The organism is Hymenobacter sp. BT559 (assembly GCF_016427535.1).
Taxonomy (GTDB): Bacteria; Bacteroidota; Bacteroidia; order Cytophagales; family Hymenobacteraceae; genus Hymenobacter.
Map to the genome: position 1 here is coordinate 172,508 of NZ_JAELXV010000003.1, position 57,671 is coordinate 230,178.

Genomic DNA, 57,671 nt, shown 5'->3' on the forward strand with positions numbered 1-57,671 from the left:
GCCCGGCAACTATTGGATATACATGATATCGCTGAGCTGCTGGCTGCCGCTGCAATACTGGCGCCGCCAGGAAGCCCGCCGGGCCAAGGAAATAGAGGTGGCCAAGCAGGTAGCCGCCCTCAACCGGGCTGCGGACAAGAAAAACGCTAAGGCTAAGAGGAAGCGCTAGCAAAAGCAGTAGCAGGGTAGTGCGGCGGGCCCGAAAGTCTTACCTAGGCTTTCGGGCCCGCCGCATTAGTGCTTTTAGGACTTTCGGTGGCAATCAGGGCCTTCCGACAAGCGGCTCAGCTTGGGAGTTCGCGCAAATTGTGGTTATTTTGCGCCTCATTTGACTGGTGCGCCTACATTTTTTAGACTGATAAATGGCATTAATTAACACGATTCGGGAAAAATCGGGGGTAGCCGTCGGGGCCGTCGCCATCGGGATGCTGCTATTTATCGTGGGCGGCGACCTGATTGGAGGACGCAACCGGCTGTTTGGCCGCGACGAGCAGATGGTAGGGGAGGTGAACGGCGAGAAAATCGAGCTACCCGAATTCACGGCAGCCCTGGAGCAAGCCAAGCAAAACTTTACCCAGCAGCAGGGCCGCCCGCCCGATGACCAGGCTCTAAGCTACCTGCGCGAGCAAACCTGGAACCAGCTGCTGGCCCGCCGGGCCTACCAGCCCGAGTTCGACAAGCTCGGCCTGCAAACCTCCGACAACGAAATCGTGGACCTCGTGCAGGGCGATAACATCAGCCCCAGCCTGAAGCAAGCCTTTACGGACCCCCAGACCGGGCAGTTTGACAAGACGCGCCTCATCGAGTACCTCAAAAATCTCGATAAGCTACCGCCCGAGTCGCAGGCTGCTTTCCGCAATTTCGAAATTAGCCTCCGTGAGTTTGACCGCCCGCTGACTAAGTACACGGCGCTGCTTAAAAACTCGGTGTACGTGACCTCGGCCGAAGCCAAGCGCTTCGACGAGGCCCAAAACGCAAAGGCTAGCTTCCGCTACCTGTTTGTGCCCTACACCAGCGTGTCGGACTCGGCCGTGAAGCCCACCGATGCCCAGCTGCAAGACTACCTCGACCGCCACAAGGGGCGTTACAAGGTAGAAGATGGGCGCAGCATTGAGTACATCGTTATCCCGGAGGTAGCTAGTAAGGAAGACAGCGCTGCCATTCGCCAGAACATGGATGCGCTGGTTCAGCAGTTCCGCACGGCCCCCAACGACTCGTTGTTTGCCAAGCAAAACACCGACCCCGAACACCCCTACAACCGCGCTTTCCTGTCGCCCGCCGACCTGCCCGAGAAGCTGCGCCAGCAGCTGCCGCTGAAGGTAGGACAGGTGTACGGCCCCTACGCCGAAAACGGCACCTACTCGGTGTACAAAGTGCAGGCTGAGAAAGCCGGCGCCAAGCCCGCCGCTCGCGCCAGCCACATCCTCATCAAGCCCACGGCCGAAACGCCCGAAGCTAAAGCTGCGGCCAAGGCCAAAGCGCAGGACATCCTTAACAAAATCAAAGCTGGGGCCGACTTCGCTACTATGGCGCGTCAGTTTGGCTCTGATGGCACTAAGGAGCAGGGCGGCGACCTAGGGTGGTTTGACGAGAGCCGTATGGTACCGGCCTTCAGCAAGGCTGTGTTTGCCACCAGCTCGGCGGGCCTGCTGCCCAATCTGGTAGAAACCAACTTTGGCTACCACATTGTGAAGGTAACGGCGCCTAAGACAAGCCAGACCTACCAGCTAGCCGCCATCGTAAAGGCCGTGCAGCCCAGCGAAGCCACTCAGAATGCTACCTACGACCGCGCCCAGCAGCTAAAAGCTGACGCGCCCGACCTGGAGGCTTTCCGCCAGCTTGTGACCAAAGACAAGACCCTACAAAAGCAGGAAGCCAAGTACATAGACCGCAACGCCCGCTCGCTGGGTACCCTCCCCAACGCCCGCGAAATTGTACGCTGGGCCTACGGCTACGGCCCGGATGGCAGCAAAACCAACGTGGGCGACGTGCAGCTGTTTGACATCGGCGACCAGCACATCCTGGCGGCCCTCACCGATACCCGCGAGAAGGGTACGGCTACCGTAGCCAGCATCAAGCCCGAGCTGACGGCTGCTGTGCGCAACGAGCTTAAGGCAAAGCAAATCATCGCCAAGCTGCAAGGCAAAAACGGCTCGCTCGAAGACCTAGCCAAGCTGGCCGGCACCGGCGCCCAAGTGCAAACTGCCGAAGGCGTGGCCCAGGGCCAGGGTATCATCCCGAGCGTGGGCTACGAGCCCGAGGCTATCGGCCGTGCCTTCGCCCTGAAGCCAGGCCAGAAGTCGGCCCCCATCCAGGGCGAGCAAGGCGTACTGGTAGTAGAAGGCACTAGCGTAACGCCGCCCGCCACGCCCGGCGACGTGAAAACCCTACGCACCCAGCTGGCGCAGCAGCGCCAGCAGCGCCAGGATGGCCTGATTTACGAAGCCATTAAGGCCCACGCCGACGTGAAGGATAACCGCTCGAAGTTCTTCTAAGCGCCGCGAGGCCCCTAGGGTAGCGCCTGACTAAGTGCTGAGGCTGTAGCCTCCACTTGGTCAGGCGCTTTTTCTTGTATCTTGCTGTGCGGGCTTCCTAAGGCTCGTTCCGCTCGCTATGGCTACGTCGTCGAAACCAGTTCTTTCCTTCACCAAGCGTGGGCTGCCGGGCTTGCTGCTACTGGCCTTAGGGCTCTTGCTGGGTCTGAGTCTCGGCCGGCATAGCGCTTGGGCTGTTGAGATGAAGTCTTTTGTGTATCCGCTGGCCCTGTTGCTGGCTGTGGGCGGCTGTAATATGGTGGGCAGCTATGTACACCAGCGGCCGTTTCATACCCTGAGGACGGAACTCTTGGCTTCAGCCGTGCTAGTAGTGTCGCTCTGGCTAGGCTCTCTGGCGCGTTAGCGCAGCAATAGGTGCAACTGCTGGCATTCGAGAAGGAAGGCTCGGAGGTCAGCGTTTGAACAAAGTACTTGAACAGCGGCGTTTAGGGTAATTATCTTAGGTTTGATAGATGAAAACTATGCGTCGACTGTCGTTGCTGCTGCCGCTGGGCTGGCTGGCCCTGGCTGCTCCCTTGCGCGCCCAGCCTACCCTAGGGGGTCCGCGCCCCGGCAGCTGGGCCCCGGTGAGCGGCGCCACGCTGGCCAAAGACTACGCCCGCCGCGGCGAATACGAAAAGGCCGTTTTCCTCTTCAGTCAGCTAAAGGCCGACGAGCAAACCAGCCCGGCCGTGCTGCCCGATTACCTGGCCGCCCTGCAAGCCCAGAAACGCTATAAAGACGCCGAGAAGCTTGCCAAGCGCGCCATTAAGCAGCACCCCGAGGAAGGCACCTATAGCGTGGCCCTAGGTGGCCTCTACGCCGCCAGCGGCGACGCGGCCGCGGCCGACAAGCAGTACCAGCGCGTACTAAGCCAGCTCACGCCTGCGCAGGTGGCGCCAGTAGCCGCCGAGTTTGGGCGCCGCGAGCAGCCAGCCTGGGTCGAGCGCACTTACCTGCGCGGGCGCGAGCTTGCCAAAAACGGCTCGGAATACGCGCCGCAGCTCATTCAGCTGTACACCCAAAGCCAGCAGCAGGACAAGCTACTGGCCGAGACCCTGCGCCTCGTGCAGCAAGACGAGCAGCAGTTGCCTTTTGTGCGCAACATGCTGCAGAATGCGCTGCACGAAGAAAAGGACTTTAACGCCCTCGATAAGCTGTTGGTGACGGCCGTGCAGGAGCACCCCGAGCAAAGTGCCTACAGCGAGCTGCTGCTGTGGCTGCAGGTGCAGCGCCACGACTTTGCGGGCGCGTTGGTGCAGGCTCGTGCCCTCGACCGGCGCAGCAACACCAAGGGTAGCCGTGTGCTGCAGCTCGGTAGCATTGCCGAGCGCAACAAGGACCATGAAAGCGCCATTGCGGCTTACGACTACGTGGTGCGCGAGTATCGCCAGGGCCCGTATTACCAATTGGCTCGCCAGCGCCTGCTGCAAGCCCGTGAGGCGCAGGTGCGCGACACGTACCCCGTAGACCAGGCCAAGGTGCGCGCCCTGGCTACCGAGTACGAGAGCCTACTGACTGAGCTGGGCCGCACGCCCGACACGGCCCCGGTCATTCGCAGCCTGGCCGACCTCTACGCGTTTTCGCTGGACAACAGAGCCAAGGCCATGAGCCTCTTGCAAGAAGTTATCGCCATGCCGCGCGCCAGTGCGGACGTAGTAGACGAAGCCAAGACCACCCTAGGGGACTTGTACTTGCTGAAGGGCGAGCCCTGGGAAGCCACGCTGCTCTATTCGCAGGTGGAGAAAGCGCATCCCGAAGCGCCCCTAGGCTACGAAGCCAAGCTGCGCAACGCCCGCCTGAGCTACTTTGCCGGCGACTTTAAGCTGGCTCAAAGTCACCTCGATATTCTCAAGGAGGCCACCACCCGCGAAATCGCCAACGACGCCATGCAGCTCTCGCTGCTCATCCAGGAAAACACAGCTGAGGACACCCTAGGCACCGGCCTGAAGGCCTACGCCGCGGTAGAGGAGCTGGTATTCCAAAACAAGCTCGCTGAGGCCAAAACTGGCCTCGACAACCTGCTGCGCAGCTATCCCGGACACGCCCTCACCGACGACGCGCTGTACTTAAAAGCCCAGCTCCAGCGCCGCACCGGCGACCTGCCCGGGGCCGTGGCCACCCTCAAGCTCCTCACCGACAATCCCAAATACGACGTGCTGAGCGACGACGCGCTGTTCTTATTGGCCCGCATTCAGGAAGAGGACGTGAAGGACAAAGCCCAGGCGCAAACCCTTTACCAGCAACTGCTCACCAAATACCCCGGCAGCATCTACGTGGCCGAGGCCCGCAAGCGCTTCCGCCGCCTGCGCGGCGATGCGGTGCAGTAGGTGCCGCCGCGGGTAGGCTAGGGGCCGGGCGTGGGCCGTTCTTCTGGCCTTACCTTCGTGCCGGTGCCAGCCGCGGCCCGTGCTGCCCAGCTAGCGCGGCGAGGCATTGTCGAGCATAATACCTACCCCTTCTACCATGAGTTTAATGTACCAAAAGCTTCGGGCGCGCGGCCTCACTTTTAGCCATGTGTGTGAGGTTGGCGTTTACATCCCGGAGACTTCCAACATTCTCGACTTCATCAACAACGGCGTGCGGGCGACCCTGGTAGAAGCCGACCCCGACGTAGCGAAGAAGATAAAGGCCGCCTTTGCCACCAAAAACATCGACCTGCACCCGGTGGCCGTGTGGGATACCAACGGCACGCTAAAGCTGTCTAAAGCGGCCTCTTCCACGTTTGCCACCGAGCTGCCCACCAGCCCAGCCCTCGAAAACGACCGCTACCACGTGAGTGAGGCCACGACCTTCGAGGTGCCCTGTGTGCAGTTTTCAACCATTGACGACGGCACCATCGACCTGCTCAGCATTGACATCGAGGGCGGCGAGTGGTACGTATTGAAGCACCTAGTAAGCTCGCCCAAGGTATTATCTATCGAAACGCACGGTAAATACTACACCAATCCTTTCCTGACGGAAATAACAGCTTGGCTGGCGCAGCATAACTATACCCTATGGTATAAGGATGGCAGTGATAGCGTTTTTATAAAGGAAGGACTTTTTCCCGTTAGCCTCTTCGACAAGCTCGCCACGAAGCGCGTGGAATTATTAATTCGTTGGAAGAAGTTTAAGCGAATTTTCAAAAAGAAATAACCTAGGCCAATTAACGAACGCGCTACAAAAGAATGCCGTCGTTCTTTTAGCCTGGTTTCTGGATTTTAGTCGCGAGCAATAAATGTGGACTTTCTTTTCGGAAGCTAGGGTACGTAAATTAAGCGTGTTTTTTGGGATAGTGATAATAGCCGGGATATTCCTGTCTGCTTTCATTAGAATACTACCTAGCATTGGTATTGCGGGTCTGTTTCTGACGAGCATTGGCTATAGCATCACGCACAAGCGCATTGCCCAGCGAGCACACTGGCCGGTGCTGCTGAGCTTCGGGCTCATCTACCTGTTGCACGCCGCCACTGGAGTTTGGGCCTGCCTCTTTGCCGGAGGCTCGGGCGCGCTACTGCTGCAAGACCTGGTGTTGCAGCTGCCGCTGCTGTTGCTCCCGCTCTCTTTCTTGCTGCTACCTACTTGGCCCGAGCGGCAGCGCACTGTGCTGTGGGTGGTGCTCATTGGCTGCTGCCTGCTCTCTGCGCTTGGTAGCACTATTAATTATTTTATTCACTACGAGCAAATTGACGATGCCTACATGCGCTCGCAGGTGATGCCAACCGTCCCGGATTATATTCGGTTTAGCCTGTTAATCAGTATGTCCGTGCTGGTAGGCACCATGCTGCTGGTCCAGAAGGCGCTGCCTCTTAGCTGGCGCTGGCCAGTGGGAGGGGCGGTGCTGCTGCTGTTCGTCTTTCAGCATTTGCTAGCGGTGCGCAGCGGCCTACTGACCATGTATGCGGGCGGGGTACTACTGCTTGGGTGGCTGGCGTGGCAGCCCAAGCACCGGAAAACGCTGCTGTTATTAGTCGCTTCATTAGCAGTGCTCGCGGGTATTTCCTTGCAATTATTTCCGACGCTGCAGATTCGAATTATTAATACGCGTTACGATGCCGGACTTATGGACTTGACGGACGCGGCAAATAATTACTCTATTACGGCTCGCTTTTATTCCTATAAGGTAGCATGGGTGCTTGTTGGCGAACATCCACTGGCAGGAGTAAGCAAAATAAAGCTCGACGAAGCCGTTGCCAGCCAATATAGCTATATGTATCCGCAGATAGAAGTTGCGCATTATCTGCTGCCGCACAATCAATTTTTATATAATCTGGCAGCGTATGGCCTACTAGGCCTTTTGGTGTTTCTAATTGCCTTCTATTATCCCTTATGGATTGGCGTGCGCACTAAAAACATGGTGCTGATTCTAATTTATACAATAGTATCCCTCTCCTTTCTGGCAGAATACACCCTCGAGACCCAGATTGGGCTACTGACGGGTATTTTCTTCATTTTGCTAGCGCTCATTCCCACTGCTCCAAGCCACTCTGCCGCCCGGTTGGCTAGGGAATAAAGCCCTAGGTCAAGTTTATGCTTAGCTCTTTCCTCACGCGTATTCGGCTGGCTTACCGGGCCCGCCGCGCCGAGCGCCTCATGGCAGCCCTCAGCACGGCCGATGCGGCGGCGCTGAGCACCCAGGCCTCGCCGCAACGAGCGCGCGTGCTTGTGGTGCGCAACGACTCGATAGGCGACTACCTGCTGTATCGCCCCTGGCTGCGCCAACTCAGCGGCGTGCTGCGCGCTCGGGGGCAACGACTTACCCTGCTCGCCAATCGGGTGTGGGCGCCGCTGGCGCAGGCCTGGGATGGCGAGTGGTGCGAAGAAATAATAGCCGTAGACTTTGGGGCTTTCACCAAAGACCTATCGTACCGAAGCCAACTAGTGCAAAAGCTGGGCGAGAAAGGCTTTGGTGAAGTCATCTATCCGCTGCATGTGCGCGAGCCCACCGTCGAAAATTTTATTCGATTTCTGCAGGCGCCCGTTCGCGTAGCCAGCGAAGGGGCGCACCAGGTCGGCGAGTGGTTGTCGTTGCTCAATGCTAACTACTCGCACCTGCTGCCTAGCACTCGGGCCGTGCTCTTCGAGTACGACCGCAACCGCGAATTTTTTGAGAATTGGCAGCAATTGGCAGCGGGTCCAAGCGTGCCGCCAGCTACTATCGAAATAGCGCCGCTGGCCCTGCCCCCTGCGGTGCACGAGGCCGCCCGCCAGCTGGCAGATACTACCGCGCCCTACCTAGTGTTGTTTCCCGGTGCCAGCGCCCGCCAAAAAAGGTGGCCGCCGGCTGCTTTTGCGAAGCTGGCTCAACAGCTGCACCAGCACTATGGCACCCACTACCGGCTAGTTATTGCTGGTAGCGCCGCCGACGATAAGCTAGCTCAGCAGCTACTGCGAGCAGCTGGGCCTACCGTGCCGCTCGAAAACCAGTGTGGCAAAACGGACCTGCCAGGGCTAGCCGCGCTGCTGGCCGCGGCGCAACTGGTCATCAGCAACGATACGGTGGCCGCCCACCTGGCCGTGCAAGCCGGTACGCCCTGTTTGGTGCTGCTAATGGGGGAGAACTACGGCAAGTTTTTTCCCTATCCCCCCGCTTTGCTACGGGCACCTTGCCAATGCCTGTTTCCGCCTAGCCAAGAAGAGCGGTTCGCCCGCGGTGAGTTCAGCCCGCCTCCTCGCGACCCATTGATTGATAAAATTCCGGTGGAGCGGGTGCTACTGGCCGCGCAGCAACTGCTACCCTGAGCAATGGTAGTAAACTAGGCTCAAAGCATCCCTAGGTGGCCCCATTGCCGCTTACGGCTGCAAATAGGTGAAAGCAGCACCTAGGAGGCACGGGAAAACTAGCCGAAAAAAGCAAACATTAGCGCCAGTACCACAATGAACACCACGTACATCAGGCCATCGGATAAAATATATTGGCGGTAGCGCTGGTAAAACTCGCGGAGGCGGCTCATAAGCAGGGGCAAAGGAGCGAGCGAAGGTACGGCGGCTAATTTTTGCGTACTTTTGAGGCTATTCTTGTTCTATTTATTAATGCCTGTTATTCCTCTCAAGCGCTGGATATTTGCCCCCGACCCCGACCCCGCGACAGTGGCCGGCTTAGGGGAGGCGCTGAGTATCAGCCCAGTGTTAGCGCGGCTGTTGGTGCAGCGCGGTATAGTGACGCCGGCGGCGGCACAAGAGTTTTTCGACCCTAAGCTGGCCGATTTGCCCTCGCCCTGGCTGATGTGTGACATGGACGTGGCCGTGGCCCGGGTAATGCGCGCCCTGCAGAACGGCGAAAAAATTCTGGTGCTGGGCGACTACGATGTGGATGGCATTACCTCGGTAGCCTTGGTAGTGAGCTACTTGCGGCCACTAGCCGAAGCCCTCGACTTGCCCGAAGAGAAGAGCCGCTTTCAGCCCTATATCCCCGACCGGCACCGCGAGGGCTACGGCATCTCGATGCAGGCCGTCGACTTTGCCAAAGCCCACGGTTTTACGCTGGTTATTGCCCTTGACTGTGGCGTGAAGGCTGTAGAGCAGGTAGCCCACGCCAACGACCTAGGGCTCGATTTTATCATCTGCGACCACCACTTGCCCGGCGAAGAGCTGCCGGCCGCCGTGGCCGTGCTCGACCCCAAGCGGGCCGATTGCAACTACCCCTATCCCGACCTATCGGGCTGCGGAGTAGGCTTTAAGCTCTTGCAAGGCCTCACCGAGCGCCTAGGGCTGCCTACCGCCCCGCTCTATGCGCAGCTCGACCTCGTGACGGTGAGCATTGCCGCCGATGTAGTGCCCGTGACGGGTGAAAACCGTGTGCTGGCTGCCCACGGCCTGCGCCGCTTCAACGTGACGCAGGCTGCCGCGGCGGCCCAGGCCGCTACGCCCCAAGTAGCCCAAACGGCTGCCGACACGCTCGATGGCCCGGCGCCGCGCCCAGCGCAGGCGCCCTCCTCGGCCCACCTACCAAGCGAAGGCCTCCGCCCCGGCCTAGCGGCCTTGCACGAGCTGGCTGCCCCTCGCCAGGGCCCACTGAGCTTGAGTTCGCTGGTGTTTGGGTTTGCGCCGCGCATCAACGCCGCTGGGCGCATGGGCGATGCCCACCGCGCCGTGAACATGCTGCTGGCCCCCACGCAGCAGGAGGCACGCTACACGGCCGAGGTAGTCGACCACATGAACCAGGAGCGGCGCCTCTCGGATGCGCGCACCACCCAAGAGGCGCTGGCCATGATTGCCGAAGACCCTGAGGGCGCCACGGCACCCGCCACAGTGCTCTTTCAGCCGCACTGGCCGCAGGGCGTGCTGGGCATCGTGGCTTCGCGCTGCCTCGACCAATACTACCGGCCTACTGTTATTCTCACTGAGAAGGATGGCATGGCTACTGGCTCGTCGCGCTCCATCGCGGGCTTCGATGTGCATGAGGTGCTAGAAGCCTGTGCGCCGTTGCTGAGTCAATTTGGCGGGCACCGGGCGGCGGCCGGCCTCACGCTGCCCGTCGAAAACCTACCGGCTTTTAAGGCGCAGTTTATGCGCGAGGTGGCCGCCCGCGTGCCGGCTGGCCAGCAGCCCGTACGGCCCGTAGATATCGATTCATGGCTAGATTTTACGCACCTCACCACTGACTTTTTAGCCGAATTGCAACGCCTGGAGCCCTATGGGCCCGGCAACCCCGCACCCGTGTTCGCTAGTGCCGACTTGCGGGCAGTACCGGCATCGGTGCGGCCAGTAGGCCAGGCCGGCCACCTCAAAATGCGCCTGATGCAGCCCGAGCAGTCGCCGGGCGTGGTGCTAGAAGCCATTGGCTTCGGCCTAGGGCACTACCTGCCGCGCCTGCTCGAAACACCTGATGCGCCGCTAAGTGCGTGCTACATCCTAGAGATGAACGAGTTTCGGGGGCAACGCACCTTGCAGTTGCGCTTGCTAGACCTGCGCTGGGAGTAGTTTTTTGCGCTGCTAGCTTCCGGTTGCTAGCTACTCGCCGCCTCTCCTGCGTAGGTGAGAAAAGCTAGTAGCTAACAGCCAAAAGCTAGCAGCCAAAAAATGCGTTACGTTTCCATCGACCTCGAAATGAGCGGTCCCGACCCCCTGCGCCACCAGGTGCTGGAGCTGGCTGCCGTAGTAGAGGATACCAAGCGGGCCGCCGCCACGCCCCTGGCTGAGCTGCCGGCCTTCCGCCGCGCCGTGCGCCACCCCGAAATCTGCGGTACGGCAGGCGCCCTAGCCCTCAATGCGGGGCTGCTGCGTGAGCTAGCCGATAAAACCAAGCTAACCGCGCCCGACATCTGCCGGCCCGACGAGCTGCTGCCGCAGCTGCGCGAGTTTTTGCTAGCTAATGGCTTTCGGCCTAACAAAAAGGATTGTCTAAGCGTGGTGATGGCGGGTAAAAACTTCGCTACGTTCGACCTGCTTTTCTTACGCCAACTGCCCGGCTGGAGTACCCTGCTCAAAGCCGAACCTGCTGTGCTGGACCCCGCCGCCTTTTACCTCAACTGGCACAAAGACTCGCGCCTGCCCACCATGCTCATCTGCCAGGCGCGCGCCGGCGATGCTGAGCCCCACGTAGCCCACGAGGCCCTCGCCGATGCCCTAGAGGTAGTACGTCTGTTGCGGCCCTTCTACGAGCACCCGGCCTATAAAGTAGTGAACAATGAGCAATGAACAGTGGGCACGCTATCTAATGAGTTCAGATTGACTCATTAGATAGCGTGCCCACTGTTCATTGCTCATTGTTCACTATTAATTGAAACTACCAGCTGCCGCTGGCACCGCCGCCGCCGCTACTGCCGCCGCCGAAGCCACCAAAGCCGCCGCCTCCACCGCCGCCCCCGCCCCCGCCGAAGACTCCGCGGCCACCCGAGAAATCGCCGAAGATGATAGGGGGCATGAAGCCACCGCCCAAGCCGCCGCGCCCACCCCGGCCCCCGCCGCCCCCACGCGAGCGCAGCAAGAAGACGAGGACTAGGATGCCAATGATTATCCAGAAGCCTGCGCCCGAGCCGGTGCGGTCGCGGCGCCCGCGGCTACGCGGCGCTTGGGCTGGATCAGCTTTGTATTCGCCCCGGGCCAGGGCTATCAGCTGGTCGGTAGCCCGGTCGAGACCTGCGTAATACTGGTTTTGGCGAAAAGCTGGCACCAGCGTATTGCTGATAATACGCTTGGCCAGCGCGTCGGGCACCGCTCCTTCGAGGCCGTAGCCCGTCTGAATTCGGGCCTTGCGCTCCTGAATGGCCACGAGCACCAAGATGCCGTTGTTGTTATTCTTCGAGCCGATACCCCAGCTTTCATACAGCTTTTGGGCATAGTCGGCAATGTCATTGCCCCCTAGGGTAGGCACCGTGACCACCGCTATCTGCGAGGTCGTACTATCGTTGTAGCTAACCAGCTTCTGCTCCAAGGCAGCCACCTCCTGCGGCTGCAGCACCTGCGCTAGGTCGTTTACCAGGCGAGGTGGGCTAGGGGGGGGCGGTACTTGCTGGGCCCGCGCCGCCAGCCCTAGGCTCAGCCACAGCAGCAGGCCAAGTAGGCCGCGCCAGTAGCTGGTAGCCGCTTGGTGTAGGGGAGAAGGTTTTTTAGGAAATTCTAGAAAAGATTGGTTCATCGGCGGGGCGGCGAAGGGGGCGCATCGTCCCCGTAAGAGATAGTGTCGTCCAGCTCGTTTATATCGGTGGCGGCATCGTAGGGGAAAAACTGTTGCAGCTGTTCCCCCACCAGCCGAATGCCGCGCTCTAGGCCCAGCACGTATTGCTCTTGCCGAAAGTGACCCACTACCATTTCCTTCACGTCCTCCCAAAACTCGTCGGGCACCGTGGAGTTGATGCCCGCATCGCCGACCACGGCGAACTGCCGGCTCTGCCAAGCCAGGTAAAACAAGACCCCATTGCGCAGCTTTGTCTGGTGCATTTTGAGCTCGGCAAATACCTGTGCCGCCCGGTCCAAGGGCTCAGGCGTAGGGCATTTTTCCTCTAGGTGCAGTCTTATTTCGCCCGACGTGCGCAGCTCGGCCTGCTTGATAGCAGTCACCAGCGCTTCTTCCTGAGCCGGGGTGAGAGGGTGGGTCATTTTCGTAGGGTAAGAGCTGAGAGGTATGAGTTTTGAGTTCTGACCTATGGCCCACTAAATGGATAAGCGGCCACCTCAAAACCCAAAACTCAACCTTCAAAACTCAATTAGAACTGAACGGTAGGCGCTTTTTCAGACCCTTCGGCTGCCTTGAAGTAAGGCGCTTCCTTAAAGCCGAACATGCCCGCAAACAGGTTATTGGGGAACGACTTGATAAAACCGTTGTAGTCATTGGTAACGGTGTTGAACTTGTTGCGCTCTACGTTGATACGGTTTTCCGTGCCCTCAATCTGCGCTTGCAGCTCCTGGAAGTTGGCATTAGTCTTCAGTTCAGGATAGTTCTCGCTCACGGCCAGCAGGCGACCTAGGCCAGCCGAAAGCTGTCCCTGCGCGGCCTGAAACTTCTCAATGTTTTCGGGAGTGAGGTCGTTGGCGTTGAGTTGCACGCTGGTAGCTTTTGCGCGGGCTTCCATCACGCTGGTCAGCGTGGCTTGCTCCTGCTTAGCGGCACCTTTTACCGTGTTTACTAGGTTCGGAATTAAGTCAGCCCGGCGCTGGTAGGCGCTTTGTACGTTACCGGTTTGGGCTTTCACAGCTTGGTCGCGCTGCACCATGCCATTGTAGCCGCACGATGACTGCGAGAGGAGCGTAACCATCGCGGCGAAATAGAGAAGAAGGCGTTTCATAAGGGGTTAGGGTTTCTGAAAGCCGGCCATTAGTTTTGAGGTCCGGCGGTGAGAAATAAGAAGCGTATTGCCGCAACCACTACCGCCAGTTAGCGGTTAGTGGCCCGACCGGGGCAAAATACGCACGCGCCCCGCCACGGTTGTATAGTCTGTTCGGTATCCTGCTCGCGCCTGCGCCCTCGCCCTTACCTTTAGCTACATGAAAGCCATTATTCCTGTTGCCGGCATCGGCTCGCGCCTGCGCCCCCACACCCACACGCAGCCCAAAAGCCTGGTGCCGGTGGCTGGCAATACCATTTTAGGCCACATCATCGACCGGCTGAAGGCGGCGGGCCTTACCGAGTACGTGTTCATTATTGGCTACCTAGGCGAAAAAATCGAGCAGTACGTGCGCGAGCACTACCCCGACCTCAACGCCACCTTCGTGGTGCAGTCGCCGCGTGAGGGCTTAGGCCATGCGCTGTACATGGCCCGTGAGACCTTTCGGCACGATACTGACGGCGTGCTCATCCTGCTTGGCGATACCATCGTTGATGTAGACCTGCCCGCCCTGCTAGCCCAGCCCGGCACCATCTTGGCCGTGAAGGAAGTAAAAACGCCTAGCCTCTTCGGCATTGTAGAGACTGGCGCCGATGGCCAGGTAAACCGCGTGGTCGAAAAACCCCGCATCCCGAAGTCAAACTACGCCCTGGTGGGTCTCTACAAGATTGCCAACGCCGAAAAGCTGGCCGAGGCCCTAGAGTGGCTTATTGCCACCGACCAGCGCACTCACGAGGAGTTTCAGCTCACCGACGCCCTCATGCACCTCATCGAGGAAGGCGAAGTGATGCGCCCCGCCGCCGTAGACAACTGGTTTGACTGCGGCCGCAAGGAAACGCTGCTCGAAGCCAACGCCCGCCTACTCGACCAACCCGAGTTTTACACCGCCCGCGAATACCCCGACTTCACTGATACCGTCGTAATTCCGCCCGTGAGCATTGGTGCTGGCTGCCGCATTGCCCACTCCATTATCGGCCCCAATGTGGCCATAGGCGAGGGCACTATCATCCGGCACACCATTGTCAGCGATAGCATAATCGGCTCCTACAGCGAACTTAGCTCGGCCGTGATGCACGATTGCATTGTAGGCTCCGATGCCTCGTTCCGTGGCCTCAACCACAGCCTCAACCTAGGCGACAATACGGAGATTGATTATAGCCAGGCTCGGAGCTAACGAATAGCTACTGAGCATAAAAGGGAAAGGGCGTACTATCAAATTCGATAGTACGCCCTTTCCCTTTTATGCTCAGTAGCTATTCTACTACCATGTTATCAATCAGCCGCACGCCCCCTAGGTGGGCGGCCACGCACAGCACCACAGGCCGGCCGGCTTCGTAGCTAGTTATCGGCTGCAAGGAGTGCGCATCGGCTACTTCGATATACTCGGGGATGAAGGCAGACTCTTGCGCCAGCGCTGCCAGCGCTTGCTGCTGTACCTGGGCGGGCGGCACCCCTAGGCGCACCTGCGTCGCCGCCTGCTGCAATACCTGGTAGAGTAAGGGAGCCACCGCCCGCGCCGCGGGCGATAGCCGCGCATTGCGCGATGACATGGCTAAGCCATCAACCTCCCGCACCGTCGGAAAAACAACTAGTTTTAGGTCGAACGAGAGGTCGGCAATCAGCTGCCGCACAATGGCGACCTGCTGAAAGTCCTTCTGCCCAAAATACGCCACGTGCGGCCGGGCCAGGTGAAAGAGCTTGCTCACCACCGTGGCCACGCCGTTGAAGTGGCCGGGCCGGTGCGCGCCTTCCATCACTTGCTCTAGCGCGCCAAAATCGAAGCGCAACACCGCGGGCTGCGGATAGACTTCGCTCACGGTGGGCATAAATAGCACTGTGCAGCCGGCCGGGGCCAGGGCCGCCGCATCTTGCTCGGGGAGGCGCGGGTAGAGGCGTAGGTCGTCGGGGTTATTAAACTGGGTGGGGTTAACGAACACTGACGCAATGACTTCGTCGCAGGCCTGGGCCGCGGCGCGCACCAGCTGCAAGTGGCCCTCGTGCAGGGCGCCCATCGTGGGTACCAGCCCTAGGCGCCGGCCAGCAGCGCGGGCCTGCTCGGCGTAGGCGCGCAGCTCGGCGGCGGTAGTAAAAATTAACATTCCTTAGTATAGCCTAAAAGCGAGGTTTGAATGAATTTTATTGATTTTTCGCTAAAAAATGCGTAATTTTGTGTAGCCAAGCCTTGGCCTTTTCCTAAATCCTTTCCCAATTATCATGTCGAAGTTGCGAATCCTGTACGCGGCCACCGAAATTGACCCTTTCCTGCAAACCACGAAAGTGGCTGAGCTACTGCGCCGCCTGCCGGCCGCGATGCAGGAGACCGGGGCTGAAATCCGGATTTTTGTGCCTCGCTTCGGCATTATCAACGAACGTAAAAACCGGCTGCACGAAGTAGTACGCCTCTCGGGCATCAATATTGCCGTGGGGGACGACGAAAAGCCGCTGGTGATTAAAGTGGCCTCGATTCCGACCGCGAAGCTACAGGTTTATTTTATTGATAACGAAGATTACTTCCACCGCAAATCGGCGCTGGTGGATAAGAATGACAAGTTTCACCCCGATAACGACGAGCGCGCCATCTTCTTTTGCAAAGGTGTGCTCGAAACGGTGAAGAAGCTAGGTTGGTCGCCCGACATCGTGCACTGCAACGACTGGATGACCTCGCTCATTCCGCTGTACCTAAAGACCACCTACAAAAAAGACCCGGTTTTCAAGGATGCTAAATCTGTATTTACCGTCTACAACAACGAGTTTTCCGACAAGTTTGAAGGCAATCTGGTCGAAAAAGCCAAAATGCTCGACATCGACGACGACATGTTGAAAGAGCTGAAATCGAACGATTTCTCGGGTTTTGTGAAGCTGGGTATGGAATATGCCGATACGGTGGTGCGCTCCGACGAAGACTTCTCTGACAACCTCAATGGGCTATTTAAGGAGTATGCCTCACGCAAACACTTAAGCCAGGTAGCCGCCGACGAAAACCTGCTTTCGTCCTACCAGGCCCTCTACAATGACCTAGCCAGCTAGGGCGCTGCTTGGAATATTCCCAGCTGTAGTACCTTTGCTTTTACCAACCGGCCGTTGGCATCGCTTTAAGCGGTCCAACGGCCGGTTTGTTGTTTAAGCTATCTTTGTAAATAGTAATTAGCGAAGACGGGGGCCGCACGGTAAAGCTGGCTTCTACTGGGCTAATTTAGTTGCTACAGAAATTTTACTTCCACATTTTTATCCTATAAGCCATGTGCGGCATTGTTGCATATTTAGGTCATCGTGAGGCCTGCCCTATTATTCTCAAAGGACTGCATCGCCTCGAGTACCGGGGCTATGACTCGGCGGGCGTAGCCCTGCTCAATGGCACCCTGAGCGTTTATAAGAAAAAAGGCAAAGTTGCCGACCTAGAGAACTTCCTAGGTGACAAGGATACCCACGCCACGGTGGGCATGGGCCACACTCGCTGGGCTACCCACGGCGAGCCCAACGATGTAAATGCTCACCCGCACTATTCGACCTCAGAGCGCATTGCCATCATCCACAATGGCATTATTGAAAACTATGCGGCCCTGAAAACGCACTTGCAGCAGCAGGGCCATGTGTTTCATTCTGATACCGATACCGAGGTTTTTGTTAATCTCATCGAGGAAATTCAGAAGCAAAACGAGTGCACACTCGAAGAAGCCGTGCGCCTGGCCCTGCACGAGGTAGTGGGGGCTTATGCCATCGTGGTGCTGAGCAAGGATGCGCCCGACCAGCTCATTGCTGCCCGCAAAGGGTCGCCGCTGGTTATTGGCATCGGGGAAGGCGAATTCTTCGTTGCTTCTGATGCTACTCCTATTATTGAATACACCAACGAGGTAGTATACGTAAATGACTATGAGCTAGCCGTTATCAAAAACGGGCAGCTGGCTATTCGCTCGCGAGAGGACGTAGCGCAGACGCCTTATATTCAGCGCCTCGAATTAGAGCTGGATAGCATTGAGAAAGGCGGCTACGAGCACTTCATGCTCAAGGAAATTTTTGAGCAGCCGCGCTCTATTCTCGATTCGATGCGCGGGCGCCTCGAGCTGGGTGGCAGCCACCTGAACATGGCGGGCTTCCGGGCCTACGAGCAGAAGTTTGTCAATGCCCATCGCATTATCATCGTGGCCTGCGGCACGAGCTGGCACGCTGGCCTGGTAGCCGAATACTTGATTGAGGACCTGGCCCGCATTCCGGTAGAGGTTGAGTACGCCTCGGAATTCCGCTACCGCAACCCCGTTATTTCGGAGCGCGACATTGTAATTGCCATTTCGCAGAGCGGCGAAACAGCTGATACACTTGCTGCCCTGGAGCTGGCTAAGAGCAAAGGGGCTACCATTTTTGGTATCTGCAACGTGGTAGGTAGCAGCATTGCCCGCGCTACCGATGCCGGTGCCTATACCCACGCCGGCCCCGAAATTGGGGTGGCTTCGACCAAGGCCTTCACGGCGCAGGTAACGGTGCTGGCGCTGCTGGCCATGTGTATTGGCCAGCGCCGCGGCACGCTCTCCGATACCAAGCTGCGGGAGCTCATGACTGAGCTGCACAACATTCCGAGCAAGGTAGAGCAAGCCCTGAAGCTGGATGCCGAGATTCAGCGGATTTCCGAGACCTTCAAGGATGTACCCAACTTCCTGTACCTAGGCCGGGGCTACAACTTCCCGGTGGCGCTGGAAGGAGCACTCAAGCTCAAGGAAATCAGCTACATTCATGCTGAAGGTTACCCGGCTGCCGAAATGAAGCATGGTCCCATTGCCCTCATCGACGAGAACATGCCGGTGGTCGTTATTGCCACTCGCGATAGCTCGTACGAGAAGATAGTAAGCAACATTCAGGAAGTAAAAGCGCGCAAGGGCCGCATCATTGCGGTGGTAACCGAGGGCGACACGACCATTCCGGCTATGGCCGAATTTGTGGTAGAAGTGCCCCATACCTCGGAAGTACTGATGCCGCTGGTATCGGTAGTGCCACTGCAACTGCTGAGCTACCACATTGCCGTGATGCGCGGCTGCAACGTAGACCAACCCCGCAACCTGGCCAAATCGGTGACGGTGGAGTAAGCTGTTTAGCTAGCTTTGTTGACCGGCCCCCAGTCAAGAAGTAGTCAGAAACTACTTTTGGCTGGGGGCTTATCATTGTAAGACATTGATTATGAAAAAGAGTGAAGGGGCACTTTTACTGTTGGCCATCCTATGCGTACTGCCTTTTACAGTATTAGCATTTTATAGTCATCCAGCACTAGACGATTTCGCTTTAAGTAATTATCTGCGCACTACCGGCCTGCTGGCGCATGTTTGGAGCGCTTACCTAGAGCACTCGGGCCGTTACGCTTCCTCTCTGACTAGTTTCGTTTTCATACTGTTTGATGCTTATCCTCAGTGGTATGGCTACCAGATTTTTATTTTTCTTATACTATTCGCTTCGGGTTTATTCGGGGCTGCTACAGCCGCTACATGGGGGACGCAGGCAAATACGAAACGGGTGCTGCCTGGCAGTGTGCTAGTTATTGTAGGCTTTAGTGCGTATCCATGGCCAGCTGAGGGATTATTCTGGCTAACGGGAGTGCAGGCCTATCTTATCTCCCTCATTATTAGTTGCTGGCTACTAATGCTATTGGCGTGGTTATACAATGCACCCTCGACCAGTAAACACCCAATAGGTTGGGTAATAAGCGCCGTGCTAAGTTTTCTAATTCCGGGCTTCTCCGAAATATGGGCTATGCTAATACCGCTGGTGGGAGGAGCGCTCCTGATAACAGGAAAATGGCCAGTACGCCGGGAAGTGTATTGGGTGATTGGGGCTGGGTTATTAGGCTGCGCACTCACACTGCTGGCGCCCGGTAATTTTATCCGGCTACAACAATCCAGTGAACACAGCGGAGGGTTGAAAATAGGGTATGCTCTCACTCAAGCAATTTTAGGCACGGGTTATATATTGGTAAACTGGCTTGCTAATGGCTTACTACTGCTGCTGACTGTCGCATTGTGGCCGTTAAGCCAAACTATTGCCCGCCATACCGGGCGTAGCTTTCTTAATCGTCTAACCAACCACTGGGCAGTGTGGCCCAGCGTGCTAGTGCTCGGGTTGTTTACAGCAATGCTTTTTTGCTTCTTAGCAACTGGTATAGGACCCGCACTACGCGTAAAGAATCTGTTGTATTTCTACTTCTTGTTCTGCTGGTTCTTGGGGGCACATGCCTTATCGCGTCGCTACATAGCACCTGTTGCTAAGCAGACTTGGTCCCCAGTCTGGCAGTATGGCCTGGGTGTAGGAATACTGTGCTACTTCTTAACTGACCACAATAACTCGCTTCAGCATGAGCGAATAGGCCAAGCCACTTCTTCTGTGGTGCAGGCCTACCGCGACTGGCTGAGCGGCAGTGCTGCTCGCTACGACCAGCAGCAGCGCGCCCGCGTGGCGCTCGTGCGTGCAGCAGCACCTAGCATAGTTCCCTTGCGCCTTGACCCTTTGCGCGAGCAGCCACGCACTATTTTCTACTATGATATTTCAGCCGACGAGCGCCTGTGGGGCAACGTGGCTTACTCGCAGTTTTACGGTGGCCCAGTGGTGTACGTGCTAAAGGCAGGCGCGCCTCGCTAGGTACGGGCTGAGATAGCCAGCCGTGTCATGCGTTACTTTGATGAGCCAACCTAATGTGCTAATAGCTCCCATGCCCCACCAGATTATTTTCTCCGACCAGGCCCCGGCGCCCATTGGGCCCTACTCGCAAGCTATCAAAGCCGGTAACACGGTATACGTGTCGGGCCAGATACCCCTCGATGCCGCTGGGCAGCTTGTGGGCACCGGCGATGTAAGCGCCCAGACGCACCAGGTACTTAAGAACCTGACCGCCGTGCTGGCCGCCGCTGGCCTGGCCCTTACCGATGTAGTGAAGTGCTCCATCTTCGTGAAGGACCTAGGCAACTTCGCTACCATCAATCAGATTTATGGCACTTACTTCGACGAAGCCACCGCGCCGGCGCGCGAAACGGTGGAAGTAAGCCGCCTGCCGCGCGATGTAGAAGTTGAAATTTCCTGCATCGCTGTAGCATAATGTAATGGGCGTAGTTGGGATACTGAGCGTAAGGAAGCCATAGTACTAAGCTCAGTACTCCAATTATGCCCATTACCCATTGCCTACCTTTGTAGCATTATGAGTGAAAGACCTGTTCGGGTGCGTTTTGCCCCTTCGCCTACTGGCCCGCTGCACATTGGCGGCGTGCGGACGGCCCTGTACAACTACCTGCTGGCCCGCAAGCTGGGCGGCACCATGATTCTGCGCATCGAGGACACCGACCAAAACCGGTTTGTGCCCGGCGCTGAGGACTACATTCGCCAAAGCCTGGAATGGGTGGGCATCGAGCTCGACGAAAGCCCGTGGGTGGGCGGCCCTCACGCTCCCTACCGCCAGAGCGAGCGCAAGCCCATGTACCGCGCGTACGCCGACCAGCTTATTCGCGACGGCTACGCCTACTACGCCTTCGACACGCCCGAGGAGCTAGACGCCATGCGCGAGCGCCTGCAGGCTGCCAAAGTACCCAACCCGCAGTACAACAGCATCACGCGCACTCAAATGCGCAACTCGCTGACCTTGCCCGAGGATGAGGTGAAGCAGCTACTCGACGGCGGCGCGCCCTACGTTATTCGCCTCAAGGTGCCGCGTAAGGAAGAAATCCGCTTCCAGGACCTTATTCGGGGTTGGGTAGTGGTGCACTCTAGCGCCGTCGACGACAAGGTGCTGATGAAGTCGGACGGTATGCCGACCTACCACCTGGCTAACATCGTGGACGACCACCTCATGGAAATCTCCCACGTTATTCGGGGTGAGGAGTGGCTACCTTCGGCGCCGCTGCACGTGTTGCTGTACCGCTACCTAGGCTGGGAAAAGACCATGCCGCACTTCGCCCACCTGCCGTTGCTACTTAAGCCCGATGGCACTGGCAAGCTCAGCAAGCGCGATGGCGACCGCCTAGGCTTCCCGGTGTTTGCCCTAGAATGGCGCGGTACCGACGCCGAAACAGGCGAGCCTACCGTGAGCCGCGGCTACCGCGAAGAGGGCTACCTGCCCGAGGCACTGGTCAATTTCTTGGCTTTCCTAGGGTGGAATCCTGGCACCAGCCAGGAGATTTTCTCGATGCCCGAGCTGATTGAGGCGTTCTCCATCGAGCGCGTGAGTAAGTCGCCCGCTAAGTTCGACCAAGCCAAAATCAAGTGGTTCAATGAGCACTATCTGCGCGCCAAGCCCAATGCCGAACTGGCGCCCTACCTGCTGGACCAGCTAGCCGAGCACAGCATTGCGTGCTCGCCCGAGAAGGCCGAGCAGGTGGTGGGCGTGATGAAGGAGCGCGTGAGCTTTCCGCAGGATTTCTGGCAGGAGGCGAAGTACTTCTTCGAGGCTCCGACCGAGTACGACCAGTCGGTTATCAGCAAGAAGTGGAACCCGCAGGTGTCGGCTGCCTTGGCCGCCTACGCCGAAGCCCTGCCCGCCGATTCGGAGCCTAGCGCCAACGCCGAAGTGCTCAAAAATATTTTTAACGATACCACTGCAGCCCAAGGCCTCAAGCCCGGTCAGGTACTGCAAGCCTTACGCGTAGCCGTAACTGGCGCCGGGGCTGGCCCCGACCTTTTCGAGACCCTGGCCATTCTGGGTACCGGCGAGGTGGGCCAGCGCTTGCGCGCCGCCGTCGAGCGCCTAGGGTAACTACGCCTTATTTAATAGCTAAAAAGCCGCGCCCCAACACTCGGGCGCGGCTTTTTGCGTATTACCCGCCATTACGCATTGCTCATTCTTAATCGCTCATTGCAGAAATGGCTAAGAAACCCACCAAACCCAAGCAAAAGGCGCCCGAGCCCGAAAAGAAGGCTCGCGTGCATAAGGAGCTGGAAGGCTTCGAAATAGGAGTAAATCCGCTGGGAGAAATCACTTCTAACTACTCCATCGAGCAAATAAACCAATTCCTAGGTCGCCACGTGCGCGATAAAAAGATTGTGAATCGCGAAGGTCAGTACGGCGAAGAAGCCCAGGCCAAAAGCGCCGCCGAAGCCGCCCGCCTGGCCAGCGAGGAAGACGAGTTCCCGATAGCCGAAGGTGCTGCCGACGAGCCCGAAGAAACCGACGAAGACTTTATGAAGCGCACCAGCCGCGAGGCCAAGCGCAAAAAAGACGTGGGTAACGACGCCGACGAGGCCGCCGAACTCCGGCGCGAGCTCCCTGACTAAGTAACAAGATGCCAGCTACGCGCAAGCGCGCTGCCCTAGGTTACATATCCTGAATGGGGTGGCTGGCTACCTGCTGGCCCTTCTCATAGGTGTTAATCTCGACCAGCCGGCCGGTTTCGGAAAACCGGCGCCACTCGCCAAACCAGAAGTAGTGCAGCACGGTGCCCTCGTCGGCCACGCGGGCGCGGCCCTTCTGCGACACTTGGCCGTTGGGGTGGTAAAAGGTGATATCGCTGTAGTCGCGGCGGTAGCGCTCCTCGTGGTCGAGGGTGCCCAGTTGCGTGTAGTAGCGCCAGTGGCCCACCGGCCGGCCGTGCCGGTAGCGCCCCGTGGTGAAGCGCGTTTGCTTATTCTTCTCGTCGAAGTAGGTGCGCCAGCGGCCCTGATGCTCTCCCTGACGGTCGTAGCCATTGGTGCGCCAGAAAGCGGCGTGTCGGCGGCCCGGCACTGCCGTAGTGCAAGCCGAGGCCGCGAGGCCAAGTAGGGCAAGGAAAAGGTAGCGCATGGCAGCTGTTTGAGGGCGTGAGGGTTAGGCTTTTATCTCTAACGACAGAAGTTGCCTGTAAGTATAACACAGTTCGTGCGATATAGCCTGTGGTATACATTTGCCACTCACCCAATCCCTAGCTGAACCATGCGCTCGCACGAGGTAGATTACCGTATTCTTGGCTCCGATATTCAAGTGCTCGAAATAGAGCTCGACCCGCAGGAAACCGTCATTGCCGAGGCTGGCGCGATGGTGTACATGGATGAGGCCATTGCCTTCGAGACCAAGATGGGCGATGGCTCAGAGCCCGACCAAGGCCTACTGGGCAAGCTGTTTTCGGCGGGTACCCGCCTCATCACCGGCGAAAGCCTGTTTCTGACACACTTTACGCACCGCGGCGGCTACGGCAAAAGCCGGGTGGCCTTTTCGGCGCCTTACCCCGGCACCATCATTCCGCTCGACCTAGGGACACTGCCCAACGGCCTTATTGTGCAGAAGGATGGCTTTTTAGCCGCCGCAAAGGGTACGAAAATCAGCCTGCACTTAAACCAAAAATTGGGGGCTGGCTTCTTCGGGGGCGAAGGGTTTATTCTGCAAAAGCTTACTGGCGATGGCAAAGCCTTTGTGCACGCCGGGGGCACCATCATCGAGAAGCGCCTCAATAATGAGCTGCTGCGCGTCGATACGGGCTGCGTGGTGGCGTTCGAGCCGGGTATCGATTTCAGCGTGGCCCGGGCCGGGGGGCTGAAGTCGATGATATTCGGTGGCGAAGGGCTGCTGCTGGCCACCCTGCGCGGCACAGGCCGCGTCTGGATTCAGTCGATGCCGGTTAAGAAGCTCATCCAGGCCCTGGCACCCACTGGCGGCAATGCCCGCAAGGAAAGCGGCAGTGTGCTCGGCAGCCTCACTAACGGCTGGCTGGATGAATAGCAGCGGCCGGATAGCCGGCCGACTGGTCGTTGTCGCTTTGTAAGTGCACCCCCACGATAACGCCGACCGAGGCAATGAGGGCAACGGCAAGTACCGCTAAAAGTGCTAAAATGCGACGGTTGGGAGCCTGCGCGGCACTGAGCTGCTTAGCACCATTAAATGCAGAGCGTCGATAGCGCCGGCCCGTAGAAGAAGCCAGCGACCTGTCGGAAATAGACCGAGAAGATGCCATGTATAAAGTAATGATAAACGGGTGGGAAGGAGAAGTGTAGTCATAATTTAGTCGAAGAAAAGTACGAGGCCATGGGCCCAACGGATTACTGGTTATCGACTTATAAGCAAAATAAATTGAACATTTTCAAACAAAGTAGTCTTGCTGGAAAAATTGCTATTTATTCCCAGCTCAAACCACGTTCTACCACTCAGTTGTTCCCTAGGTAGCTTGTGACTATCGCCTTCGCGCCCAACTACATCCTGCCCCTGCCGCCGGGCCACCGCTTCCCGATGCTGAAGTACGAGCTACTGCCCGAGCAACTGCTGCACGAAGGCACCGCCACGGCCAGTGATTTCTTCGTGCCCACGCCCCCGCCGCTGGCCGATGTGCTGCTCACGCATGAGGCCGACTATGTGCACCGCCTACTGCACGGCCAGCTTACGCGACCCGAGGAGCGAGCCAGCGGCTTTCCGTGGAGTGCGGCCCTGGCCGAGCGCGAAATAACGCTGCTCGGGGGTACCATTGGGTGCGCGCAGCGGGTGCTGGCGGGCGCGGGCGTGGCCCTCAACATTGCCGGGGGCACGCACCACGCCTTTGCCGGCCGGCCCGAGGGCTTTTGCCTGCTCAACGACCAGGCAGTGGCCGCCAACTGGCTGCTGGCTCACGAGCCCGCTCGCGTGCGCCAGATTTTGATTATCGACCTTGATGTGCACCAGGGCAACGGCACGGCGGCCATCTTTCGGCACGAACCGCGGGTGTTTACGTTTTCGATGCACGGGGCCCGCAATTTCCCGGGGCGCAAGGAGCTATCGGACCTCGACCTGCCCCTGCCCGACGGCACCGGCGACGACCAGTACCTAGGGCTACTGGCCGATACGTTGCCGCGCCTGCTCGACGAGCAGGTGCGCCCCGACTTCGTGTTTTACCTCAGCGGCGTCGATGTGCTAGCCACCGATAAGCTGGGGCACTTGGCCCTGAGCCGGGCCGGCTGCCGCCAGCGCGATGAGTTGGTGCTAAGCGCCCTGCACCAGCGCGGCCTGCCTACGGTGGTGTGCATGGGCGGCGGCTACTCCGAGCGCATTGCCGATATTGTAGAGGCCCACGCCAATACCTACCGGGCGGCTGCCAGCCTGTGGTAGTGCTGCAAAGCCCCTAGGTGCCCCTGAAACGGTAGTGGAAGCTGTAACGAAAAAAAGCCCCGCTCCAAAGGGTAGGAGCGGGGCTTTTTTTAAGAAAAGGAGAAGCTAAATAAGCTTAGTTATAGCGCTGGTTCGAAGGGCGGTTGGGGTCATTGTCCGTGCCGCTGAAGGTTTTCGAGAACCAATCTTTGATATCGTCAATGGCGTGGCCAGTCTTTTCTTGTAGGCGGCCAAACCACTCATCTTGCTTGCCTTCGTCGTAGGTCATGTCATCGTCGGTGAGCTGGCCCCACTTCTGTTTGGCAGCACCTTTGATTTCGTTCCAGTTACCACGAGCGCGCAGCTCGGTGTTATCGCCGATGTTATTGTTGTTAACGTCCATGAGTGAAAAAGTTGAAAGGGTGGGTTGTGGAGCTTGTACGGCGATAAACTGCGCGGGGTTGGCGGGTTACGCTGGCTGACGTAGCAGGTAGCTTACTTTCGGGCTGATTAAGCTCACCCCCTCATGGACGACCTGCGCCTGACGCTGCAAACCCTGCCCCCCGACGACCGCCGCGACCTGGAGCGGTTTATTCAGTGGCAGCGCCGCAAAACCACTGGCCGGCAAGACCTGCGCCTGCTGGAATTGCTGCTCAGCCCCAAGGAGTATAAGACCGAAACGCTCATCCAGAAGCTATACCCTGACGAGCCTAATGCGGTGGCGTACTACGCTTTGCGCAAGCGGCTGCTGCGGTATCTGACTGATTTTCTGTTGCTGAGGCAGCGCCAGCACGATGCTACGGCTGCTACCTCGGTGCGCGGGCAGCTTACGCTGGCGCAGTACCTGTTTGGGGCGGGCGTGCCGCGCCTAGCTTGGAACCTGCTGCGCAAAGCCGAAAAACTGGCCCAAGACAACGAGCAGTACGAGCCGCTGAACGCGGTGTATAACCTGCAAATTCAGTACGCAAACTCGCCCTACGCCGAGCCGCTCGACGCCATTATTGAGCGCCGCCACCGCAATAAGAAGGCCGCCGATGAGGAAGAGCGCGCCGCCATTGCCGACAGTCTGCTGCGCCAGCGCCTGCGCCAGGCCCGGCAGCACGGCCGGGGCGCCGTGCCAGCCGACGAGATTCTGCACAACATATTGGTCGAGTACGACTTGCAGGAGGCCTTTGCCCGCTCGCCCTCGCTGCTATGCCGGCTCATGAGCATCACGCGGCACGCCATGCTGGTGCGGGGCGACTTTGCCACGTTTGCGCCCTTCATCGAGCGCTGCTACCGGCTCATGGAGCGCCGCCACGGCTTTGCGCCAGCCCACCGCGGCTACCAGCTGCGGCTGCTGTACATGCTGGCGCACGCGCTCTATCGCTCGCGGCGCTTTCCCGAGTCGGTGGCCTACCTAGAGCAGGGCCTGGCCGCGCTGGCCGCTGCGCCAGGCCGGCAGTTTGCCGAGCTGCGGCCGCGCCTCACCTTTTTGCTGGCGGCCAACTACGCTTTTTTGCGACGGAATAAGGCCAGTATCAGTCTTTTGGAAGAAGCACTGGCGGCCCAGCCACCCCTGCTACCCGCCGACCAACTTACCGCGCGCCTGCAGCTCAGCTTTCACTACTTTGCGGAAGCTAATTTTCAGAAGGCCAACCAGACACTCATCAGCCTCGACCGCACCGACCACTGGCTCGAGCAGAACCTCGGGCTAGAATGGGTGCTCAACCATAACCTAGGCGAGATGCTGATTCAGCTAGAGCTGGGCAACCCCGACCAGGCGCTGGCCCGCCTGCGCGCCGTAGAGCGCCGCCTGCACGAGCAGTATCCGGCCACCGCCGCCACGGCCGAGGCGGCCGCCATGCCCCTAGGTGGCCCCTACCACGCGGTAATGAGCTTTATGGGTTTTGTGCGCGAAATCATTGCCGACCCGGCCGTGGCCCGTACCCCCGAGTTTGCGGCGCGGGTGGCGCGCATCCCAGCCTTCTTGTCGGAGGAGCGCGAAGACCTGCAAGTAATTAGCTTCTATGCGTGGCTGAAAGCACGGGTGCTGGGCCGGCCGTATTACGACGTGCTGCTGCAGCTGGCCGAGCAGTAGGGCCGGCTCGTCGGTCGCGCTATTGCTTGGCCAGCTGGTTGATGTCTTTTACTTCCAGCACCTTCTTAGGGGCGCCGTGCTCGGCCGCGTGCAGGAGTGCTAAAGCCAGCTCGCGCAGAGTGCTGCTGTAGTTGAACAGCCGCGCCAGCGGAATCAGCCAGCTAAACCAGCGATATACTGCGGGCACGTGCCGCTGGCCCTTCACGGGCTTCAGGCCACCCGGCCGAAACATGTAGGCCGCCTTAAAGGGTAGGGCCAACAAGTCGTTTTCAGTGCGGCGCTTCACCTGCGCCCATTTCATGCTGCCGCCGGTGCCCGCCCCCGAGATGTAGCAAAACGTAGCCGCGGGCGAGTGTCGCACCAGTGTTTGGGCTAGGTGCAGCGTTAGGTCGTGCGTAACCCGCGCATACGCGTCCTCCTTCATGCCCACCGACGATACGCCTGCGCAGAAGAAGCACGCCGTGTAGCCGCGCAACTCTTCTCCTATGCCCCCTAGGTCGAAAAAATCGGGTACCAGCAGCTCATGCAGCTTGGGGTGCGCGTGCCCGCTGGGGCGGCGGCTGATAGAAAGTACCGTTTCTACCTCGGGCTGGTCGAGCAACGTCAGCAGCACCCCTTCGCCCACCATGCCAGTGGCGCCAGTCAGAATAATCCGTTGGGACATAGAATTAAGACAAAACCCGTGCTCCCAAAAGACGCAGGAGCACGGGTTTTGTTTTGACTGAGCTGACGCGGACCCAAAAAATAGCGCTACAACTCCTTGCGCAGGCGCGCTACCGGGATGTTGAGCTGCTCGCGGTACTTGGCTACCGTGCGGCGGGCAATGTTGTAGCCGCGAGCATTTAGCATTTTTTCGAGCTTGTCGTCGCTGAGCGGGTGGTCTTTTTTCTCATTGCCGATGAGGTCCTTCAAAATGCTTTTCACCTCGCGGCTACTAGCGTCCTCGCCCGAGTCGGTGGCAATGCCTTCGGAAAAGAAGAATTTGAGCGGATAAATGCCGTGCTCGGTCTGGATGGACTTGGAGTTGGCCACCCGGCTAATAGTCGAAATGTCCATGCCAATGGCCTGGGCAATATCCTTGAGAATCATGGGCCGCAGCTTCGAGTCGTCGCCGGTCAGGAAAAACTCGCGCTGGCGCTCCACAATAGCCGACATGGTACGCAGCAGCGTATTTTGGCGCTGCCGTATGGCGTCGATAAACCACTTGGCCGAATCGAGCTTTTGCTTCACAAAGCTCACGGCCTCCTTCATCTTAGCGTCTTTCTTAGATGCCTTGTCGTAGGTCTGCAGCATCTCGCGGTAGTCGCGGCTCACGCGCAGCTCGGGGGCGTTGCGAGCGTTCAGGGTCAGGTTTAGCTCGCCGTTGTCATTGGTCAAGATGAAGTCGGGCATCAGGTACTGCGCCCCGCCCGCGCTGCCGCGCCCACCGCTCACGGGGCCGCTGCCGCCCGGCTTGGGGTTTAGCTTCAGAATCACGGCCACGGCTTCCTTCAACTCGTCGTCTTCTAGGTCCAGCTTTTGCTGGATACGCTGGTAGTGCTTCTTGGTAAACTCCTCGAAGGTGTCGGTCAGGATGCGCTCGGCGTTTTGGGTAGCCTCATCCTGCGGGCGTCGCTCGAGCTGCAGCAGCAGGCACTCGGGCAGGTCGCGGGCCGCGATGCCGGGCGGGTCAAACGTTTGGATAACGCGCAGCACGCTCTCAATCTCGGTTTCGGTGGCTTCGATGTTCTGGCTAAAGGCCAAGTCGTTGGCAATAGCCGCTAGGTCGCGCCGGATGTAGCCGTCGCCGTCGATTGAGCCAATGAGTTGCTCGCCAATGCTTTGTTCTAGCTCATCGAGCTGGGCGTAGTGCAACTGGTCGAGCAGTGAATCTTGTAGCGAGCCACTAGTATCGGCCAGGGGCATTTCGCGCTCCTCTTCGTCGCCGGGGCCATCGCCCTGCATCTTGTAGCCCGCTATCTCGTCGTCGTTAACGTAGTCGCTGATGTCGATTTCGTGGTTGTCGTTGTCGATACCTAGGGCCTCGGGCTCGGCGGACGGCTCGGGGCGCTCGTCGGCGTAGTCGTCGGGGCCGGCGCTGTCATCGGAAGCCTCATTACCGCCGAAGTCCTCGTCCAGCGTGTTGTCGTCGCTGTCGAGCGAGTCGTTAGGGTCGTTGTCGTCGGCCGAGTCGTCGGGGCTGTCGTCGCGCTCGGCATCGTCGCTGTCGCCTTCCTCTAGGGCCGGGTTCACCTCCATCTCCTCCTTGATGCGCGTTTCGAGCTCTGCCGTAGGGATTTGCAGCAGCTTGATGAACTGAATCTGCTGGGGCGAAAGGCGCTGAGAGAGAAGCTGTTTGAGGTCAAGGCGTTGCATAAGGAAAGGCTACTAGCGGAATGGGCCAAGGGGCCAGCGCGGACGGTGGGCGATAGAAATACGGAAGAACAAACTAACTGGTCGTAGGCTAATACTAGCAAATTCTGACTGGGGTTAGCGCCCCGCGCGGGAATGGCCCAAGCGCTGGCTTTACCTTTGCCAGCTCAATTGCCTTTCGATTACCGCTTATGCCTGCCGACCAACTCCGCCGCACCCGCATTCAAGACCTGCTCACGAGTACCGACCTCAACCGCGAAGTGCTGGTGAAGGGCTGGGTACGCACCCGCCGGGGCAACAAATATGTGCAGTTTATCGCCCTCAACGACGGCTCGTGCCTCGCCACGCTGCAAGTAGTGGCCGATGCCGAGAAGTTTCCGGAGGAGAGCCTAAAGGAAGTAACTACCGGCTCGTGCATCGCGGTGCGCGGCCAGCTGGTAGCCAGCCAGGGTAAGGGTCAAACCGTTGAGATACAAGCTACCGACATAGAAGTGCTCGGTACCGCCGACCCCGAAGCTTACCCGCTGCAAAAGAAAGCTACTTCGCTGGAACACCTGCGCGAAATTGCTCACCTGCGCCCCCGCACCAACACCTTCGGGGCGGTATTACGCATCCGGCACGCGCTGGCCTTTGCCGTGCACGATTACTTCAACCGGCATGGGTTCTACTACGTGCACACGCCCATCATCACGGGCTCCGATGCCGAGGGCGCGGGCCAGATGTTCCGAGTAACCACACTGCCCCCCGAGCACCCGGCGCGCACCGAAGATGGCTCGGTTGACTTCTCCGAAGACTTCTTCGGTAAGGCTACTAACCTCACCGTGAGTGGGCAACTCGAAGGTGAGCTGGCCGCAATGGCCCTAGGGCAGGTGTACACCTTTGGGCCCACCTTCCGGGCCGAAAACTCGAACACGGCTCGCCACCTAGCTGAGTTCTGGATGATAGAACCCGAAATGGCGTTCTTCGACCTGCAAGACAACATGGACCTGGCCGAGGACTTCCTCCAGAGCCTGGTAAAGTATGCCCTAGAGCACTGCGCTGCCGACCTACAATTCCTCAACGACACCTATGACAAGGAGCTGCTGGCGCGCCTGCGGTCGGTGACCGACAACGCCTTCCAGCGCCTGACCTACACCGAGGCGGTTGAGATTCTGAAGTCAGCTAAGAAGAAATTTGAGTTTCCCGTGGATTGGGGCACCGACCTGCAGAGCGAGCATGAGCGCTACCTCGTAGAGAAGCACTTCCAGAAGCCGGTTATCCTGACCAACTATCCTAAGGAAATCAAGGCCTTCTATATGAAGCTCGATGACGATGGCCGCACCGTGCGCGCTATGGACGTGCTTTTCCCCGGCATCGGCGAAATCATCGGTGGCTCGCAGCGTGAGGAGGACCTAGGTAAGCTCGAAGGCCGCATGGCCGAGATGCACGTGCCCGCCGACGAGCTGTGGTGGTACCTCGACACCCGCCGCTTTGGCACCGCGCCGCACGCGGGCTTTGGCCTGGGCTTCGAGCGCCTGGTGCTGTTCGTGACCGGCATGACCAACATCCGCGACGTCATTCCCTTCCCGCGCTTCCCGAAGAACGCAGAGTTTTAAGCAGCGAATAGTTTGCTCGATACCAACCAGAAAAGCGGCCTTAGGGTCGCTTTTTTTGTGCATTTAGCTCAACCCCAGCGCCGACCTTGCCGTTGCCACCCGGCAGCTTTACTGTCCTGTTATGCTCCCCGAAATCGACCTTACCGACGCTGTCAGCCTGCCCGAAGGCGCGCTCAAAACCTTTCCTACCCCCCACGATGGCCCCCAGGTACTGCTGACGCGGCAGCAAGGCCGGGTGCACGCCTTTGCCCCCAACTGCCCGCACTATGGCGCGCCGCTCGAAAAAGGCAAGGTGCTGAATGGCAAGCTCGTCTGCCCCTGGCACCACGCCTGCTTTAAGGTCGAGGGCGGCCACCTCTGCGAGCCGCCCGCCCTCGACGACCTGCCCGCCTACGCTGTGCGCGAGGCCGAGGGCCGCATCTTGGTGCAAGTGCCAGCTAGTCCGCCCGCCAGCACCGACAAGCCCGAGGCCACGCCTACGGCCGAGGTAGGCGGCGTGCCACCCGCGCCGGTCCTGGCCGTGACTGATACGCGCACCTTCGTTATTGTGGGTGGCGGGGCGGCCGGCGAGTTTGCAGCCCAAACGCTACGGCGTGAAGGCTTCGCGGGGCGAGTAGTGCTGGTGTCGGCCGACGAGCATGCCCCCTACGACCGCACCAAGCTCAGCAAAGCCTACCTGGCGGGCAAGGCCAAGCCCGCCGCCCTGCCCCTGCGCGAAGCCGATTTTTATGCGCAGCAGCGCATTGAGCGGCTTCAGGCTACGCGCGCCATTGGCCTGGACCTAGGGCGGCGCGAAGTGCAACTCGAAGGCCAGCCGCCGTTGCTCTACGACCAACTGCTACTGGCACCCGGCAGCACTCCCAACCGGCTGCCTAAGCTGCTCGGCCACGACTTGCCCGGTGTGTTGCCCCTGCGCACCCAGGCCGATGCTGATGCGCTGCTGGCTGCCACCAAAGATGCCAAGCAAGTTGTTATTATTGGCAGCAGCTTTATCGGAATGGAGGCGGCGAGCAGCCTCATTGCTGAGGGCCGGGCCGTCACGGTTATTGCCCAGGAAAAAGTGCCTTTTGCCCGGGTCCTAGGTCCCGGAATTGGCCAGATGTTCCGGCAACTGCACGAGGAAAAAGGTGTGCATATCGAAGCTGAAGCTGAAGTAAGCGCCCTGCTAGGAGAGCAAGGCCACGTAACAGGCGTGCAATTCAAATCGGGCAAAACCCTGCCGGCAGATGTGGTGGTGCTCGGGGTGGGTGTGCGGCCCGCCACCGATTTTCTGAAGGATGCCTTTAGCCTTGAAGAGGATGGGGGCCTGGCAGTAAGCGCCGGCCTGCAAGCCGCGCCGGGGGTGTATGCGGCCGGCGACATCGCCCGCTTTCCGCTGGCGGCCACCGGCCAACCCACCCGCATCGAGCACTGGCGCGTGGCTCAGCAGCACGGCCAGGTAGCAGCGCGCAATATGCTGGGCCAGCAAGAAACGTACGCTGCCGCGCCCTTTTTCTGGACGCAGCAGTATGGTAAGAGCCTACGCTACGCCGGCCACGCCGAGCGCTGGGACGAGATTATCTACCACGGCAACGTAGCCCAGCAAGATTTTCTGGCCTTTTTCGTGCAAGCTGGTCGCATCGTAGCCGTAGCTGGCATGGGCCGCGACACCGATATGGTTTACATCACCGAGCTGCTGGGGCTGGGCCGTATGCCTACCCCTGCCGAGCTGCGGCCGGGCATGAACTGGGCCGAGCGGCTGTAAGCACCTACACGCAAAAGCCGGCCCTTGCTGCTAGCAAGGGCCGGCTTTTGCATTTTAAACTAGTTAGCGCCCGCCGCGCCGGCCCCCACCTCCCGGCTGGCCGTTGGGGCCATTATCAAAGCCACTAGGCCGGCCGCCAGGGCTGGGTGGGCCACCTAGGTTGCCACCTGGCTGCCTACCGTTACCGCCAAAGTCACCCCGTCCAGGACCAGCTGGCCGGCCGGGAAAGCCATCTGGCTGGTTGCTAAAGTTGCCGCGGCCAGGGCCGCCCTGGCCCGGCTGAGGCGGACCACTGGGAGGGCCGGGGCGCCCATCACGTCCGGGTGGCCGGTCAAAGCCCGCCTGGGCGCCGCTGTAGGCACCCCGGTTAGGGTAGTTATTGTTCCTGTTGTAGTTACCGCGGCCATCGTAGCTGTTGTAGCCACTACGACCGCCGTAGCCGCCGCGGTCGTAGCCATACACGCGGCCCGCGCCGTAGTCGCGGCTGTTGTGGTAGGGGCCGTAGTTCCCCCAGCCGCCGCGCCGGTAGCCAGCCACGTACTGCGGGTAGCGGCTTCGGTACGAGCCAATGTATCGCCACGGCTGCGGCCCCACATAGCTTACGGGGTAGGGGTGAAAGTAATAAGGGTCGTAGCCATCGAGGTAGGGCAGCTGCACCCACTGGTAGCCATCGAACACGAGATACACGCCATTGTAAATGTCGTAGTAGCCATCAATCTCCGGGATGTAGTAGTACTGGGTGCCCTGCGGCACGGCTGGCCCCCAGGGCGGTAGGCCAATATTGACCCCCACGCTCACTTGCGCCTGGGCGGCCCTAGGTGCGGCAAAAGCCAGGCCCATGCCCAGCGCGAAAGCAAGAAAACGAAGGCGAGACTTCATGATAAAAGCAGAAAGAGAAACAGTGGATTATCACTGACTTCTACGCAAGTACAGTGCCGGGTTTTGAGGCCAATCGACAGAAGCACCTAGCATACTGGCTAGCCTGCCCAATGTGCCGACGAATGGGCGGGCTAGCCAGTAGCTACCAAAAAAAGCCTCGCTGGGTAGCGAGGCTTTTTGAGTTAATCTGACAAGTACTAGTGGCGGCCGTGTCCTTTGCCGTGGCCCTTGCCAGGGCCGCCGCCATACAGCTTTTTAGCCTGGCCGGGGGGCATGCCGTGGGGGTGGCCCTTGCCCTTCCAGAGCCAGGGCGAGTCGCCGCGGTAGGCGATGTACTGCGGGTGGAAGTTGCGCGGGTCGTAGCCATCAAGGCGCTCGTAGCGCTGCCAGCGGCCATCGCGCTGCACGAGGTAGCGGCGGGCCGGCACATCGTAGTAGGCGTTAGCTTCCGGAATGTAGTAGTACTGGGCATCGGCCGGCGCGCCCACCACTACCGGCGGGGCCGTATTGATGTTGATGTTGACCTGAGCCTGGGCTGGGGCGGCTACTAAGGCTAGGCCACTGAATAGGGCTAGCGCGGCGGCTTTTTGAAAAATAGTCATGAGGAAGAAAGAATAGGATAGCAGAAACCAGGCAAGCACAGTGCCAAAAAGCGCTAATTGGGCGGCTGGTGGGCGATATACGCAGCAGCTTAGTTTTTGGCTTTGCGAAAGAGGTAGCAGCGACCATTGTTGAGGGTGGCCGTCGGGTAAACCGATGCTAGCTCCCAGCCGGCTACCGTCAGGGCACTCAGCTGCTCATTGATAAGCTGCGCATTTTGCCGAAGCCGTTCCTTATACTTCTCTGTGCCTATCATATTAATTGTTTCCAGCGGAACATCGGTTTTGCCTTGAAAGGCTGGTGCGAATAAAATAAAGGATAGTCCTTTAGCCCCCTCCGAAGTAGTCATGGTCAGAAAATCGTAGCCGTGCGTAGCGGTGGTGGCGGCCGGCGCAACTACCTGGGCACGGGCAATCGAACTGGAGAGTAAGCAGGCGCTGAGGAGGGCGCTCGATAGAATGGAGAATCGAAGGAGGGCGCGCATATGCTAAGTGATAAAAGGTAGAAATGCGGCCACCCTAGGCCGCCGGGCTGGTAAAGAAAGGAAAACAGCCCCGCACTATTCGCCGGTCAACCTTGTTAGTACAAGCTGGTTCACGGCCGTGCAGGAGATGAAAATTCTGATTTTTACCACCGCTGGCCGCTTCGTTCCCGTACCTTCGCTTGTTCTTCTGATTTGCCCGCATGGCTAAAAAAACGGCTACCGCTCCCGTGGCTTCCGCTCCGAAAAAAACCAAGGCTGCTCCTAAAAAGGCCGCTAAGCCCGCCGTTCCCGCGGCCGAAATCCTGACTGCTGCTACCGAAGCTGAGCTAGTTGAAGTTGCTTCTCCTCAAGCGCCCAACCTGCACCATGACCTACCCGTGGGGCGCCAGCCCGCGCCGGCCGGCCGGGCGGTGGCCGAGCAGCACCAGATGCCCGAAACCCTGCCGCCCGCCGATGGCCAGCTCCTAGGTGCCGCCGCCGAGGCGCCCTACATCGAAGTGTACGGCGCCCGCGAGCACAACCTCAAGAACGTGAGCGTGCAGATTCCGCGCGGTAAGCTGGTGGTATTCACCGGTATTTCGGGTTCGGGCAAGTCATCGCTGGCTTTCGATACCATTTATGCCGAAGGCCAGCGGCGCTACATGGAGACGTTTTCGGCCTACGCACGCTCGTTTATGGGCGGGCTGGAGCGGCCCAACGTGGATAAAATCGAAGGGCTGTCGCCGGTAATCTCGATTGAGCAGAAAACCACCTCGCGCAACCCGCGCTCGACGGTGGGCACCATCACCGAGATTTACGACTTCCTGCGCCTGCTCTATGCGCGCACGGCCGAGGCCTACAGCTACGCCACGGGCAAGAAGATGATTCGGCAGAGCGATGACCAGATTATCAACTACATCCTGAAGCACTACGATGGCAAAAAACTCATCGTGCTGGCGCCGGTGGTAAAGGGCCGCAAGGGTCACTACCGCGAAGACTTTCAGAAGATTGCTAAGCTGGGCTTTACCAAGGTGCGCGTGGATGGCGAGCTGCTCGACATCACGCCCAAGATGCAGGTCGACCGCTACAAGATTCACGATATCGAAATCGTGATTGACCGGCTCGTGGTGAAGGAAGAGGACCGGTTCCGTTTGTCGGGCTCGGTGCAGAATGCCATGACCCACGGCAAAGGCACCCTGCTGGTGCTCGACCCCGACGCCAAAAAGGCCGCGCCGCAGTTCTTCTCGCGCTTCCTCATGGACCCCGAAACGGGTATCGCCTACGACGACCCGGCGCCTAATACGTTCAGCTTCAACTCGCCCTACGGCGCGTGCCCGCACTGCGCCGGCCTAGGTGAGGTGCAGCAGATAACGGAAGAAACCGTAATACCCGACCCCAAGCTGAGCATCAGCCGGGGCGGCATCGCGCCCCTAGGGGAGTACCGCGACATCTGGATTTTTCAGCAGCTTCAACTCATCCTGAAGAAGCACAAGGTTAGCCTCAATACGCCCATTGAGAAGCTGCCCGCCGAGCTGTTGCAGCGCCTTATGCACGGCATCACGCAGGATGAGGCTGACGATGCCAAAGGCGCCTACACCGAGCCGTTTGAGGGCATTATTCCCTTCCTGCGCCGGCAGATGGAATCGGACTCGGACAGCATCCGCGACTGGATACAGCAGTACACGCAGGCTCAGACCTGCCCCGTGTGCGACGGCTACCGACTCAAAAAGGAAAGCCTGCACTTTAAACTGGCTGACAAGCACATAGGTGAGCTGTCGGTAATCGACATCAACGAGCTTTCGGCCTGGTTTGTGGGCTTGGAGGACCGCTTGAGCGAGCGCCAGAACCTCATTGCCCGCGAGCTGTTGAAGGAGATTCGCAAGCGCATCGGCTTCTTGCTCGAAGTGGGCCTCGACTACCTCAGCCTGCACCGCTCGGTGCGCACGCTCAGCGGCGGCGAAAGCCAACGCATTCGCCTCGCCACCCAGATTGGTACCCAGCTCGTGGGCGTGCTCTACATCATGGACGAGCCCAGTATTGGCCTGCACCAGCGCGACAACGAGCGCCTCATCAAGGCCTTGCAGCACCTGCGCGACATCGGCAACTCGGTGATTGTGGTGGAGCACGACAAGGACATGATTCTCAATGCCGACCACGTGCTCGACATTGGGCCGGGCGCGGGCATCCACGGCGGCCACATCGTGGCTGAGGGTACGCCGAGTGCTATTTTCAACTCGGGTTCGCTTACCTCGCAGTACCTCAGCGGGCAGCGCAATATTGAGCTGCGCAAGAAAAAGCGTGAGGGCGAAGGCAACCACTTGATACTGAAGGGTGCCAAAGGGCATAACCTCAAGAACGTCACGGCCAAGTTTCCCCTAGGTAAGCTTATTGCCGTTACGGGCGTGTCGGGTTCGGGTAAGTCGTCGCTCATCCACGACACGCTGTACCCGATTCTTAACAAGCACTTCTTCAACGCCCACCGCGAGCCGCTGGCTTATGGCAGCATCGAGGGCTTGGAGCTGATTGATAAGGTGATTGAGGTAGACCAGTCGCCCATCGGCCGCACACCGCGCTCGAACCCAGCGACCTATACAGGGGTGTTTACCGAAATCCGGCAGCTGTTTGCTGAGATGGCGGAGGCCAAAATCCGGGGCTACGGACCCGGCCGCTTCTCGTTCAACGTAAAGGGCGGGCGCTGCGAAACCTGCGAGGGTGCCGGCATCCGCACCATCGAGATGAACTTCCTGCCCGACGTGCACGTGCCCTGCGAAACCTGCAAAGGCCGCCGCTACAACCGCGAAACGCTGGAAGTGCGCTTCAAAGGCAAGAGCATCACCGACGTGCTCGACATGACGGTGGAAAAGGCCGTGGACTTCTTCGAGTTCCAACCGCGTATTCTGCGCAAAATCAAGACCTTGGCCGACGTGGGCCTGGGCTACCTGACCCTAGGGCAGCAGGCCACCACGCTTTCGGGCGGCGAAGCCCAGCGCGTGAAGCTGGCTACCGAGCTCAGCAAAAAGGACACCGGCAAAACCTTCTACATCCTCGACGAGCCGACCACCGGCCTGCACTTCGAGGACATCCGCCACCTAGCCGACGTGCTGCATAAGCTCGCTGACAAGGGCAATACCGTCCTCATCATCGAGCACAACTTGGACCTCATCAAGGTAGCCGACCACGTTATCGACATCGGCCCCGAGGGTGGGGCGGGCGGTGGCACCATCGTGGCCCAAGGCACGCCCGAGCAGGTGGCCAAAGCTGGCAAAGGCCACACCGGCCGCTTCCTGGCCGAGGAGTTGAAAACGAGCGTGTACGCCTAGCATTTGCGTATCAGTAAGAAGGGTGCCGCTGCCCGGCCGTCGTTCTAGCCTAGGTGCGCTAGATGGCGGCCGGGCGGCGGCACCCTTCTCATAGGGCTAGCCGCTTGATGCGCAAGTGGCCGTCGCTCTGGGTTCGGGCCTCGCCCACTCAGGAGCTTACCTTCGCCCGGTATTGGCTCCTACTGAGTTACCTCTTTTTTCCGGTGGATTGGATTTACTACGTACCCAACTGGTTGTTTTGGGCTAGCTGCTGCAGTGCTACGCTGCTGTTCTCCCTAGCGGGCCTATTTCTGTTGCGGCCCTGGGTCAAGGCCCACGTGAGCGATACGGCCGAGCACAACGACTTGGTTAGCTACTTTCTAAGCGTTTCGGGCGTTATCTATGGCATCTTGCTCGGGCTGGTCGCGGCTGGGGTGTGGAGCAATTTTCAAACCCTATCAGGGCAGGTCGATACCGAGGCTACCATCACGGCGGCCATTTATAATGACCTAGCTACGTACCCACCGGCCGCCCGGCAGCTTTACCAGCAGGAACTGAAGGCCTACGTGCAGTCGGTGATTCACCAAGACTGGCCGGCGCACCACCGGGGCCAAGTGCCGCAGGCAAGCAGTACCAGGCTGCGCACATTTAAGAACGATTTCTTCGCCTTTGTGCCGCCCGATGCGCGCTTGCAGGTAGTGCACCAACAGGCTATCAACCAGCTGAATGAATTGCTGCTAGCCCACCGCCTGCGGCTGCGTGGCGACCAGGACAACCTGCCCAATCTGCTGTGGTGGGTACTCATTATTGGAGCCGTCATCAACGTGGCTATTTCTTGGTTTTTTGTGGCAGTTGATAGTACGCATCAGGTAGCCCTCACCTGCCTAATTGCCGTGTTGCTAGGGTCGCTGCTGTTTCTGACAGCGGCTATAGACAATCCGTTTCGGGGTGGTTTCAGCGTAGATGCCAGCGCCTTCGAGTCTGTGCTCTACGAAATGGTAACTTATTAAGTGGGTGGCTATCGGGTCCGAGAGCCAGTGTGCCACGCTAGCTTCTTAGTAGCTAAAAACTAGTAGGCGCGTACAACACATGGGCCTTCACACGTTGAGAATAGCCTGACACTAAGCCAGTAGCAAGTATGACTACAGAAGAGTTTGTACAGGGTTTTTACCGGGAGAAGCAAGACCTATTGCAATTTTATCTCGACCGCTTGCCACTGGCCGATACCGCCGCTGCGCAGCAACGCATTGTAATGCGTGACGGGCAGCAACTGACGGTGCAGGAACTCCTCGAAAACGTGTTGGACAATGTATTTTACACCACACTGCTTGGTTTGGAAGGCAGCGCTTCTATCGGCCGCACGCAAACGCGCTACGAATTGCGTGATGCAGAGGGCAACTCGCTTACTAATGGGGACCTAGGTGGGTACGCCTGGCAGTATTTTCAGAATGGCGGGGACGAGCCGGAATAGGCTAGTAGTAGGTTGCAAGAGCACGCAAATGCACGAAGACAAGAGCCTAGGCCAAGGCTACCTTCAACCGAATAAAAAAGGGCAACTACCTAGGTGAGTAGTTGCCCTTTTTTATGGAAGCAGTGAGAATCAGCTTATCCGCCCGTCGGCCCGAACCGCTCGGTCAAAATCATTTCTGGGGCCAGGCCAGCGGCCTGTAAGCCGTTGGCTACGCTTTCGACTAGGCCCGTGGGGCCGCATACAAACGCCTGCGGTTTTACCTCGCCAAAGTGCGCCACTACCTCGGCCAGCATCGCCGCGTCGATGCGGCGGTGGTAGCCGGCCCAGCCGGGCGGCGCCTGGCGGGTGTAGTCGAGTAGCAGCGTGAAGCTGTTGTCGGCCGCAGCCATTGTTTCTAATTCAGCGCGGTAAATAACTTCCTCGGGCGTGCGGACGCTAAACAGCAGCACGGCCGGCGTGCGCAGCCCTAGGTGCTGGCGGTGGCGCAGCATGGCCATGAGCGGCACCACGCCCGAGCCGCCGCCTACCAGCAGCAGGGGCGGCGCACCCGCCTCGCCGCGCCACACAAAGTAGCCGCCGATGGGGCCACGCACCTCCAACTGGTCACCTACCTGCACGCCTTCGTTGAGGTAGCCCGATACCTCGCCGTCGGCGATGATTTCGACGGTCAGCTCAATCTCGCCGGTTTGCTCGGGGGGCGAGGCGATGGAATAGCTGCGCTCGGCCTGGTAGCCGCCCTCGGCGGTGAGGCGCAGGTCGTAGTGCTGGCCGGCGAGGTGGAGCGTCCAGCTGGGCAGGCTGAGGACGAAGGTCTTGACATGCGGCGTCTCGGACCGGATGCTTTTGACGGTGGCTAGCTGCCAGGCGACGCGGCTCATAGGCGAATGCTGCCAGCGCTGGCTTGGTCGTCGTCATCGTCGCGGTAGCGCTGCTCTTTCCACGGGTCGCCGTACATGCTGTAGCCGCCGCGCTCCCAGAAGCCGGGCTCGTCTTGGGCCGTGAAGCGCAGGCCCTGCACCCACTTGGCGCTTTTCCAGAAGTAGAGGTGCGGCACTACTAGCCGGGCCGGGCCGCCGTGCTCGGGCGCCAGCGGCTGGCCTTCGTACACGAGGCCCACGAAGGCCTTGCCATCGCGCAGGTCGGCCAGCGGTAGATTGGTGGTGTAGCCACCGTAGCAAAACTGAGTCACGAACTGCGCCTCGGGCTTAAGCTTGACGTGCTCCAGCAAGGTGTCCACGCTCACGCCGCGCCAATGGGTGTCGAACTTGCTCCACTTCGTGACGCAGTGAATGTCGGGGTTGAAGTCCTGCATGGGCAGTTTGTTAAACTCCTCCCAACTCCACTTCACAGGCTCCTCTACCAAGCCTTCGAGTCGAAACTCCCAGTTGGTGAGAGCAATGCGCGGGGTGGGGCCGGCCGTGAGCACCGGAAAATCGGTGGTTTCGTACTGGCCAGGCGGCAGCTTGTGGTTGCTCTGGCGCTTGGGCTGAAAGCCGCGGTTGGTGAAGATTCCCATGGGGCAGGTGAGTAGCGAAGCAAAAAAATAGACGAAGCGAGAAACCTAGGGCGCTGCCAAGCAAGCAAAAAAAGCCCTTGGCTATTGCGTGCCAAGGGCTTTTTAAACAGCAGGATACCCTAGGCTATTGCTTGTACCGCCAAGCCGGGCGAGATGTTTAACCTATTCTGTGTCCACCACCAGGTCGTCTTCGCCTAGGTCCAGTTGTTCGGCCGGTTCGGGCTCAAACCGGCTTTTGAAGCGGGCATACAGCGCGTTCATGCCGAGTAGCAGCAAGCCCATGATAATAAAGACGATAGCGCGCGTGACAGTGCCACTCTGCCGCAGGTCGAAGAACAAGAGCCGCGCCATGCAGCCGAGCAGGCCAGCCAGCGCCACGTAGCGTAGGTCTTGCCGCCGCAGTGCCAGGCTGCCGCCAAACACGGCCACTACCTGTAGCATCAGCAGCACGGTCAGCACCGAGCGGTCGAAGGACTGAATGAGCAGCACGGCCAGCGCCACAAAAGCGGGGTAGAGCAGCCAGCTTTCTAGCCGGTGGCGGGCGGGCAAGGCCAGGATGCCCCAGGCCGGCGAGAGCTGCGCGAATAGCGCCTGGCTCTGGCGCAAAGCCAGCGTCACGTAGCCAAACAACAGCAGCACGGCCACCGTGAGCGCCCACCAGTCGGCGCTAAGCAGCTGGGCAGGCGTAATGTAGCGCAAACAGCAAGCGCTGGCCGTAACTGCCGCCAGCCAATAATACAGCCGCCCGTACAGGCCTAGCCGCCGGAAGCGGAGTGCCAGGCGCGGGGCCGCGCCGCCCAGCAGCAAAGCCACTGCCACCCACACCAGCGGCAGCCACGGCGTGCGCACCTCGTGCAGCAGCGTGGCCGAGCCGAAGAGGAGCGCCACTTCGGGCAGCCAGGGGTGCAGTTGTTGCCAGGAAGCGTACACCGGCTCGGTAGCCGGCGGCCGCGCCAAGGCTAGGGCCGATACCAGCGCCACGAACAGGCCCGCCGTGAGGTAATCGGCCCGCAGGCCGAATAGTACTTCGTGGTGCGCTACTAGCCAGCCTTGCAGCAGCAGGCTGCCCAATAGCCCACCGTAGCCAAGGTGCAGCAGGTAGCGGTCGGGGAGGCCGGCCCGCACCACGGCGGCGGCATCGGGCAGGGCGCGTCGCCATGCCAGGGCCGCCCCAAAGGCAGCGCCTCCCAGCGCGAGTAAACCCAGCATTAGGTAGGCAACGTGGCCGGCCGGTACGGCCACCAGTAGGGCCACGCCTAGGTGCGCGCCCAGTAGGTATAGCCAGGGCCAGCGCACGTAGCGCTGGCCCGCCGCCCACCACAAGGTAAGCAGGCCCGCCACCGGTACGGCCAGCGTAGGCAGCAGGTACAGCAGCACATAACCAGTGCTATAGCGGGCACCGTGGGGGAAAATCGGGAGTAGCACGTGGTGCCATTGCAGCCCTAGGTAGCCCATGCCGGCCAGCATCAGCCCGGCCCAAAGGCCCGGCAATGCCACCCGCTGCCGCAGGTAGAGTAAGGCGCCCAGCAGCGCCATGGCCGGCCAAGCCGCCCACTGCTGCCCAACTACCAGCGCTCCCGCGCCCAGCAGCAGCCAGCCCACGGCCACGCCCAGGGCCGGCAGCGGCGTGCTAGCCCCAAGAGTTAGCCGGGCAAAGTCTTCCTGCGCCCGCCGCCAATAGAAGCGACGCAGCTGGTAGCCCAGCGTGAGCAGCGCGGCGCCCACCAGCAGCGCCGCCCGGCCCCACGGCCCTAAGGCGCCCAGAGAGGTGTAGCGCACCAGTAGGGGTAGCAGTAGCGCCTGCACTACTAGCAGGTAGGTTTGCACATGCAGCAGGTCGTCTTCGTCGCGGCCGCTTAGTAGCAGGGCCACCACTAAGCTCTCGGCATACAGCACGCTTAGTACGCCCGGCCAGCTCAGCCCGAGCCGGTGCAGACCCAAAATAGCGATTACGGCAAACGACTGGGTCAGCACTAATTGCTGGCGGCGCATCCACTTGGGTAGCGCGGGCGTGGCCCGTAGCCATAGCCCTAGGCCCAGCGTGGTACCCGCTAGCAGCCCCAGCGCCCCCAGTAGCCAAGCCACCGGCGCGCCTGCCCAGCCAAACACCAAGCGGATTAATACCAGTCCGGCCCCCGCCTGTAGTACTCCCGCCAAGCCCGCGAAGCTGTGCAGCAAGTCGAGGTGGGCCTCAGGGTTAGAAACCAGTTCGGTCGAAAAAGAGGCGTCTAGGTCGGCGGCTGCGTAGCCAGGCAAGTAGGACCGCACGCCCCGAAGCAAAGGCCATTTCACGGCCGCTTGCACGAAGCCCAGGGTGGCCCAGCCCGCCAGGGCCAGTACCAGTGCGTCGCGGTACAGCACCACTAGCCCGGCGCTGGCTAGGTGGCTGGCAGCCACTAGCAGTAGCCCCACTCCCGTACCTAGGGCCTGCGCCAGGGCGGCGCGGTACACGAGCGTGTGCAGGCGGTCGAAGGCTGCGCGCCCCGCCAGCAAGAGCACTACCAGCAGGTTTTCGCCGAATAGCAACAGGCCTACGCACGACCAGCTCAGCCCCACCTCGTGCAGGCCGACCAGCGCCAGCGCCACTAGGCCCTGCGCCAGCACCAGCTGCTGCCAGCGCGCCCAGCCCGGTAGGCGGCCCGCCGTACGCACCCAGGTAGCTAGGCCTATCGAAATCGCCCCCAAGGCTACAATCAGCCCCAACACGAGCCAAGTAGAAGTAGTAGTCGGCCCGAAAAGCAAGCGGCTTAGTCCAATGCCCGCTACCACTTGCAGCACCCCACCTAGGCCCGCAAAGCAGTTAACGAGGCTTCGGTGCTCTTCAGGGTTCGATACCAAATTGGTAAGCACTGTTGAGTCGCTACCGAGGAATTGGGGCAGGTAGGGCTTGACCGCCGCCAGTCGCGGCCACCGGAACGCCGCTTGTGCGAAGGCTATGCTTCCCCAGCCGGCCAGCGCCACTAGCAGTATTTCGCGGTAAAGCACTGTCGGCTCGCTGTGTGGCAACATGCTGGCGGCCCGCAGCAGTACGGCCAGCCCAGCTATTGCGGCCTCGGCCAGCGCGGCCCGGTATAGCTGCCGGTGTAGGGCATCGCCCGCCGCGCGCCCAGCCAGCAGCAGTGCCACCGCCAGGGTTTCGGCATAAACTAGCAATAGCACCACCGACCACATCAGCCCCGTTTCGTGCAGGCCGACCAGCGCCAGCGCCACTAGGCCCTGCGCCAGCACCAACTGCTGCCAGCGCACCCAGCTCGGCGCCCGGCCGGCCCGCCGCACCCAGGTGGCCAGCGCCAATGCCGCGGCCGCTAAGCCCAGCAGCAAGCCGATGGGCGCAGTCGACCAGCTAAATAAGATGCGCGCCAGGGCCAGCCCCGCGCCCAGCTGTAGCAGCCCCGTCAACCCCGCAAACAGGTTGAGGAGGTAACGCGGCGATTGATAGTCAGCCCCTAGGTCCTGCTCAGGGGTAGCGCCGCGCAGTAAGCGTTGCTTCAAAATAAACTGCACAAACGCCACGCCCGCCCAGCCCGCCAAGGCTAGCACCAGCGCCTCGCGATACAGCGACGCGGGTGGGCTGCTGACTAGGTGGCCGCCCGCCACTACTAGCAGGCCTAGGCTAGCCAACGAGGCCACAGCCAGGGCCACGCGATACACCAGCAACTCGCCCTGCCGCGCCATTACCAGCGTTATCAACAAGGCTTCGAGCAGCATAAACAGCCCGATGACCGTGGGCGTAGCGTGCCAGCCTTGCAGTGACAGCGCCGTGGCAAGGGCCAGAATAAGCGAGATAATGGTATCAGTTTGGAACAGCCAGCCAATGCCCAGCTGCTTAGCCCGCCGCCCGGCCCAGAAGGTAAGTACCGCCCCTAGGCCCAGCGGAATGGTCTTCCAGGCCGAGCCCGTGCTGTAGAGATATAGATTGATACCCAGGCAAGTCCAGTTCAGCAAGTGGGCCGTGAAAAGCAGCGGCTCGAAGCGGCGCTGCGCATACACGCGGCGGTATTGCACCACTGCCGCCGCACCGCCCACTAGTAGCACCAGCGCCATAGCCGTCAAGCGCAGTGCGTTAGGGAGGGCGGGTAGCGACTGGTGCCAGTAGAGATGAAAAACAAAGAAGCTAACAATGCTCAGCAGCAGCTGGTATTTCCAGAGCTGCCGGTAGGTAATGGCAATGCTGAAGGCCGTGACGCCCGCCGCCGCACCTAGGGTAAGGGCCGCGGGTGGTAGCACTGCCAGCGACACCAGGCTCAGCACGCCGTGTAGGGTGGCTACCTCCTGGCGGCTGGTGCGCCAGGCTAGGTAGAGGTTGGCGCTCACGCCCGCTAGCAGCAATAATTGGTCGAATGGCGCCGTAACCCAGCGCAGCCCCTCTATGCTCACCGCGCCCACGCAGGCAAACAGGAAAATAGCCGCCGCACTGCTCGTCAGCCAGGCATTCAGTTTCTTGGCAAAAGCCTTGTCGCGCAGCGCAACCCGCGCGCCCAGCAAGCCCGCCGCAAAGGCGCAAATCATCAGGAACCGCAGCTGGGGCGACACCCGCAGCGCCGCATAAATCCCCAAAAAGCCGACGCCCGTCACCAGCACCACTGCTCCTAGAATGCCCGTCCAGTTTTCGAGCAGTACCGTCGAGGCGCGCTCCCACCAAGTAGGGCCAGCAGGCGTGGGCTGGGGCACGGGTCGCCGCGGCAGCACCGGCTGGTGAGGGGGCGGCGGGGTGGACGGGCTCAGCGGGCGAGGTGGCGCCCAGGCGTGGGCAGGCTCTTCAGCTGGTGTAGAAGCAGCCTCGGGCTCTTCTACAACTTCGGGGATTGCTGCTGGCTCAGGCTCAGCGCTGGGGCTAGGTTCGGCTATTGTTGCAGGCTCAGCGGTCAAGGCTTCTTCTGCCTCTGGTTCCACTAGGGCGGTAGCTTCAACTTCCTGAATAGGCTCCGCATCAAGCGTAGGTGCGGGTACTGGCTCACCTAGGGGCGTGGGCTCGGGCGTGGCGGCGGGCGTTATATCCCACTCGGGCGTAAGTGAGGTAGCAGGTGCGGGCTCCGCAACGAAGAGCGGTTCTTCTTGGGGCGTTTCCACAGCCGGTGCCGGCTCTGCCGCTGGTAGGATTGGCGCGGGAGCTTCGGTAGCCGCAATAACTGGCGCAAGCTCTTCCGGCGCTGTAACTGGGGCCGGCGCAATTGGCTCGGGTGCCGCTAGAGGCTGCGCTGGCGCTGGGGTAGCCGCTGGTTGCCAGGCCCAGCTACTCGCTGCGGTTGGCACTACGACTGGCTCGGTGGGGGCGGGGGGGCTGGCTACGGGGGCCAAGCTGACTTCCCGGAACTGTGCAAACTGGTCGCGCAGCTGTAGCAGCTCGGTGCGGAGCTTGGTGTGCTCGGCATTACGCCGGGCCAGCTCGTCTTGAAGGTCATCTAGCCGGTCCGGAAGGTTCCAGACGCGGATGGCTAGAAACAGGGCGCCAAGTAATAGCGCAAGCAGAAATATACCCATAGGCCAGACAGCATTAGTGACTACCTAGCTCGCGCTAGGATAATCAGGTGGTGAAAAGGGTCTGGCGCAGGCTACTAGCGGCGCAAAGGCGACCAACTAAACTGCTTGGACTTTGGGTATTACAAATACAGGGCCGATGCAAAATGAGTGCTTTAGCCCATCTCAATAAAGTTCCATTAAGCGTGCTCTTAATAGTATTATGCCCGAATTATGTACGTTTTCAGTAGCTGACTTTTTGAGCTAATTTCATTTTATTTGTTTGAAATACAACAAATTGGCTTTTATTTAAAAAATAAAAGTCATCAAACGCAAAAGCCGCCCTGGGTTTACCCCAAGGCGGCTTTAAAAAGTGCGCAGATGCGCAGTAGCTTACTTTTTAGCTTCTATCACCGGCTGCATTTTTTGGAGCATGCCTAGGTGCATCTGAAGAACTGGTAGGTTCTTCTGCGCAAATGTTTTAATATCTGCATCGTTGGCGGTGGTCACGGCCCCCTGATACTCTTTTATGTCCTCCTGGTGGTCGGTGAGCATAGCGCTCACGTATTTCTTGTCCAGTTCGGCGCCCTTCTCAGCCAGCACCTCGTCGTATACCTTTTGCTGGTCTTTGCCGAGCGTGGTAGGCAGCGTGATGTTCTTCTGAGCCGCCAGCGCCTTTAGCTCTTCGTTGGCTTTGGTGTGGTCGGTTACCATTTGCTGGGCAAACTGCTTGGCCTCGGGCGTGGTAGCTTTTTGGGCTACTTGCTGGCCTAGCTGCACTTCGAGCATGCCGCCGCTGGCGGCCTTGGTCATAAACTCCGAGTCGAAGGCCGGGCGCTGCTCACCACCCACTCCCTTGGCGGTAGTCACGGTCGTGTCAGCGTCGGTGATGCCTTGCTTAGCATTATTGGCCTCCTGCGCCTGCTCTACCGAGTCGGGCTTGGAGGAACAGCTCGCTGCACCAAGCAACGAGACTGTTCCGCAGAGCATTACTAAAATACTTTTCATAGCGAAGCTTAACAGCTTATGGTCAGTTGAGCGTCTAAAAAGCTACCCTAGGGCATACTTACATCTTCATGTCCGAGTCCTTGTGCGACATGCTCAAGTGCTCTTCTACTACGGGCAGGGTGGTAGTAATCCAGCCGCTGAGCGCCGTGTTTTTGGTCATGGTCTTGTGAGCAGCTAGTGTGTTAGCCGTCTTCTGGTGGTCGGTCACCATTTGGGCCAAGTACTTGGTTTCAAACTCTTTGCCCGTCAGCTTGGCCATGGTAGGGGCCAGCGCTTTGTGTTCGGCGTCCATGTCGGCGGGCAGCGTCACGCCGGCCTTGGCCGCAATGGGCTTCAGGTTAGCCGTGCTTTTGGTGTGGTCGGCTATCATCTTATTAGCCAGCGCCTTTGCATCGGCCGACACGTCCTTGGTCAGGGCCATCTTGCTGAGCTGAATCTCGTTCTGGTCGCTGTGAGCGGCCGACATCATAAACTCTTTGTCGTCGGCGTGGGGGGCGGTGGGGCCGCTGGGGTCAGCCTTGGCCATACCGCCGCCTCCCTGCATAGCCGAGCTGCTGTCGCCCGGGGCCGAGGTAGCGGCTGCGCCGGTCGTGTCGGTGGTAGCGGAGGCATTGGCTTCGGTGCTAGTGCCTGTGGTGGCCGTGTCGCTAGTCGACGAGTCGGTTGAGCTGCATGCATTCAGGGCCAGCAGGCCAGCACCGAGCAGGGGAAGAATCAAGCGTTTCATATCGGAGAGTTAAAAAGTAGGTTGGAGGCACAGTTTACGCGGGCTTATTTATAATGTTTTGATTATGAGTATATTGAATTTGTTATCTCTTGATAGTCAAAGCCGCTTGGCCGCAAAAGCTGAGGCTATTCTTCGCCCCTAGGTTAAACCACTAAGGCGGTCTGGCCTCTTACAGACCTCACCTTCTCACCTTTTTTCTATGCGTTTCACTACTACTCGGCACGCCGCCGCCAGTGTAGCCCTGGCGGGCGGGCTGCTCCTTACCGCCAGTTGCAAAAAGAACACTGAAATCACCGCAACCGACGACGTGGTTTCGGCCCAAGACGCGGGCCTGGGCGACGAGGAAAACGCCGCTACCAGCGACTTAATAGAAGCAGCTGCCCCGCAGGATGCTACAGCCTCGGCCAGCGCTACCGTAGTCGGTGCCGCCGAACTGGCCCGCCTGTTGCCGCCCTGCGCCACTCGCACCTACGACGCCGCTACGCGCACGCTCACCCTCAACTTTGGCCCCACCAACTGCCTGTGCCCCGATGGGCGCTACCGCCGCGGCGTTATCACGGCCGTGTTTAGCGGTCCTTATCGCCAGGCGGGTGCCGTGGTTACCATCAACCGCACCGGCTACTTTGTGAATGATAACCAGCACCTAGGCACTCGCATCATCACCAACCTAGGTGGTGGTTCTTTCGACCTGGCAGTGCAAAACGCTAGCATCCTCTTCGCCAATGGCGGGGGTACTACCTCGTGGTCGTCGCAGCGCCGCTACACTCGCACGGCGGGTTTTGGTACCCCTAGCATTCTCGACGATGCTTACAGTATCACGGGCTCGCTTATGGGTACAAATCGCCGCGGCATCGACTATACGGCTACTATTCAGCAGCCCTTAGTTAAGAAGTTTGCCGTGGGCTGTGCCCGGCACTTCGTGGCGGGCACCATCGAGCTCACTAATACTAACGGCAAAGCAATGCTGCTCAACTACGACCCCACCGGCACCCAGGCCTGTGATAACGTCGCCTCCGTCGCGTCGAACGGGCGCACTTATACAATTCACCTGCGCTAATTATCTGAATCGCGGATTTGTCGGATTATTCAGATTTTGCAGGCGACGCTTGTTGTGGTCTGTGGTATCAAAAAAGGCTGCCCTAGGGCAGCCTTTTTTATTTTGGTAAGGAGCGAAAGGTATCGCCTACAAAATCTGAGTAATCCGATAAATTCGACGAATCCGCGGTTCAGACAAGTAGCGCCTCGGCCAGCAGCAGGTCTTCGGGGGTGGTAATCTTAAGGTTGCGGTAGTCGCCCTCTACCAGCTGCACGGGGTGCAGGTCGTCGACTACGCTAGCGTCGTCGGTGAAGGTGGGCAGCTCGGGCAGGCGGTAGGCGCGGCGCAGCAAGTCGAGGTCAAAGGTTTGGGGCGTTTGCATCAGGCGCAGGCGGCGCCGGTCGAGCGGCGACGAACCCGCGGCGGCCAGCATACGCACCGAGTCTTTGGGCGGCACGGCGGCTGCCGCAGCCTGGTGCACAGCGGCGGCCGTGTACGTGGCCTCTACCACGCTCGTGGGTACTAGGGGGCGCACGCCGTCATGCACGGCCACCAGCGCCCCGGTGGGGGGCGCGGCAGGCAGGGCCGCTAGCCCAGCCTTTACCGAGGCCCAGCGAGTTTCGCCACCTGCCACTACCGTGTGTGGCGGCGTGTCAGCGTATTCGGCGGCTAGCGCCTGCCAGTAGGCCAGTTGGTCGGCGGGCAGCACCACGATGGTCTGCACTACCCCTAGGGCCGGGTCGGCGAAGCGCCGCAACGTGTGCAGCAGTACCGGCTCGCCGTGCAGCAGCAAAAACTGCTTGGGGCGGTCGGCGCCCATGCGCAGCCCACTGCCCCCGGCCACCAGAATGGCGTAGCGTAGCGGGGGAGTAGAAGTGCTAGAGCTATCGGGTAAAAAAACGTTTGTCATTGCGAGCGTAACGAAGTGAAGCGTGGCAATCTTTCCTTCACGCTGGAGTTACTAATCCAACGACAAAGGAAAGATTGCCACGCTCCACTTCGTTACGCTCGCAATGACAAGCCGCTATTTTAGAGGATGAGCATCGCGTCGCCGTAGGCGAAGAAGCGGTACTTCTCCTTGATAGCTTCCTCGTAGGCCGCCATCAGCAGCTTGTAGCCCGCAAAGGCCGAAGCCATCATCACGAGCGTGCTTTCGGGCAGGTGGAAGTTGGTGAGCAGCGAGTTAGCGATTTTGAAGTCGTAGGGCGGGTAGATGAACTTGTCGTTCCAGCCCTGAGTCACCTTCACGCGGCTGCTGGCCGATACCGAGGCATCGAGGGCGCGCATGGTGGTGGTGCCAATGGCGCACACTTGCTTTTTGGCGTCTATCGACTTGTTAATAATCTGGGCGGCCTCGGCATTCACGAAGAACTGCTCCGAGTCCATCTTGTGCTTGGTCAGGTCTTCCACATCTACGTTGCGGTAGGTACCTAGGCCTACGTGCATCGTGATGAAAGCCTTCTCTACACCTTTGATTTCCATGCGCTTCATCACCTCGCGCGAGAAGTGCAGGCCGGCTGCGGGGGCAGCTACGGCACCGATGTTCTCGGCAAAAATGGTTTGGTAGCGCTCTTTGTCGCCTTCCTCGGTTTCGCGCTTCAGCACGTCCTTGGGCACGGGCGTTTCGCCCAGCTCGTAAAGAGCCTTGCGGAACTCCTCGTCGGTGCCGTCGAACAAGAACTTGATGGTGCGGCCGCGCGACGTGGTGTTGTCAATAACTTCAGCCACGATGTCGGAGTCGCCGAAGTAGAGCTTGTTGCCCACCCGGATTTTGCGGGCCGGGTCTACCAGCACATCCCACAAGCGCAGCTCCTTGTTCAGCTCGCGCAGCAAGAACACTTCTATCTGAGCACCCGTGCGCTCTTTCTGGCCGTACATGCGGGCCGGAAATACTTTAGTATCATTAAAAACGAATACATCACCTTCGTTGAAGTATTCGAGAATATCTTTGAACATCCGGTGCTCGAACTGGCCGGTGGCGCGGTTTACGACCATCAGGCGCGACTCGTCGCGGTGCCGGGCCGGATGCGAAGCAATCAGCTCTTCGGGGAGTTCAAATTTGAACTCGTGCAGTTTCATCGCCATGTAGTGGGACGTACTAGGGGGAAGTTACCAAAAATTTGGGCGGGCAAAGGTACGCGTTTGTTTTGAGATTCCGAATACCTTTGCGCTGCTTATCTGCTACTTGCCTTTTCTGCTCCGCTTATGCTGCTCGCCCTACGCCTCACGTTCGAGAGTTTTGTCTTTGCCTGGCAGGCGCTGCGGTCTAACCTGTTGCGCACCATTTTGTCGCTCCTAGGGGTCACGGTGGGCATTTTTGCCATCATTGCCGTCTTCATGATAGTCGATTCGCTGGAGACTAACGTGCGCCAAAGCATGAGTTTCATGGGCGATAAGGTGGTGTACGTGGGCAAGTGGCCCTGGGTATTTGAGCCCAACCAACCTTGGTGGAAGTATTTCAACCGCCCGGTGCCCACGGCTCGCGAGTTTCGGCAGCTCGAACGCATGCTAACGCCCGGCGGCAACAAGGGCGTGGCCATCTTCGTGAGCAAGAGCGGCAACACCTTCAAGGCTGGCTCTAACTCGGTGACTGACTGCGCTCTGCAAGGGGTGAGCTACGACTACCGCAACGTATCGAGCGTACCCGTAGAGCAAGGCCGCTACTTTACGCTGCAAGAAGTTGATGGTGGCCGGCCAGTGGCCATCATCGGGGCCACCATTGCTGAGAATCTCTACCCCGGCATCGACCCCGTGGGGCAGGACTTTAAAACCCACGGCCGCCACTTTACCGTGATTGGCGTGCTGAAAAAGGAGGGTAAAAACCTCCTAGGTGCCCCCAGCAACGATGCCAACTGCCTTATTCCTTACAACACCTTCGCCGGCATCTTTGCCCTCAGCAGCACCGGCATGAGCGGCCCTTCGCCCAACATTGGCGTGAAGGGGGTTGATACCGACCCCGGCCTGCTCAGCCTAGAGGCTGAGATGCAGGGCGCCATGCGCACCATCCGCGGCCTCAAGCCCCGCGAGGAAGACAACTTTGCCCTGAACCGGCCCGAGATGATAGCCTCGCTCATTACCAAGCTCTTCAGCGTCATTGGCTTGGCAGGGGCCGTTATTGGGTCGTTTGCGATGCTGGTGGGCGGCTTTGGTATTGCCAACATCATGTTTGTGTCGGTGCGCGAGCGCACCAATATCATTGGCATTCAGAAGTCGCTGGGGGCCAAGAACTACTTTATCCTGTTCCAGTTTCTGTTCGAGGCCGTGTTTCTTTGCCTCCTAGGTGGCGCGGCGGGCATTTTCTTGGTGTGGCTCGTCACGTTCATTCCGCTCGGCGACCTCACGCTGTTCCTCAGCCCCGGCAACATTACCCTAGGGCTGTTGGTGTCAATCGGCATTGGCGTGGTGGCGGGTATCGTGCCGGCCGTGCTGGCCGCCAACCTCGACCCGGTTATCGCCATTCGGGCCAAGTAGCGCAGGCATAATATGGCGGGCGCGGAACGATAGGGCCCGCAAAATGCTTGTTACTCCTTGGGCTCTTATATTCGCCCCCTTGTGGCCGCCCCGCTTGCTGAGCTGGGGCGGTTTCGTTTTTTCCCCACCCTGGCAATATGTCCAAACTGAAGAAAACCAGCAAAACCAAGCTAGCCGACGACAACCTGAACGCTGGCTCGGGCAAGACCATCGTGCAGCCCAACGTCAACGACAACAAGCTGACGAGCATTACCGAACTGCGCCAGCAGACGGGCAATATGCCCAAGACAAGCCCCGACCCCGACGAGCAGCGCATCCGCAAAGCCTTTGTTGATAAAGACTGGAACGAGATTAAAATTGCCGATAGCTGGCAGATTTTCAAAGTGATGGCCGAGTTTGTGGAGGGCTTCGAGAAGCTCTCTAAGATTGGCCCATGCGTGAGCATTTTCGGCTCGGCCCGCACCAAGCCCGACAACCAGTACTATCAGCTGGCCGAGGAAATCGCCTCCAAGCTGGTGCGCCACGGTTACGGCGTCATCACGGGCGGCGGCCCCGGCATTATGGAAGCCGGCAACAAAGGTGCCCGCGCCGAGGGCGGCAAGTCGGTGGGCCTCAACATTGAGTTGCCCTTCGAGCAAACGCACAACATCTACATCGACTCGGACAAGTGCATCGACTTCGATTACTTTTTCGTGCGCAAGGTTATGTTTGTGAAGTATGCGCAGGCCTTCGTGGGCATGCCTGGCGGCTTCGGCACCATCGACGAGCTGTTTGAGGCTCTTACGCTGATTCAGACCAAGAAAATTGGGCGCTTCCCCATTGTGCTGGTAGGCTCGGCCTACTGGGGCGGCCTCTTCGACTGGATTCAGAACGTAATGCTGGGCGAGGAGCGCAATATCTCGCCTGAGGACATGGACCTCGTGCAAATAGTAGACGACGCCAGCGAAGCCGTCAAAATCATCGACGACTTCTACCACAAGTACTCGCTGTCGCCCAACTTCTAGGTATTCACTATTCAGCAGCCAAGCGGCCGGCCCAGTGCAACGTGCACCGGGCCGGCCGTTTGAGTTTTCAGGCTAGCGGACGAGGTTTCAGTAGCCTTCTTCTAATGCGTAGTCCGACTGGTCGGTTTGGTGAGCCACGGGAAGCGCGATGGGCCGGCCCAGCTGGTTTACTTGCTGGCGCATGGCTAGCTCGTCTTCAAAAACAACGACGCGCCCAATAATGTACCAGGTAAAAGCTGCGGCTAGTAGCTGCGCCCCCGCATCGAGTAGGGCGGGCAATAGGTTGGCTTGGGCGATACCATCCGAGTCATTACCACCCATTTTAGAGGTGATGCGGCCCATAATCATCTTCAGCACAAAGGCTGCCCACCACCACCCTAGGATGTTGGAGGGCTGCACAATGCGGCCCCAGGCAGCGCGCTGCGTGTCTTGCCACACTTCCTTCATGATGGTGTAAGGCCGCACAAAGTTGAGGAAAGGCACAAACCAGGCGCCGGCCGCCCACCCCTCGGAGTGCTCCGGGCGAATAGTGGGAACCTGATGCAAGTTGAAATAAGCCCGCCGAAACCACATGATTAGTGCAATGTAGCTACCCACCAAGAAGACGAGCTCGGTCAGCGTGAGAGCCAGATACAGGTAGTATAGCCCGGTAGTGAGCATAGACGCGGTGCCAGCCACGGCATCGTCCCAATCGGGCAGGCCGAGGCCTATGAAGCATAACGTGGCCAGGGCGCCCGACACGAGCGCAAAAATCAAGAAGATGAGGCGAGCCACGCGGGCGCGCTCTTTGTTATCGCGAAGCATAAAGTTGTTGAATAGGCTGAGTTAAATAGGTTTGGTACAAACATAAGCTGGCTGTTAGTAACCAGCTTAGTAAACTAGCCACTAAAATTAGTCCGGCGGTTTTAAGCGTCTTTCCGTACTTTGTTTGCTATGTCTGAAACCACGCCCTCGCCCGCCAAAAAGCTTTTCCTGCTTGACGCTTTTGCCCTCATCTACCGCTCGCACTTTGCCTTTGCCAAAAACCCTCGGGTCAACTCGAAGGGCATGAATACCGGGGCCATCCTGGGCTTTACTAATACCCTGGTAGAGGTGCTGCTCAAGGAGAAGCCGACCCACCTAGGGGTGTGCTTCGACTCGGGCAAGACCTTTCGGCACGAGAAGGACGAGAACTACAAGGCCAATCGCCAGGCCATGCCCGAGGACATTGGCATTGCCATCCCGTACATCAAGCAGATTATTGAGGGGTTCCACATCCCGATATTGCTGATGCCCGGCTACGAGGCCGACGACGTGATTGGCACCCTAGCCCAGAAGGCCGAGGCCGAAGGCTTTGAGGTGTTTATGATGACGCCCGACAAAGATTATTGCCAGCTCGTGACCGAGCACATCAAGATTTACCGCCCCGCCTTCATGGGCAACGCGGCCGAGGTGCTTGATGTGCAGCACGTGCTGGAGCGCTTCGAGATTGAGCGCACCGAGCAAGTGATTGATATCCTAGGCTTGCAGGGCGACGCAAGCGATAACATTCCGGGTATTCCCGGCATTGGGGAGAAGACGGCTAAGGCGCTTATCAAGCAGTTTGGCTCGGTCGAAAACCTGATTGCCAATTCGGACAAGTTGAAAGGCAAGCAGCAGGAAAACGTGCGCAACTTCGCTGAGCAGGGGTTGCTGAGTAAGGAGCTAGCCACGATACACGTGAACGTGCCCATTGACTTTGAGGCCGATAAACTGGTAATGGATGCGCCCGATGCCACGCGGCTGCGGGCGTTGTTTGAGGAGCTGGAGTTTCGGCAGCTCGCCGCCCGCGTGCTGGGTGAGAGTGGCGCGGGCAGCGCCGGCCGGGCACCGGCAGCCCCCGTGGGCCGCGGCGCCCGCCGGCCCAAAGTAGCCGCGGCCCCAGCTGGCCAGGGCTCGCTTTTTGGCGAGGGCAGCGCGGCCGTTATCAACGCGGCCGAAAACGGCGACCTAGGGCCCGATGCGCCCGCCGAGTACTACGACGGCCCCACCAAAACCTTGGAAGACGTGCCGCACCACTACCACCTGGTGGACACGCCCGAGCTGCGCAAGTCGCTGATGCAGTTCTTGCTCCAGCAAAAGGAAGTCAGCTTTGATACCGAAACCACGGGCCTGAACACTATGACGGCGCGACTGGTAGGCCTGAGCTTTAGCTGGGTGCCGGGCGAGGCGTACTACGTGCCCGTGCCCAGCGACGACGCCGAGGCCAGCCAGGCGCTGGTAAATGAGTTTTGTCCCTTCTTCGAGAACGAGCAGATTCTGAAAATCGGGCAAAACATCAAGTACGACCTGCTGATACTGAAGAACTACAATGTGCGCGTAAGCGGGCCGTTCTTCGATACCATGCTGGCGCACTACCTCATCGAACCCGACATGCGCCACAACATGGACGTGCTGGCCGAAACCTACCTGCATTATTCGCCGGTGCCCATCACCGACCTCATCGGGCCCAAGGGTAAGAACCAGAAGACAATGGCCGACCTGGAGCCGGCCCGCGTGAAAGACTACGCCTGCGAAGACGCCGACGTGACCCTGCAGCTGCGCCACGTGTTTGAGCCCATGCTCAAGGACCTAGGGCTGCTGGGCTTGCTCAACGATGTCGAAAACCCGCTGGTACCGGTGCTTGCCGACATCGAGCACGCTGGCGTGCGCATCGACTCGGGCGCCATGAATGAGTACTCGGCCGAGCTGCAAGGCTATGTGCAGGAGCTCGAAACCCAGATTTTCAAAGAAGCCGGGCAGGAGTTCAACATCGGCTCGCCCAAGCAGCTAGGCGAGGTGCTGTTTGATAAGATGCAGATTGGCGGCGGCAAAATCAAAAAAACTAAGACCGGCCAGTACGCCACCGGCGAAGAAGTACTGAGCCAGCTGGCCGGCGATTACCCCATCGCGGGCCTCATCCTGGAGTACCGCCAGCTCACCAAGCTGCGCAGCACCTACGTAGAAGCCCTACCGCAGCTGGTGTGCACCGATGGCCGCGTGCACACGACCTTCAACCAGGCCGTGACGGCTACCGGGCGCTTGTCGTCGACCAACCCCAATCTGCAGAACATTCCCATCCGCACCGAGAAGGGCCGCGAAATCCGCAAGGCCTTCGTGCCGCGCGACGAAAACCACATTTTGTTGGCGGCCGACTACTCGCAGGTCGAGCTGCGCATCATGGCCGACTTCTCGGGCGATGCCACGATGATAGAAGCCTTCCGCCTAGGGCAGGATGTGCACCGCAGCACCGCTAGTAAGGTTTTCCATGTGCCCCTAGAAGAAGTGGATAGCGAGATGCGCCGCAAGGCTAAGACCGTCAACTTCGGTATCATCTACGGCATCTCAGCCTTCGGCCTGGCCCAGCGCATCGGCATCAGCCGCAAGGAGGCGACTGATATCATCGAGACCTACTTCCAAGAGTTCCCGTCGGTGAAGCAGTTCATGGACGACAGCATTAACCGCGCCCGCGAGCTCGAATACGCCGAAACCTTGCTCAAGCGCCGCCGCTACCTGCGCGACATCAACTCGCGCAACGCTACGCTGCGCGGCTACACTGAGCGCAACGCCATCAACGCGCCCATCCAGGGCACGGCCGCCGACATCATCAAGATGGCGATGATTAACATCCACGATTGGCTCGAAAAAGAGCGCCTAGGTACCAAAATGATACTGCAGGTGCACGACGAACTCGTGTTCGACGCCGT

General features: G+C 59.5%; 48 protein-coding genes (2 of these 48 running past the window's edge). 28 read left to right on the forward strand and 20 right to left on the reverse strand.

Features of this window, described 5'->3' with window-relative positions:
- From JAO77_RS11565 to JAO77_RS11605, 9 genes are all read left to right on the forward strand, one after another.
- Positions 1–169, forward strand: partial view of a hypothetical protein gene (locus tag JAO77_RS11565; RefSeq protein ID WP_198990540.1) — the 3' portion only. Its footprint begins 98 nt before the window's first position; the window shows 169 of its 267 coding nt (coding positions 99–267); its start codon lies off the left edge, out of view; the stop codon is at positions 167–169.
- A gap of 193 nt (positions 170–362) precedes the next feature.
- A complete protein-coding gene (locus tag JAO77_RS11570; RefSeq protein WP_198990541.1) occupies positions 363–2,495 on the forward strand; it encodes a peptidylprolyl isomerase in 2,133 nt (710 codons plus the stop codon).
- 118 nt (positions 2,496–2,613) lie between these two features.
- Complete coding sequence (locus tag JAO77_RS11575) at positions 2,614–2,898, forward strand: hypothetical protein (RefSeq protein ID WP_198990542.1); 285 nt, start codon at positions 2,614–2,616, stop codon at positions 2,896–2,898.
- Between the two features lie 109 nt (positions 2,899–3,007).
- Positions 3,008–4,864: a tetratricopeptide repeat protein gene (locus JAO77_RS11580; RefSeq protein ID WP_235998387.1), complete on the forward strand. Its 1,857-nt coding sequence runs from the start codon at positions 3,008–3,010 to the stop codon at positions 4,862–4,864.
- A gap of 145 nt (positions 4,865–5,009) precedes the next feature.
- Entirely contained in the window at positions 5,010–5,672 is a 663-nt protein-coding gene (locus JAO77_RS11585; protein WP_198990543.1) for an FkbM family methyltransferase, read from the forward strand.
- 412 nt (positions 5,673–6,084) lie between these two features.
- Positions 6,085–7,029 (forward strand): O-antigen ligase family protein, encoded by a 945-nt coding sequence (locus JAO77_RS11590; protein WP_198990544.1) that lies wholly within the window; start codon positions 6,085–6,087, stop codon positions 7,027–7,029.
- Between the two features lie 17 nt (positions 7,030–7,046).
- The gene (locus tag JAO77_RS11595; RefSeq protein WP_198990545.1) at positions 7,047–8,258 is read left to right on the forward strand and encodes a glycosyltransferase family 9 protein; all 1,212 of its coding nucleotides are present in this window, start codon (positions 7,047–7,049) and stop codon (positions 8,256–8,258) included.
- Positions 8,259–8,549: 291 nt separating this feature from the next.
- On the forward strand, positions 8,550–10,439 hold the full coding sequence (locus JAO77_RS11600; RefSeq protein WP_198990546.1) for a single-stranded-DNA-specific exonuclease RecJ: 1,890 nt from the start codon (positions 8,550–8,552) through the stop codon (positions 10,437–10,439).
- 99 nt (positions 10,440–10,538) lie between these two features.
- Entirely contained in the window at positions 10,539–11,156 is a 618-nt protein-coding gene (locus JAO77_RS11605) for a 3'-5' exonuclease family protein (RefSeq protein ID WP_198990547.1), read from the forward strand.
- Between the two features lie 88 nt (positions 11,157–11,244).
- Here JAO77_RS11605 and JAO77_RS11610 read toward each other — a convergent pair whose 3' ends face one another.
- From JAO77_RS11610 to JAO77_RS11620, 3 genes are all read right to left on the reverse strand, one after another.
- Positions 11,245–12,096, reverse strand: a complete 852-nt coding sequence (locus tag JAO77_RS11610) for a TPM domain-containing protein (protein ID WP_198990548.1) — start codon at positions 12,094–12,096, stop codon at positions 11,245–11,247.
- Positions 12,093–12,557 (reverse strand): TPM domain-containing protein, encoded by a 465-nt coding sequence (locus JAO77_RS11615; protein WP_198990549.1) that lies wholly within the window; start codon positions 12,555–12,557, stop codon positions 12,093–12,095. Before JAO77_RS11615 ends, JAO77_RS11610 begins: the two co-directional genes overlap by 4 nt.
- 107 nt (positions 12,558–12,664) lie before the next feature.
- On the reverse strand, positions 12,665–13,243 hold the full coding sequence (locus tag JAO77_RS11620) for a LemA family protein (RefSeq protein ID WP_144845958.1): 579 nt from the start codon (positions 13,241–13,243) through the stop codon (positions 12,665–12,667).
- 199 nt (positions 13,244–13,442) lie between these two features.
- On the opposite strand from JAO77_RS11620, the gene JAO77_RS11625 reads away from it, so the two are divergent.
- A complete protein-coding gene (locus JAO77_RS11625) occupies positions 13,443–14,456 on the forward strand; it encodes a sugar phosphate nucleotidyltransferase (protein ID WP_144845960.1) in 1,014 nt (337 codons plus the stop codon).
- 79 nt (positions 14,457–14,535) lie between these two features.
- Here JAO77_RS11625 and panC read toward each other — a convergent pair whose 3' ends face one another.
- Complete coding sequence (gene panC / locus JAO77_RS11630) at positions 14,536–15,381, reverse strand: pantoate--beta-alanine ligase (RefSeq protein WP_198990550.1); 846 nt, start codon at positions 15,379–15,381, stop codon at positions 14,536–14,538.
- 115 nt (positions 15,382–15,496) lie between these two features.
- Here panC and JAO77_RS11635 point away from each other — a divergent pair, with 115 nt between their 5' ends.
- From JAO77_RS11635 to JAO77_RS11660, 6 genes are all read left to right on the forward strand, one after another.
- Positions 15,497–16,309 carry a glycogen/starch synthase gene (locus JAO77_RS11635; protein ID WP_198990551.1) on the forward strand — a complete coding sequence of 271 codons (813 nt, stop codon included), beginning with the start codon at positions 15,497–15,499 and terminating at the stop codon, positions 16,307–16,309.
- Between the two features lie 212 nt (positions 16,310–16,521).
- Complete coding sequence (gene glmS, locus JAO77_RS11640; protein ID WP_198990552.1) at positions 16,522–18,357, forward strand: glutamine--fructose-6-phosphate transaminase (isomerizing); 1,836 nt, start codon at positions 16,522–16,524, stop codon at positions 18,355–18,357.
- Between the two features lie 91 nt (positions 18,358–18,448).
- Positions 18,449–19,897, forward strand: coding sequence for a DUF6056 family protein (locus JAO77_RS24125; protein ID WP_235998388.1), 1,449 nt, complete (start codon positions 18,449–18,451; stop codon positions 19,895–19,897).
- Positions 19,898–19,967: 70 nt separating this feature from the next.
- Positions 19,968–20,351: a Rid family detoxifying hydrolase gene (locus JAO77_RS11650; protein WP_198990554.1), complete on the forward strand. Its 384-nt coding sequence runs from the start codon at positions 19,968–19,970 to the stop codon at positions 20,349–20,351.
- 99 nt (positions 20,352–20,450) lie between these two features.
- Entirely contained in the window at positions 20,451–21,998 is a 1,548-nt protein-coding gene (gltX, locus tag JAO77_RS11655) for a glutamate--tRNA ligase (protein WP_198990555.1), read from the forward strand.
- A gap of 107 nt (positions 21,999–22,105) precedes the next feature.
- Complete coding sequence (locus JAO77_RS11660; protein WP_198990556.1) at positions 22,106–22,516, forward strand: hypothetical protein; 411 nt, start codon at positions 22,106–22,108, stop codon at positions 22,514–22,516.
- A gap of 40 nt (positions 22,517–22,556) precedes the next feature.
- Here JAO77_RS11660 and JAO77_RS11665 read toward each other — a convergent pair whose 3' ends face one another.
- The gene (locus JAO77_RS11665; RefSeq protein WP_198990557.1) at positions 22,557–23,021 is read right to left on the reverse strand and encodes a toxin-antitoxin system YwqK family antitoxin; all 465 of its coding nucleotides are present in this window, start codon (positions 23,019–23,021) and stop codon (positions 22,557–22,559) included.
- Positions 23,022–23,150: 129 nt separating this feature from the next.
- Between JAO77_RS11665 and JAO77_RS11670 the strand changes: the two genes are divergently transcribed.
- A complete protein-coding gene (locus JAO77_RS11670; RefSeq protein ID WP_198990558.1) occupies positions 23,151–23,933 on the forward strand; it encodes a TIGR00266 family protein in 783 nt (260 codons plus the stop codon).
- On the opposite strand, the gene JAO77_RS11675 is transcribed toward JAO77_RS11670, so the two are convergent.
- The gene (locus tag JAO77_RS11675) at positions 23,911–24,165 is read right to left on the reverse strand and encodes a hypothetical protein (protein ID WP_198990559.1); all 255 of its coding nucleotides are present in this window, start codon (positions 24,163–24,165) and stop codon (positions 23,911–23,913) included. The two genes, JAO77_RS11670 and JAO77_RS11675, sit on opposite strands and share 23 nt — an antisense overlap.
- A 212-nt stretch (positions 24,166–24,377) precedes the next feature.
- Between JAO77_RS11675 and JAO77_RS11680 the strand changes: the two genes are divergently transcribed.
- On the forward strand, positions 24,378–25,286 hold the full coding sequence (locus JAO77_RS11680; RefSeq protein WP_370550155.1) for a histone deacetylase family protein: 909 nt from the start codon (positions 24,378–24,380) through the stop codon (positions 25,284–25,286).
- A 115-nt stretch (positions 25,287–25,401) separates the two neighbouring features.
- Here JAO77_RS11680 and JAO77_RS11685 read toward each other — a convergent pair whose 3' ends face one another.
- Entirely contained in the window at positions 25,402–25,668 is a 267-nt protein-coding gene (locus JAO77_RS11685; RefSeq protein WP_198990560.1) for a CsbD family protein, read from the reverse strand.
- Positions 25,669–25,791: 123 nt separating this feature from the next.
- Between JAO77_RS11685 and JAO77_RS11690 the strand changes: the two genes are divergently transcribed.
- Positions 25,792–27,345 carry a hypothetical protein gene (locus tag JAO77_RS11690; protein ID WP_198990561.1) on the forward strand — a complete coding sequence of 518 codons (1,554 nt, stop codon included), beginning with the start codon at positions 25,792–25,794 and terminating at the stop codon, positions 27,343–27,345.
- Between the two features lie 19 nt (positions 27,346–27,364).
- On the opposite strand, the gene JAO77_RS11695 is transcribed toward JAO77_RS11690, so the two are convergent.
- Both JAO77_RS11695 and rpoN read right to left on the reverse strand, forming a co-directional pair.
- Entirely contained in the window at positions 27,365–28,009 is a 645-nt protein-coding gene (locus JAO77_RS11695) for an NAD-dependent epimerase/dehydratase family protein (protein WP_198990562.1), read from the reverse strand.
- Between the two features lie 86 nt (positions 28,010–28,095).
- The gene (rpoN, locus tag JAO77_RS11700) at positions 28,096–29,700 is read right to left on the reverse strand and encodes an RNA polymerase factor sigma-54 (RefSeq protein WP_198990563.1); all 1,605 of its coding nucleotides are present in this window, start codon (positions 29,698–29,700) and stop codon (positions 28,096–28,098) included.
- Positions 29,701–29,888: 188 nt separating this feature from the next.
- Here rpoN and asnS point away from each other — a divergent pair, with 188 nt between their 5' ends.
- Entirely contained in the window at positions 29,889–31,292 is a 1,404-nt protein-coding gene (asnS, locus tag JAO77_RS11705; protein ID WP_198990564.1) for an asparagine--tRNA ligase, read from the forward strand.
- Between the two features lie 121 nt (positions 31,293–31,413).
- The gene (locus tag JAO77_RS11710; RefSeq protein ID WP_198990565.1) at positions 31,414–33,036 is read left to right on the forward strand and encodes an FAD-dependent oxidoreductase; all 1,623 of its coding nucleotides are present in this window, start codon (positions 31,414–31,416) and stop codon (positions 33,034–33,036) included.
- A 63-nt stretch (positions 33,037–33,099) separates the two neighbouring features.
- Here JAO77_RS11710 and JAO77_RS11715 read toward each other — a convergent pair whose 3' ends face one another.
- The 3 genes from JAO77_RS11715 to JAO77_RS11725 all read right to left on the reverse strand — a co-directional run bounded on the left by JAO77_RS11715 (position 33,100) and on the right by JAO77_RS11725 (position 34,999).
- Positions 33,100–33,915 carry a hypothetical protein gene (locus tag JAO77_RS11715; protein WP_198990566.1) on the reverse strand — a complete coding sequence of 272 codons (816 nt, stop codon included), beginning with the start codon at positions 33,913–33,915 and terminating at the stop codon, positions 33,100–33,102.
- A gap of 197 nt (positions 33,916–34,112) precedes the next feature.
- Complete coding sequence (locus tag JAO77_RS11720; protein WP_198990567.1) at positions 34,113–34,517, reverse strand: hypothetical protein; 405 nt, start codon at positions 34,515–34,517, stop codon at positions 34,113–34,115.
- Between the two features lie 89 nt (positions 34,518–34,606).
- Complete coding sequence (locus tag JAO77_RS11725) at positions 34,607–34,999, reverse strand: hypothetical protein (RefSeq protein WP_198990568.1); 393 nt, start codon at positions 34,997–34,999, stop codon at positions 34,607–34,609.
- A 428-nt stretch (positions 35,000–35,427) separates the two neighbouring features.
- Between JAO77_RS11725 and uvrA the strand changes: the two genes are divergently transcribed.
- The 3 genes from uvrA (at position 35,428) to JAO77_RS11740 (ending at position 39,748) form a co-directional block, all read left to right on the forward strand.
- The gene (uvrA, locus tag JAO77_RS11730) at positions 35,428–38,298 is read left to right on the forward strand and encodes an excinuclease ABC subunit UvrA (protein WP_198991072.1); all 2,871 of its coding nucleotides are present in this window, start codon (positions 35,428–35,430) and stop codon (positions 38,296–38,298) included.
- Positions 38,299–38,501: 203 nt separating this feature from the next.
- Entirely contained in the window at positions 38,502–39,287 is a 786-nt protein-coding gene (locus JAO77_RS11735; RefSeq protein WP_213019383.1) for a bestrophin-like domain, read from the forward strand.
- A 128-nt stretch (positions 39,288–39,415) separates the two neighbouring features.
- Complete coding sequence (locus tag JAO77_RS11740; protein ID WP_198990570.1) at positions 39,416–39,748, forward strand: hypothetical protein; 333 nt, start codon at positions 39,416–39,418, stop codon at positions 39,746–39,748.
- Positions 39,749–39,882: 134 nt separating this feature from the next.
- On the opposite strand, the gene JAO77_RS11745 is transcribed toward JAO77_RS11740, so the two are convergent.
- The 5 genes from JAO77_RS11745 to JAO77_RS11765 all read right to left on the reverse strand — a co-directional run bounded on the left by JAO77_RS11745 (position 39,883) and on the right by JAO77_RS11765 (position 48,456).
- Positions 39,883–40,626: a ferredoxin reductase gene (locus tag JAO77_RS11745; RefSeq protein WP_198990571.1), complete on the reverse strand. Its 744-nt coding sequence runs from the start codon at positions 40,624–40,626 to the stop codon at positions 39,883–39,885.
- Positions 40,623–41,264 (reverse strand): sulfite oxidase-like oxidoreductase, encoded by a 642-nt coding sequence (locus JAO77_RS11750; RefSeq protein ID WP_198990572.1) that lies wholly within the window; start codon positions 41,262–41,264, stop codon positions 40,623–40,625. The genes JAO77_RS11745 and JAO77_RS11750 overlap by 4 nt, the downstream gene beginning before the upstream one ends.
- Before the next feature lie 162 nt (positions 41,265–41,426).
- The gene (locus JAO77_RS11755; RefSeq protein WP_198990573.1) at positions 41,427–46,745 is read right to left on the reverse strand and encodes a hypothetical protein; all 5,319 of its coding nucleotides are present in this window, start codon (positions 46,743–46,745) and stop codon (positions 41,427–41,429) included.
- A 369-nt stretch (positions 46,746–47,114) separates the two neighbouring features.
- On the reverse strand, positions 47,115–47,729 hold the full coding sequence (locus JAO77_RS11760) for a DUF4142 domain-containing protein (protein ID WP_198990574.1): 615 nt from the start codon (positions 47,727–47,729) through the stop codon (positions 47,115–47,117).
- A gap of 58 nt (positions 47,730–47,787) precedes the next feature.
- On the reverse strand, positions 47,788–48,456 hold the full coding sequence (locus tag JAO77_RS11765; protein ID WP_198990575.1) for a DUF4142 domain-containing protein: 669 nt from the start codon (positions 48,454–48,456) through the stop codon (positions 47,788–47,790).
- Between the two features lie 199 nt (positions 48,457–48,655).
- Here JAO77_RS11765 and JAO77_RS11770 point away from each other — a divergent pair, with 199 nt between their 5' ends.
- Entirely contained in the window at positions 48,656–49,513 is an 858-nt protein-coding gene (locus JAO77_RS11770) for a hypothetical protein (protein ID WP_198990576.1), read from the forward strand.
- Between the two features lie 169 nt (positions 49,514–49,682).
- Here JAO77_RS11770 and JAO77_RS11775 read toward each other — a convergent pair whose 3' ends face one another.
- On the reverse strand, positions 49,683–50,402 hold the full coding sequence (locus JAO77_RS11775) for a 2-C-methyl-D-erythritol 4-phosphate cytidylyltransferase (RefSeq protein ID WP_198990577.1): 720 nt from the start codon (positions 50,400–50,402) through the stop codon (positions 49,683–49,685).
- A gap of 119 nt (positions 50,403–50,521) precedes the next feature.
- Positions 50,522–51,571: a tRNA preQ1(34) S-adenosylmethionine ribosyltransferase-isomerase QueA gene (gene queA / locus JAO77_RS11780; RefSeq protein ID WP_198990578.1), complete on the reverse strand. Its 1,050-nt coding sequence runs from the start codon at positions 51,569–51,571 to the stop codon at positions 50,522–50,524.
- A 129-nt stretch (positions 51,572–51,700) separates the two neighbouring features.
- Between queA and JAO77_RS11785 the strand changes: the two genes are divergently transcribed.
- Together JAO77_RS11785 and JAO77_RS11790 are read left to right on the forward strand one after the other, a co-directional pair.
- Positions 51,701–52,963 (forward strand): ABC transporter permease, encoded by a 1,263-nt coding sequence (locus JAO77_RS11785; RefSeq protein WP_198991073.1) that lies wholly within the window; start codon positions 51,701–51,703, stop codon positions 52,961–52,963.
- Positions 52,964–53,100: 137 nt separating this feature from the next.
- Entirely contained in the window at positions 53,101–53,967 is an 867-nt protein-coding gene (locus tag JAO77_RS11790) for an LOG family protein (protein WP_198990579.1), read from the forward strand.
- Positions 53,968–54,054: 87 nt separating this feature from the next.
- Here JAO77_RS11790 and JAO77_RS11795 read toward each other — a convergent pair whose 3' ends face one another.
- On the reverse strand, positions 54,055–54,771 hold the full coding sequence (locus tag JAO77_RS11795) for a DUF4328 domain-containing protein (protein ID WP_198990580.1): 717 nt from the start codon (positions 54,769–54,771) through the stop codon (positions 54,055–54,057).
- A gap of 129 nt (positions 54,772–54,900) precedes the next feature.
- On the opposite strand from JAO77_RS11795, the gene polA reads away from it, so the two are divergent.
- Positions 54,901–57,671, forward strand: the 5' portion of a protein-coding gene (gene polA / locus JAO77_RS11800) for a DNA polymerase I (RefSeq protein ID WP_198990581.1). The gene runs 127 nt beyond the window's last position; only the first 2,771 of its 2,898 coding nucleotides appear in the window; the start codon lies at positions 54,901–54,903; the stop codon falls past the right edge of the window.

Excerpts from the sequence above, each read along its gene's own strand:
- JAO77_RS11570 (WP_198990541.1), top strand. The coding sequence starts at position 363 with ATGGCATTAATTAACACGATTCGGGAAAAATCGGGGGTAGCCGTCGGG.
- JAO77_RS11575 (WP_198990542.1), top strand. The coding sequence starts at position 2,614 with ATGGCTACGTCGTCGAAACCAGTTCTTTCCTTCACCAAGCGTGGGCTG.
- JAO77_RS11580 (WP_235998387.1), top strand. The coding sequence starts at position 3,008 with ATGAAAACTATGCGTCGACTGTCGTTGCTGCTGCCGCTGGGCTGGCTG.
- JAO77_RS11585 (WP_198990543.1), top strand. The coding sequence starts at position 5,010 with ATGTACCAAAAGCTTCGGGCGCGCGGCCTCACTTTTAGCCATGTGTGT.
- JAO77_RS11595 (WP_198990545.1), top strand. The coding sequence starts at position 7,047 with ATGCTTAGCTCTTTCCTCACGCGTATTCGGCTGGCTTACCGGGCCCGC.
- JAO77_RS11600 (WP_198990546.1), top strand. The coding sequence starts at position 8,550 with ATGCCTGTTATTCCTCTCAAGCGCTGGATATTTGCCCCCGACCCCGAC.
- JAO77_RS11605 (WP_198990547.1), top strand. The coding sequence starts at position 10,539 with ATGCGTTACGTTTCCATCGACCTCGAAATGAGCGGTCCCGACCCCCTG.
- JAO77_RS11610 (WP_198990548.1), bottom strand. The coding sequence starts at position 12,096 with ATGAACCAATCTTTTCTAGAATTTCCTAAAAAACCTTCTCCCCTACAC.
- JAO77_RS11615 (WP_198990549.1), bottom strand. The coding sequence starts at position 12,557 with ATGACCCACCCTCTCACCCCGGCTCAGGAAGAAGCGCTGGTGACTGCT.
- JAO77_RS11620 (WP_144845958.1), bottom strand. The coding sequence starts at position 13,243 with ATGAAACGCCTTCTTCTCTATTTCGCCGCGATGGTTACGCTCCTCTCG.
- JAO77_RS11625 (WP_144845960.1), top strand. The coding sequence starts at position 13,443 with ATGAAAGCCATTATTCCTGTTGCCGGCATCGGCTCGCGCCTGCGCCCC.
- panC (WP_198990550.1), bottom strand. The coding sequence starts at position 15,381 with ATGTTAATTTTTACTACCGCCGCCGAGCTGCGCGCCTACGCCGAGCAG.
- JAO77_RS11635 (WP_198990551.1), top strand. The coding sequence starts at position 15,497 with ATGTCGAAGTTGCGAATCCTGTACGCGGCCACCGAAATTGACCCTTTC.
- glmS (WP_198990552.1), top strand. The coding sequence starts at position 16,522 with ATGTGCGGCATTGTTGCATATTTAGGTCATCGTGAGGCCTGCCCTATT.
- JAO77_RS24125 (WP_235998388.1), top strand. The coding sequence starts at position 18,449 with ATGAAAAAGAGTGAAGGGGCACTTTTACTGTTGGCCATCCTATGCGTA.
- JAO77_RS11650 (WP_198990554.1), top strand. The coding sequence starts at position 19,968 with ATGCCCCACCAGATTATTTTCTCCGACCAGGCCCCGGCGCCCATTGGG.
- gltX (WP_198990555.1), top strand. The coding sequence starts at position 20,451 with ATGAGTGAAAGACCTGTTCGGGTGCGTTTTGCCCCTTCGCCTACTGGC.
- JAO77_RS11660 (WP_198990556.1), top strand. The coding sequence starts at position 22,106 with ATGGCTAAGAAACCCACCAAACCCAAGCAAAAGGCGCCCGAGCCCGAA.
- JAO77_RS11665 (WP_198990557.1), bottom strand. The coding sequence starts at position 23,021 with ATGCGCTACCTTTTCCTTGCCCTACTTGGCCTCGCGGCCTCGGCTTGC.
- JAO77_RS11670 (WP_198990558.1), top strand. The coding sequence starts at position 23,151 with ATGCGCTCGCACGAGGTAGATTACCGTATTCTTGGCTCCGATATTCAA.
- JAO77_RS11675 (WP_198990559.1), bottom strand. The coding sequence starts at position 24,165 with ATGGCATCTTCTCGGTCTATTTCCGACAGGTCGCTGGCTTCTTCTACG.
- JAO77_RS11685 (WP_198990560.1), bottom strand. The coding sequence starts at position 25,668 with ATGGACGTTAACAACAATAACATCGGCGATAACACCGAGCTGCGCGCT.
- JAO77_RS11690 (WP_198990561.1), top strand. The coding sequence starts at position 25,792 with ATGGACGACCTGCGCCTGACGCTGCAAACCCTGCCCCCCGACGACCGC.
- JAO77_RS11695 (WP_198990562.1), bottom strand. The coding sequence starts at position 28,009 with ATGTCCCAACGGATTATTCTGACTGGCGCCACTGGCATGGTGGGCGAA.
- rpoN (WP_198990563.1), bottom strand. The coding sequence starts at position 29,700 with ATGCAACGCCTTGACCTCAAACAGCTTCTCTCTCAGCGCCTTTCGCCC.
- asnS (WP_198990564.1), top strand. The coding sequence starts at position 29,889 with ATGCCTGCCGACCAACTCCGCCGCACCCGCATTCAAGACCTGCTCACG.
- JAO77_RS11710 (WP_198990565.1), top strand. The coding sequence starts at position 31,414 with ATGCTCCCCGAAATCGACCTTACCGACGCTGTCAGCCTGCCCGAAGGC.
- JAO77_RS11715 (WP_198990566.1), bottom strand. The coding sequence starts at position 33,915 with ATGAAGTCTCGCCTTCGTTTTCTTGCTTTCGCGCTGGGCATGGGCCTG.
- JAO77_RS11720 (WP_198990567.1), bottom strand. The coding sequence starts at position 34,517 with ATGACTATTTTTCAAAAAGCCGCCGCGCTAGCCCTATTCAGTGGCCTA.
- JAO77_RS11725 (WP_198990568.1), bottom strand. The coding sequence starts at position 34,999 with ATGCGCGCCCTCCTTCGATTCTCCATTCTATCGAGCGCCCTCCTCAGC.
- uvrA (WP_198991072.1), top strand. The coding sequence starts at position 35,428 with ATGCCCGAAACCCTGCCGCCCGCCGATGGCCAGCTCCTAGGTGCCGCC.
- JAO77_RS11740 (WP_198990570.1), top strand. The coding sequence starts at position 39,416 with ATGACTACAGAAGAGTTTGTACAGGGTTTTTACCGGGAGAAGCAAGAC.
- JAO77_RS11745 (WP_198990571.1), bottom strand. The coding sequence starts at position 40,626 with ATGAGCCGCGTCGCCTGGCAGCTAGCCACCGTCAAAAGCATCCGGTCC.
- JAO77_RS11750 (WP_198990572.1), bottom strand. The coding sequence starts at position 41,264 with ATGGGAATCTTCACCAACCGCGGCTTTCAGCCCAAGCGCCAGAGCAAC.
- JAO77_RS11755 (WP_198990573.1), bottom strand. The coding sequence starts at position 46,745 with ATGGGTATATTTCTGCTTGCGCTATTACTTGGCGCCCTGTTTCTAGCC.
- JAO77_RS11760 (WP_198990574.1), bottom strand. The coding sequence starts at position 47,729 with ATGAAAAGTATTTTAGTAATGCTCTGCGGAACAGTCTCGTTGCTTGGT.
- JAO77_RS11765 (WP_198990575.1), bottom strand. The coding sequence starts at position 48,456 with ATGAAACGCTTGATTCTTCCCCTGCTCGGTGCTGGCCTGCTGGCCCTG.
- JAO77_RS11770 (WP_198990576.1), top strand. The coding sequence starts at position 48,656 with ATGCGTTTCACTACTACTCGGCACGCCGCCGCCAGTGTAGCCCTGGCG.
- JAO77_RS11775 (WP_198990577.1), bottom strand. The coding sequence starts at position 50,402 with ATGACAAACGTTTTTTTACCCGATAGCTCTAGCACTTCTACTCCCCCG.
- queA (WP_198990578.1), bottom strand. The coding sequence starts at position 51,571 with ATGAAACTGCACGAGTTCAAATTTGAACTCCCCGAAGAGCTGATTGCT.
- JAO77_RS11790 (WP_198990579.1), top strand. The coding sequence starts at position 53,101 with ATGTCCAAACTGAAGAAAACCAGCAAAACCAAGCTAGCCGACGACAAC.
- JAO77_RS11795 (WP_198990580.1), bottom strand. The coding sequence starts at position 54,771 with ATGCTTCGCGATAACAAAGAGCGCGCCCGCGTGGCTCGCCTCATCTTC.